At 50.5% G+C, this 49,916-nt stretch carries 43 protein-coding genes and 1 riboswitch; of the genes, 34 read left to right on the plus strand and 9 right to left on the minus strand.

The genetic code is table 11. The features are described from left to right. The 5 genes from LUCIF_RS26135 to LUCIF_RS15130 all read left to right on the plus strand — a co-directional run. The coding region (locus LUCIF_RS26135) for a hypothetical protein (RefSeq protein ID WP_122628723.1) at nt 1-639 on the plus strand (639 nt) is incomplete at its 5' end. Beyond that, nucleotides 636-2,018: a DVU_1553 family AMP-dependent CoA ligase gene (locus LUCIF_RS15115; RefSeq protein ID WP_207857777.1), complete on the plus strand. Its 1,383-nt coding sequence runs from the start codon at nt 636-638 to the stop codon at nt 2,016-2,018. The genes LUCIF_RS26135 and LUCIF_RS15115, both read left to right, overlap by 4 nt. Continuing rightward, nucleotides 1,966-2,589, plus strand: a complete 624-nt coding sequence (gene cobC, locus LUCIF_RS15120) for an alpha-ribazole phosphatase (RefSeq protein WP_207857779.1) — start codon at nt 1,966-1,968, stop codon at nt 2,587-2,589. The genes LUCIF_RS15115 and cobC overlap by 53 nt, the downstream gene beginning before the upstream one ends. Nucleotides 2,590-2,647: 58 nt before the next feature. Then, nucleotides 2,648-3,088 carry a DVU_1555 family C-GCAxxG-C-C protein gene (locus LUCIF_RS15125; protein WP_122628759.1) on the plus strand — a complete coding sequence of 147 codons (441 nt, stop codon included), beginning with the start codon at nt 2,648-2,650 and terminating at the stop codon, nt 3,086-3,088. Nucleotides 3,089-3,552: 464 nt separating this feature from the next. Then, nucleotides 3,553-4,041, plus strand: a complete 489-nt coding sequence (locus LUCIF_RS15130) for a CBO0543 family protein (RefSeq protein ID WP_122628725.1) — start codon at nt 3,553-3,555, stop codon at nt 4,039-4,041. A gap of 34 nt (nt 4,042-4,075) precedes the next feature. Here LUCIF_RS15130 and LUCIF_RS15135 read toward each other — a convergent pair whose 3' ends face one another. Beyond that, nucleotides 4,076-4,567: an acyl-CoA thioesterase gene (locus tag LUCIF_RS15135; protein WP_122628726.1), complete on the minus strand. Its 492-nt coding sequence runs from the start codon at nt 4,565-4,567 to the stop codon at nt 4,076-4,078. 352 nt (nt 4,568-4,919) lie between these two features. Between LUCIF_RS15135 and LUCIF_RS15140 the strand changes: the two genes are divergently transcribed. The 6 genes from LUCIF_RS15140 to LUCIF_RS15165 all read left to right on the plus strand — a co-directional run bounded on the left by LUCIF_RS15140 (nt 4,920) and on the right by LUCIF_RS15165 (nt 14,066). After that, nucleotides 4,920-6,260: a TolC family protein gene (locus LUCIF_RS15140; RefSeq protein ID WP_122628727.1), complete on the plus strand. Its 1,341-nt coding sequence runs from the start codon at nt 4,920-4,922 to the stop codon at nt 6,258-6,260. 13 nt (nt 6,261-6,273) lie between these two features. Then, nucleotides 6,274-7,401 carry an efflux RND transporter periplasmic adaptor subunit gene (locus tag LUCIF_RS15145; protein ID WP_122628728.1) on the plus strand — a complete coding sequence of 376 codons (1,128 nt, stop codon included), beginning with the start codon at nt 6,274-6,276 and terminating at the stop codon, nt 7,399-7,401. Continuing rightward, on the plus strand, nt 7,398-10,628 hold the full coding sequence (locus LUCIF_RS15150) for an efflux RND transporter permease subunit (RefSeq protein ID WP_122628729.1): 3,231 nt from the start codon (nt 7,398-7,400) through the stop codon (nt 10,626-10,628). Before LUCIF_RS15145 ends, LUCIF_RS15150 begins: the two co-directional genes overlap by 4 nt. A 2-nt stretch (nt 10,629-10,630) precedes the next feature. Beyond that, nucleotides 10,631-10,867, plus strand: coding sequence for a YgaP family membrane protein (locus tag LUCIF_RS15155; protein ID WP_122628730.1), 237 nt, complete (start codon nt 10,631-10,633; stop codon nt 10,865-10,867). A gap of 457 nt (nt 10,868-11,324) precedes the next feature. Continuing rightward, nucleotides 11,325-11,594 carry a metal-sensitive transcriptional regulator gene (locus LUCIF_RS15160; protein ID WP_122628731.1) on the plus strand — a complete coding sequence of 90 codons (270 nt, stop codon included), beginning with the start codon at nt 11,325-11,327 and terminating at the stop codon, nt 11,592-11,594. Between the two features lie 57 nt (nt 11,595-11,651). After that, nucleotides 11,652-14,066 (plus strand): heavy metal translocating P-type ATPase, encoded by a 2,415-nt coding sequence (locus tag LUCIF_RS15165; protein WP_122628732.1) that lies wholly within the window; start codon nt 11,652-11,654, stop codon nt 14,064-14,066. Between the two features lie 34 nt (nt 14,067-14,100). Here LUCIF_RS15165 and cooS read toward each other — a convergent pair whose 3' ends face one another. The 5 genes from cooS to pdxR all read right to left on the minus strand — a co-directional run bounded on the left by cooS (nt 14,101) and on the right by pdxR (nt 21,017). Next, entirely contained in the window at nt 14,101-16,221 is a 2,121-nt protein-coding gene (gene cooS, locus LUCIF_RS15170; protein WP_122628733.1) for an anaerobic carbon-monoxide dehydrogenase catalytic subunit, read from the minus strand. Nucleotides 16,222-16,687: 466 nt separating this feature from the next. Further along, a complete protein-coding gene (locus tag LUCIF_RS15175; RefSeq protein WP_243638736.1) occupies nt 16,688-17,107 on the minus strand; it encodes a hotdog fold thioesterase in 420 nt (139 codons plus the stop codon). Nucleotides 17,108-17,114: 7 nt separating this feature from the next. After that, entirely contained in the window at nt 17,115-18,185 is a 1,071-nt protein-coding gene (gene cobT, locus LUCIF_RS15180; protein WP_122628735.1) for a nicotinate-nucleotide--dimethylbenzimidazole phosphoribosyltransferase, read from the minus strand. Beyond that, nucleotides 18,182-19,255 (minus strand): nicotinate-nucleotide--dimethylbenzimidazole phosphoribosyltransferase, encoded by a 1,074-nt coding sequence (cobT, locus tag LUCIF_RS15185; RefSeq protein ID WP_122628736.1) that lies wholly within the window; start codon nt 19,253-19,255, stop codon nt 18,182-18,184. The genes cobT (LUCIF_RS15180) and cobT (LUCIF_RS15185) overlap by 4 nt, the downstream gene beginning before the upstream one ends. Nucleotides 19,256-19,505: 250 nt before the next feature. Continuing rightward, nucleotides 19,506-21,017 carry a MocR-like pyridoxine biosynthesis transcription factor PdxR gene (pdxR, locus tag LUCIF_RS15190; protein ID WP_122628737.1) on the minus strand — a complete coding sequence of 504 codons (1,512 nt, stop codon included), beginning with the start codon at nt 21,015-21,017 and terminating at the stop codon, nt 19,506-19,508. Nucleotides 21,018-21,134: 117 nt separating this feature from the next. Here pdxR and LUCIF_RS15195 point away from each other — a divergent pair, with 117 nt between their 5' ends. From LUCIF_RS15195 to LUCIF_RS15220, 6 genes are all read left to right on the plus strand, one after another. Continuing rightward, complete coding sequence (locus LUCIF_RS15195; RefSeq protein WP_122628738.1) at nt 21,135-21,830, plus strand: AzlC family ABC transporter permease; 696 nt, start codon at nt 21,135-21,137, stop codon at nt 21,828-21,830. Between the two features lies 1 nt (nt 21,831). Further along, nucleotides 21,832-22,143 carry an AzlD domain-containing protein gene (locus tag LUCIF_RS15200; RefSeq protein WP_207857783.1) on the plus strand — a complete coding sequence of 104 codons (312 nt, stop codon included), beginning with the start codon at nt 21,832-21,834 and terminating at the stop codon, nt 22,141-22,143. Between the two features lie 78 nt (nt 22,144-22,221). After that, complete coding sequence (locus tag LUCIF_RS15205; RefSeq protein WP_207857792.1) at nt 22,222-22,953, plus strand: peroxiredoxin; 732 nt, start codon at nt 22,222-22,224, stop codon at nt 22,951-22,953. A gap of 383 nt (nt 22,954-23,336) precedes the next feature. After that, a complete protein-coding gene (gene pfkB, locus LUCIF_RS15210; RefSeq protein ID WP_122628740.1) occupies nt 23,337-24,320 on the plus strand; it encodes a 1-phosphofructokinase in 984 nt (327 codons plus the stop codon). Beyond that, on the plus strand, nt 24,295-24,750 hold the full coding sequence (locus LUCIF_RS15215) for a PTS sugar transporter subunit IIA (RefSeq protein WP_122628741.1): 456 nt from the start codon (nt 24,295-24,297) through the stop codon (nt 24,748-24,750). Before pfkB ends, LUCIF_RS15215 begins: the two co-directional genes overlap by 26 nt. Nucleotides 24,751-24,792: 42 nt before the next feature. Further along, entirely contained in the window at nt 24,793-26,184 is a 1,392-nt protein-coding gene (locus LUCIF_RS15220; RefSeq protein ID WP_122628742.1) for a PTS fructose transporter subunit IIC, read from the plus strand. 53 nt (nt 26,185-26,237) lie between these two features. Here LUCIF_RS15220 and LUCIF_RS15225 read toward each other — a convergent pair whose 3' ends face one another. Beyond that, nucleotides 26,238-27,794, minus strand: a complete 1,557-nt coding sequence (locus LUCIF_RS15225) for a DUF4127 family protein (RefSeq protein WP_122628743.1) — start codon at nt 27,792-27,794, stop codon at nt 26,238-26,240. A gap of 165 nt (nt 27,795-27,959) precedes the next feature. Here LUCIF_RS15225 and LUCIF_RS15230 point away from each other — a divergent pair, with 165 nt between their 5' ends. Then, nucleotides 27,960-28,898: a GDP-L-fucose synthase family protein gene (locus LUCIF_RS15230; RefSeq protein WP_122628744.1), complete on the plus strand. Its 939-nt coding sequence runs from the start codon at nt 27,960-27,962 to the stop codon at nt 28,896-28,898. A gap of 169 nt (nt 28,899-29,067) precedes the next feature. After that, nucleotides 29,068-29,685, plus strand: coding sequence for a YidC/Oxa1 family membrane protein insertase (locus LUCIF_RS15235; protein ID WP_243638737.1), 618 nt, complete (start codon nt 29,068-29,070; stop codon nt 29,683-29,685). 147 nt (nt 29,686-29,832) lie between these two features. Here the strand turns inward: LUCIF_RS15235 and LUCIF_RS15240 are convergent, their stop codons facing one another. Together LUCIF_RS15240 and LUCIF_RS15245 are read right to left on the minus strand one after the other, a co-directional pair. After that, a complete protein-coding gene (locus LUCIF_RS15240; RefSeq protein ID WP_122628745.1) occupies nt 29,833-30,432 on the minus strand; it encodes a GerMN domain-containing protein in 600 nt (199 codons plus the stop codon). Next, complete coding sequence (locus tag LUCIF_RS15245; RefSeq protein WP_207857794.1) at nt 30,416-31,504, minus strand: N-acetylmuramoyl-L-alanine amidase family protein; 1,089 nt, start codon at nt 31,502-31,504, stop codon at nt 30,416-30,418. Before LUCIF_RS15245 ends, LUCIF_RS15240 begins: the two co-directional genes overlap by 17 nt. Nucleotides 31,505-31,817: 313 nt before the next feature. Here LUCIF_RS15245 and LUCIF_RS15250 point away from each other — a divergent pair, with 313 nt between their 5' ends. The 15 genes from LUCIF_RS15250 to LUCIF_RS15320 all read left to right on the plus strand — a co-directional run. Next, the gene (locus LUCIF_RS15250; RefSeq protein ID WP_207857796.1) at nt 31,818-33,719 is read left to right on the plus strand and encodes an ATP-binding protein; all 1,902 of its coding nucleotides are present in this window, start codon (nt 31,818-31,820) and stop codon (nt 33,717-33,719) included. A gap of 17 nt (nt 33,720-33,736) precedes the next feature. Then, a complete protein-coding gene (locus LUCIF_RS15255) occupies nt 33,737-34,483 on the plus strand; it encodes a response regulator transcription factor (RefSeq protein WP_122628747.1) in 747 nt (248 codons plus the stop codon). Between the two features lie 267 nt (nt 34,484-34,750). After that, nucleotides 34,751-36,913, plus strand: coding sequence for a CDC48 family AAA ATPase (locus LUCIF_RS15260; protein ID WP_207857798.1), 2,163 nt, complete (start codon nt 34,751-34,753; stop codon nt 36,911-36,913). An 80-nt stretch (nt 36,914-36,993) separates the two neighbouring features. Further along, nucleotides 36,994-37,629: an oxalate oxidoreductase subunit delta gene (locus LUCIF_RS15265; protein ID WP_122628749.1), complete on the plus strand. Its 636-nt coding sequence runs from the start codon at nt 36,994-36,996 to the stop codon at nt 37,627-37,629. Between the two features lie 88 nt (nt 37,630-37,717). Then, entirely contained in the window at nt 37,718-38,008 is a 291-nt protein-coding gene (locus LUCIF_RS15270; protein ID WP_122628750.1) for a 4Fe-4S binding protein, read from the plus strand. Nucleotides 38,009-38,020: 12 nt separating this feature from the next. Continuing rightward, nucleotides 38,021-39,268 carry an oxalate oxidoreductase subunit alpha gene (locus LUCIF_RS15275; RefSeq protein WP_122628751.1) on the plus strand — a complete coding sequence of 416 codons (1,248 nt, stop codon included), beginning with the start codon at nt 38,021-38,023 and terminating at the stop codon, nt 39,266-39,268. A gap of 17 nt (nt 39,269-39,285) precedes the next feature. After that, on the plus strand, nt 39,286-40,236 hold the full coding sequence (locus tag LUCIF_RS15280; RefSeq protein WP_122628752.1) for an oxalate oxidoreductase subunit beta: 951 nt from the start codon (nt 39,286-39,288) through the stop codon (nt 40,234-40,236). Between the two features lie 470 nt (nt 40,237-40,706). Further along, nucleotides 40,707-41,987: an oxalate/formate MFS antiporter gene (gene oxlT / locus LUCIF_RS15285; RefSeq protein WP_122628753.1), complete on the plus strand. Its 1,281-nt coding sequence runs from the start codon at nt 40,707-40,709 to the stop codon at nt 41,985-41,987. Next, on the plus strand, nt 41,956-43,671 hold the full coding sequence (locus tag LUCIF_RS15290) for a ClC family H(+)/Cl(-) exchange transporter (protein WP_207857799.1): 1,716 nt from the start codon (nt 41,956-41,958) through the stop codon (nt 43,669-43,671). The genes oxlT and LUCIF_RS15290 overlap by 32 nt, the downstream gene beginning before the upstream one ends. A gap of 103 nt (nt 43,672-43,774) precedes the next feature. Continuing rightward, a complete protein-coding gene (locus LUCIF_RS15295; RefSeq protein WP_207857801.1) occupies nt 43,775-45,085 on the plus strand; it encodes an amino acid permease in 1,311 nt (436 codons plus the stop codon). 124 nt (nt 45,086-45,209) lie between these two features. Continuing rightward, entirely contained in the window at nt 45,210-45,557 is a 348-nt protein-coding gene (locus LUCIF_RS15300) for a DsrE family protein (RefSeq protein ID WP_122628755.1), read from the plus strand. 45 nt (nt 45,558-45,602) lie between these two features. Then, on the plus strand, nt 45,603-46,238 hold the full coding sequence (locus LUCIF_RS15305; protein WP_243638738.1) for a glucosaminidase domain-containing protein: 636 nt from the start codon (nt 45,603-45,605) through the stop codon (nt 46,236-46,238). A 101-nt stretch (nt 46,239-46,339) separates the two neighbouring features. Next, a riboswitch (ZMP/ZTP riboswitch) is annotated at nt 46,340-46,421 on the plus strand. 55 nt (nt 46,422-46,476) lie between these two features. Beyond that, nucleotides 46,477-48,705 carry a formate C-acetyltransferase gene (gene pflB / locus LUCIF_RS15310; RefSeq protein ID WP_122628756.1) on the plus strand — a complete coding sequence of 743 codons (2,229 nt, stop codon included), beginning with the start codon at nt 46,477-46,479 and terminating at the stop codon, nt 48,703-48,705. A gap of 25 nt (nt 48,706-48,730) precedes the next feature. Beyond that, nucleotides 48,731-49,462 (plus strand): pyruvate formate-lyase-activating protein, encoded by a 732-nt coding sequence (gene pflA, locus LUCIF_RS15315; RefSeq protein WP_122628757.1) that lies wholly within the window; start codon nt 48,731-48,733, stop codon nt 49,460-49,462. Nucleotides 49,463-49,537: 75 nt separating this feature from the next. Beyond that, nucleotides 49,538-49,916 (plus strand): helix-turn-helix domain-containing protein (locus LUCIF_RS15320; RefSeq protein ID WP_165866019.1); only part of this gene is annotated, 379 nt, incomplete at its 3' end.

The following is a 49,916-nucleotide window of genomic DNA, read 5'->3' on the forward strand; positions in this document are numbered from 1 at the left end:
ATGATTCAATTTGCCGTTGAGAGGATGCCGGCCGTACGGGGCATTCATTTTCAGCCGGTCAGTTATTTTGGCCGTTATCCTGAAGCTCCCGCCGATAAGGACCGGATTACCATCCCGGAAGTGATTACCGCCATCGAACGCCAAACGGAAGGAAAAATGAAGAGTAGCGATTTTCGTCCTCCCTCCGCCGAAAATGCCTATTGTTCTTTTCATGGGAATTTTGTTTTGCTGGCTAACGGAGAATTCCTAACCTGGACAAGAGAAGAAGAACAGCAAGGATGCTGCTGCCAGCCGCGCCTGGCGGGAGAAGGGGCCAGGAAAGCGCAGGCTTTTGTTGCCAAACGCTGGGCAGCACCGCGGGAAAGGGGAGAAATATCCCCGGTCCAGCCGGATGCTTTACCGGCCGTGAACACGGATAGTCTGGATTCCTTTCTGGAACGAACCGAAAAGTATTCCTTTTCCATATCCGGTATGGCGTTTCAGGATGTCTGGAACCTTGATCTGGAGCGCTTGCGGGAGTGTTTTATCCACGTGGTCGGCCCGGAACAGCGCATTATCCCGTTTTGTGCCTACAATTTAACAGATATAACAGGTAAGGCGCTATACCGTCCTGACTATAACTCGCCGGTGACACCATGAAGGCGGCGATGCTAAACAAGACCCCCCTGGAAGCATGGATTGCAAACCGGCTGGGACTAAGCGGAACTGCCTTAACACGGCAGCAGATTGAACGGTATCAACTGCAGAAATTGCAAGAGACCATCTGCTTAGCCGTTGGCCGCAGCCCGTTCTACCGGGAATTACTGAAAGATTTTACGGCAACGGAACTTCTTAGTTTGGCTGACCTGGAGCAGCTTCCTTTTACGACGGCCGAAGATATTCGGCAACATGGACTGCAATTTCTTTGTGTATCACAAAATGAAATCAGCCGGGTTGTAACCCTGGACAGTTCCGGCACAACGGGCCGGACCAAGCGTCTCTTCTTTACCGCCGCCGAGCAGGAGCTGACAATTGATTTTTTCCGGCAGGGAATGGCTACCCTGGTGGAAGCGGGAGACCGGGTACTCATCTTGTTGCCTGTTGAACGCTCCGGCTGTGTCGGTGACCTGCTGGCCATTGCTTTGCGACGCCTGGGTGTGCGTCCGGTGCCGCATGGTATTGTTACCGACATCCGGGCAACGCTCAGGACCATGGAGCGGGAAAGGATTCATTCCCTGGTTGGTATTCCCGCACAGGTACTTGCTTTGGCCCGCCATGCGGCTGTTACGGGACGGCGGCCGTTACGGCTTAAAAGTGTGCTTTTAAGCACCGATCATGTCCCGGACGCAATTGTCCGGGAATTGCGCCGGAGCTGGAACTGCCAAGTGTTCGAGCATTACGGCATGACCGAAATGGGGTTAGGGGGAGGGGTCGACTGCGGCCTTCATACAGGGTATCATTTGCGGGAAGCGGATTTATATTTTGAGATTATTGACCCGGTTACAGGCAAGGTGCTGCCGGATGGACAGGAAGGGGAAGTTGTCTTTACAACGCTGACCCGTCAGGGAATGCCGCTCATTCGCTACCGTACCGGCGATATTTCCCGGTTTCTCCCCGGGCTATGCGGCTGTGGCTCGGTTTTACGGCGGCTGGAGCGGATTCGAACCCGCCGAAACGGACAGGTTGTCCTAAGCAGCGGCCGGTATTTTACTCTGGCCGATTTAGACGAAGCCATCTTTGCGGTAGCGGGAGTGGTTTATTTTACGGCTGCCGTTGATAACATACGCCGGACGACCCAATTGATGGTTAACGCCTCGATAGCAGGACACTCCGGCCCGGCAACGGAAAGGGAAATTCACCGGGCTTTGGACAGCATACCGGCAATTTATCAGGCCCGGCAGGACGGTACGCTAAGGATAAGCATAATTTCCCGCTATGGTGCGATAGTTTCACCAAAGCCAGCAAAACGAACGATTATGGAGCTGAGTGAATTTGGCGGAAAACCGGCTGATATTTCTGGTCAGGCATGGGAAGATTGAATTGGAAGATGAACAGCGGCGATATATAGGACAATTGGATTTGCCGCTGAATGAGGCAGGTGTCAGGCAAGCGCGGGGGTTGCAAAAACGGCTTGCCGGCGCAAATATCGGTACGATATTTTGCAGTGACTTAATCCGTTCGCGGCAAACTGCAGCGATTCTGGCCGGTGATAAAGGCATAGCTGTTATCCCGCGTAAAGAATTGCGGGAAATCGACCTGGGCCGGTGGGAGGGCTGTAAATTCGCCGAGATTGCGCGGCATTTCCCCAATGAGTTTAAGGCCCGCGGTGCGGACATTGGCTATTACCGGGTCCCCGGCGGCGAGAGTTTTGCCGACTGCAGCCGGCGGGTGGTGGCTGCTTTTCATGATATTCTTACGGCGACAGAGGGGCCCATTCTGCTCGTCGGCCACGCGGGAGTTAACCGGGTGCTCTTATGCTATATGCTGGGAATTCCGTTGGCCAATCTTTTTCGAATATCCCAGGACTATGGCTGTTTAAATATGATTCAATGCAGTAGTTACGGCTATCAGGTAAAACTGGTTAATTACTGTGCCTTTACGGGCCGGTAGAAGTTGTTGTTTTGCATCGAATACTTAACAACGGAAAGGAGGGTACCAAGTGTCTGAAATGGCTCGGATTGCCCAACTGAATATGCAAGGGTTTCACTGCAGTCAGATCCTGCTGATTTTGGGTCTTGAAAGACAGGGAAAGAGCAATCCGGATTTGATCCGGGCAATGACGGGACTCGCCGGCGGGCTGGGTTTTGAAGGGAAAATCTGTGGAACACTGACCGGCGCGGTTTGCTTACTGGGGCTGTACGCCGGCCGGGGTGAGGTGGAGGAGCAGGAGAACCACCGGCTAAACATTATGATTCAGGAATTAGTGGTCTGGTTTGAAGAACGGTTCGGGAAAGATTATGGCGGCATTGACTGCCGGATTATTCTGAACGAGGATCCCTGGAACCGTATGCTGCGCTGCCCGAATGTGGTTACGGAGACCTATCTGAAAGTTATGGAAATCCTGGAAGACAACGGGTTTGTTACCGGCAGTGAACCTGATGAAGCCTGATTGGCAAAAGAAGACCGCCGGCTTATTTCCCAATAAGCCGGCGGTCTTCTTTTGTGGGACCGGAAAGTATAACTTTTCGGGTTATTTTTAAAATAACACATGCTTCCTAAAAAAGCCGAAAAGTAAAATACTTTCCTTCCATTTAAAGACCCTTTGGGTCTTTCTTACTAAAATCTAAGAAAGTATAAGTTTAAAGGACTACATAGATAGTTGTTAACGGCAGAAGAATCGCCTTATCAACGCTCCGCCGTTGCCACGTAACCTCCGCTTATGACAAGACGATCCTTCTGCCTGAATTGTTCGCAAAAAATGATTTCCAGATGGTTTCTCTGCGCCCCGATCCTTGCGCCATGGGCCGAAAAAAGGCGTTAGCGGTTTTTTCTTACTCAATTCTCCCTTGCCGGGGAATGCTACTACATAGTAAAGGGCTGAAAAAGAGAAGAAGTATATACGGAGATATGATTATGATTCTGACTACAGAACAAATTATTAATGCTACGGCGGCATTAATTACTTTATTTCTTTTCCTATTCGCCATTGACTGGCGCTTTTTCCGGGATTGGATTGTTGTTTATTTGTTTGCGAACTGTCTGGCTTTTGTCTGGAGCAGTCCGATTGTCAATCTGGGTCTGATTGATTATCCTGTCCGGCTGCTGCCGCATTTTTATAATACAAGCATATTATTTGAGTTATGGGTATTTCCTGTATTGTGTATATTATACAACCAGATTACCAGGGAAAGCGGCCTGTGGCCCGTTATTTATTATGCGCTGTTTTTTAGCGCCGGCATTGTCGCCGTCGAGTACCCCCTGGAACTGTATACCGAACTTATTGTGTACAAAAGTTGGACATGGTTTACTTCGCTGTATACTCTGACCTTTAGCTTTTTAATTATTCGGATTTTTATCGCCTTCTACCGCTGGGGCTGTATTCATTTTGGCAATCGCCAGTAAATAAACCTATTTCCTTTGATTTGATAGCCGTTTCTTACTTTAGGGTTGTGCAAGCAGGCTTATCTTCCTGATGTTTGCGGGACAGATAGCGCTGGCGGCCCCGTTCGAATAAACAGCGCTCTTCATCGGTGGTAATTTCCAAAACTGGGACGGGATGGGGCCTGCCGGCTTCATCCAGGGAGACAAAGGTAAAAAAAGCCGTTAAGGCGGTTTTGGCCGGTTCCTCCTGGGATAAGTCTTCTACAGTCACGGTTATGGATATTTCCATGGAACTTTTACCAACAAAAGTTAGCTGTCCGTGGCAAGTAACGACATTGCCGATCAGAATGGGGTGATGAAACTGCAGTTCGTCGACGCACGCCGTTACGACATTGGTACGGGCATGACGGCGGGCAACCACTCCGGCTGCGTCATCCATCAGCTTCATGATTTCCCCGCCGTGAACATTGCCGGCGGGATTGGCATGCTGCGGCAACATCACGGTAGACATGGTTACCTTGGAATGTTGGACCGTTTTGGTGTGCATGAATAACCTCCTGTTATTTAATTTTTTTATAATTTAATAATTGTTACTAGGTGATATAGGGTTTATAATATCATCAAATCCTGTTTTTGGCAATTTAGTTTTTAATCCGGCTACAATAAACGGTTTGTTTTTCCGGGAATGGGAACGGTGAGGGTATGTTTTTTTTACCGCTGTGTTTGAATCGGTATCATCCGGCTTGGTCTTAAATACATATAGGGTAGGACAATACCATAAAAGCGGTGGAAGAAAAAATTAATTCGTTATTTACAGCGGAAAAAAAATAGGCTACAATGAAATCAACAAATGCCCCTCGGGGAGGGGTGGGGACAAAAGGATTTAAGGGAGGTGCTTTATGAACCGTTTTTTTCTCTTGGTTTTGGGAATATTTCTTTTTGCCGTGCAGCCCGTTCTGGCTGCGGCGCCGGGACTTTCGGTAACCGGAGCGATTCAGGAGGCGTTGAATAATAATGACGAGATCAAGGCGGCAAGCGAATCGCTGGCGGCAGGCAAGGAAGAAATCGGCGTTGCCAACAGCAGGCTGCTGCCGAAGGTTACGTTAGAGGAACGGGCCTTGCGCACCAACAATCCCGGCTATGTATTTTCCACTAAAATGGATCAGGGACGATTTACATTGCAGGATTTGCAAGGGGCGCCCGATACCTTTAATCAACCGGGCCTAATTAATGATTTCCAAACCACTGTTTCCATTATGCAGCCAGTTGTGGCCAAAGAGGCCGATATTGGCATTACCATGGCCCGGCAGGAATATGCGGCGCAACAGGCGGATTTTATCCGGAAAAGAGAAGAGGTTGCTTTTGCGGTGGTTCAGGCCTATTTGTCGCTGCATACGGCGGCTGAGTATAAAACCGCAGCCGAAACAGCGCTGGTCGACGCCCGGGAGCATTTGCGCATTGCTGATTCCCGGTATAAAGCGGGCTTGGGATTGTATTCCGATATGTTAAGAGCGTCGACAGCCGTAACCGGTGCCGAAGAAAAACTGGTGAGTGTGCAAAAAAATCTGACTGTCGCCAAACGTCAACTGGGGCTTCTTTTGGGGAAGGCGGAACCGGTGGAAATTGACGGCTCGTTTCCCTCCCTGCCTTTGCGTGACATTGGTTATTATACCAATACGGCAAAAGCCCGGGCTGATGTGAAAGCATTGGAATTGCGCTGCGAAAATTCCCAAAACAATGTGAATTTAAAGGCGGCGGGGAATTTGCCCACCTTTTCTGTCGGCGCCGGCTACCAGATGAATGATCCGGATAAGCCTTTCGGTTCAGCCGGTGATAACTGGCAGGTTATGGCGGTATTACAATGGAACGTTTTTGACGGGACCCGGACAGAGCATGAAAGCCGGAAGGCGCGGCGGCAGCTCGAAGAATCCCGCATCTACCTTGACGGATTAAAAAAGAAAGTGGCTTTTCAAGTATATGAAGCCTTCGCCGGGGTGGAAGAAGCGGCGAAAAACGTGGAACTGGCCCAGGCGGCTCTGGCTAGTGCGGCAGAAGGAAAACGCCTGGTGGAGGCCAGATATCAGAATTCTTTGTCCCCTATTGTCGATGTATTGGATGCGCAACTGAATCTTGACAATGCGAGAGCCGGGGTGGTGGAAAAGGAAAATAACTACCGGCAGGCCCTCACTAAGCTGAGTTATTCCAGCGGGACATTATTAACTGATTTTGCGATAAAATGAGGGGAGAAAAAGTATGAAGAAACAGGCTGCATTCCTGGGAATCGCCGTCATTGCCGTTTTCCTGCTTACGACAGGTTGCGGCAGTAAAGTCAAACCCGGTACCGCCGCGATAAATCGGCCGGTGGTAACCGGCGTTACCGTGGCAGCGGCAAAACGGACGGCGCTGGATGATTTTTATGAAACGTCAGGTACGGTAAAAGCTAAAACCGTTAGTGCGGTTGCCAGTAAGGTCATGGGCAATATTACGGCTATTTTGGTGAAGGAAGGAGACAGAGTCCGAAAAGGCCAGGTGCTTTTAACCATTGACGACAGGGATGTGGCTCCCAAAGTCAGGTCGGCTCAGGCCGGGTATGAGGAAGCGCTGCAATCGATGGCTGTGGCCGGGCAGAACCAGTCGTTGATGACAACGACCTATGAACGCTATAAACAATTGTATGATGACAAAGTGGTTTCCCAGCAGGAGATGGACCAGGTAGAAAATCAGAAGAAAGTAGCCGACCTGGAACTGGAACGGCAGCGTCAGTCCGTAACCCAGGCCCGGGCCGGGGTGGCGGAAGCTCAGGCGTATTATGACTTTACCCGGGTAGTAGCTCCCATTGCCGGAGTTGTCGCAGCTAAAAAGGCGGATGTGGGCAGTATGGCCGTAACGGGAGTGCCCTTGCTGATTATTGATGATAATACTACTTATACGGTAGAAGCTGATTTGGCAGAAAGCCTGGCCGATAAAATCAATACCGGCATGACGGTGAATGTATTCATTGATTCGCTGGAACGGCAGGTAACCGGGAAGGTTACAGAGGTAGCTCCGGCCATTGATCCGGCTGCCCGGAAATTTCATGTTAAAATTGAAATCCCCGGTGGCGGTCTAAAATCCGGTTTGTATGCCCGCATTCGCATACCTGTAGGCCGGCGGGAAGGGATTTTGGTGCCGGCGGGAGCAATCGTTACTAAGGGACAATTGACCGGGGTTTATACGGTTGACAGTCAGGGGGTTATTTCTTACCGGATCGTGAAGACGGGAAAAGAATACGGCAAACAGATTGAAATCGTAGCAGGGATTCAGCCCGGCGACAAGGTAGTTGTGGAGGGTGCCGACAAGGCGGTTGACGGCGGAATTGTAAAAGAGGTGAATTCCCAATGAAGACCAGGGGAATCGCCGGCCGGATTGCCAACGCATTTATTCATTCTAAATTGACGCCGATTGCCGTTGCGGTAGCTCTGCTGCTGGGTGTTTTTGCCGTATTGGTTACGCCGCGGGAGGAAGAACCGCAAATTGTTGTGCCCATGGTTGATGTCATGGTGTCTTATCCGGGCGCATCCGCCAAAGAGGTGGAGGAACGGGTGACCAATCCTATGGAAAAGTTTTTATGGGAAATCCCGGGAGTGGAATACATTTATTCTACGGTTAAGCCCGGCTCCAACTTAACCATTGTCCGGTTTAAAGTCGGGGAAAATGCGGAAGACAGTTTAGTCAAATTATATAGTAAGCTAATGTCCAATTATGATAAAATTCCTCCCGGCGTATCCCGCCCGTTAGTCAGGCTGAAGTCGATTGACGATGTGCCGGTCCTGACGCTGACCTTGTGGAGTAATGACGACCAGTATTCCAGTTATGAACTGCGAAGGATTGCGACCGAAGTAGGGGACCAAATCAAGCAAGTAGACAATGTTTCTGATGTTTCCGTAATTGGCGGCCCAGAAAGACAAATCAGGATCACCCTGGACCCGGTACGCCTTAAAGCATATCATACGTCGGCTTATCAGATTGCCGGGGCTTTGGAAAAAGCCAATTTTATGATTCCATCGGGTGCTTTTGCCGCCGGCAATCAGGAATATTTGGTGCAAACAGGCGGTTTTCTTAATAATGTACACGATGTAGAGAAGGTGATTGTCGCGGTAGACGGCGGCAAACCGGTTTATCTCAGCGATGTGGCAGCCATTTACGACGGGCCGGCGGAACCGGCGAACTATACCTTTATCGGTTTTGGCCCGGCGGCCTTGCAAAAGGGGATTCCCGTAAGCGGCGCCGGACGGCGGGAAGCGGTAACCATCACTGTTTCCAAGAAAAAAGGTTCCAACGCCAGTACGATTGCCGCAGATGCGCTGCGTAAGGTAGAAGCGTTGAAGGGTACGCTGATTCCCGCAGCGGTCAATGTGACCGTTACCCGCAATTACGGCGAAACGGCCCAGGAAAAATCCAACGAATTGTTAGATCATATGCTGATCGCCACCATCTCGGTTGTCATTCTGATTGCCCTGGCCCTGGGGTGGCGGGAATCCATCGTGGTTGCCGTCGCCGTACCGGTAACGCTGGCACTTACTTTGCTGATCAGTTATTTATACGGCTATACGTTAAACCGGGTCACATTATTTGCGCTGATTTTCTCGATCGGCATTTTGGTTGATGATGCGATTGTGGTGGTTGAGAACATTCACCGTCATTTTACAATGTATAGAATCGATTCGGCCACAGCAGTTGCATCGGTGGATGAAGTGGGGAATCCGACCATTCTGGCGACCTTTACGGTGATTGCAGCCCTTTTGCCGATGGCCTTTGTATCCGGCTTAATGGGGCCTTATATGCGTCCCATACCGGTCGGTGCATCCGCCGCCATGTTGTTTTCCCTGCTGGTGGCGTTTATTGTAAGTCCCTGGCTCAGTTATAAAGTGCTTAAAGGTGTGAAACAGGAGCCGGGCCGAAAGGAAGGCGGCAAGGCGCGGTCGGTCTATGCAAAGATTCTGGGACCGTTATTGGATAACAGCAGAAAACGGCGGTTCGCCCTGGGCGGGGTAGCCGGACTGCTGCTGCTGGTTATGTTGCTGCTTCCTCTGAAGGCAGTTACGGTGAAAATGCTGCCCTTTGATAACAAAAGCGAGCTGCAGGTGATCGTCGATATGCCGACGGGTACAACGCTGGAACAAACCGGCGCAGCCGTTAATGCACTGGGAAACTATTTGCAAACCGTACCGGAAGTAACCGATTATGAAACCTATGTCGGTACAGCTGCGCCTTACAATTTTAACGGTCTGGTCCGGCATTACTATTTGCGCTCAGGCAGCAATTCCGCCGATATGCAAGTCAATTTTGTCGCCAAGGACCGGCGGCAGGCCCAGAGTCACGATATTGCCAAGCGCCTGCGGCCGGAACTGAAACGGATCGGGGACCGGTTCGGCGCCAGAATTAAAATTGCGGAAATTCCTCCCGGTCCTCCCGTGATCAGCACGCTGGTTGCGGAAGTATACGGTCCCGACAGCAAACGGCGAATTGAAATTGCCCGGCAGATCAAAGATATCTTTCAACATACCACCGGAGTTGTTGATGTAGATTGGTATGTGGAAGATGATCAGCCTAAAATTACGTTGGCGGTAGATAAGACCAAGGCGGCTTTGAACGGGATCAGTACCGAAGCAGTTGCCGAAACCCAGCAGATTGCCTTGCAGGGAATGCCGGTCGGGCTGGCTCACTTTAAAAAAGAAAAGGAGCCGGTGGAACTGTTCCTGCGTATGCCCGCCGCCGAACGGTCTGATCTGGCAACACTCCGGCAAGTCGGCGTAATGTCTGCCGCTAACCGCCTGATTCCCCTGTCGGAATTGGTGACAAAAAAAGAAGGGATCGAAGATAAGACCATTTATCATAAAAACCTGAAACAGGTTACCTACGTGACGGGCGATGTCGCCGGTGCTGTGGAAAGTCCCGTGTATGCCATCATGGACATGAAAGACAAAATTGCCAAACTAAAACTGCCGGAAGGGTACAAATTGCAGCAATATTTTACGGCTCAACCCTCGATGGAGGATAAATACTCCATGAAATGGGACGGAGAATGGCAAATCACTTACGAGGTCTTCCGGGATATGGGGCTGGCTTTTGCCGTCGTACTTGTGCTTATTTATATTTTGGTTGTTGCCTGGTACCGCAGCTTTACGACACCTTTTGTCATTATGGCGCCGATTCCGTTGACCCTGATTGGTATTTTGCCGGGGCACTGGCTGTTTGGCGCCTTCTTTACGGCAACTTCCATGATCGGTTTCATTGCTTTGGCCGGGATTATCGTGCGCAACTCCATTTTGCTGGTTGATTTTGTTCAACTGGAACGGGCTAAATCAGACAATTTGCGTGAAGCGCTGCTGGAAGCCGGCGCGGTGCGGCTGCGGCCGATTGTGCTTACGGCGGCGGCTGTTGTTGTCGGGTCCTTTGTGATGTTATTTGATCCCATTTTTCAAGGCCTGGCGATTGCCATGATGTTTGGTGCGGTAGCGGCGACCGGTCTTACCCTTGTTGTAGTTCCCCTTTTATATTATGAATTTTTCCGGAACCGGGAAAGAGAAACACACACCCAAGAAACCGAAATTAGCGGAGGTGTATAATCATGTATAAGGCCGATACAGGAAAGTGGTATCTGGAGAGGATCATTTGGCTGGTTGCGGGGGTTTTCATTTTATTCAGCCTCTTGCTGGCCTGGCTGGTTAGTCCCTATTGGCTGATTCTTACCGCTTTGGTCGGTGTCAACCTGGTCGTTTTTGCGCTTACGGGGTTTTGCCTGATGGCCAATTTTCTCTACTACCTGGGCATCAGGCCCCGCTGTCCGGAAGAATCAAAGCGCTAGACGGCTGCTTTTACAGTTGTCCGGATTTTCCGCGCCCGTGACCTTGTTTCCCCTTGAGTCAATGAATTCTAAGTTAAAAGAGAGGTGATAAAAATGGGTAATGACAAACCGGAACTTCGTCTGGAAGTTTGCAATGTATACGATATTGCCTACGACAAATGCTTAACCGCCAATATTATTGATGACTTAACCGCCGAATAGGCGGTTTTTTTCTGGGAAAAAATACGACGATCCTTCTGCCGGGATTGCTACCGAACTGGTTTACAGACGGGCTTTTCCGCGCCCTGAGTCCTGCGCTACGAGCCGAAAGACCGCTCTAAGCGGTCTTCGCGGATACTGAGCGCCGGCGGTGGAAATTACTAAGAGTAAAGCGAGAAAGGGATTGACGGCAAGACAAGAATTATTTATACTTTAAATATATACGGTACAGGGGTATGGTACATTGGGGGGATAAGGCATGTTAAATGACAAGGAGAAAAGTGAGCTCAGGGTCCGCCTGAAGAAAGTGGCAGGCCAAATCAACGGGATTGACAAAATGATGGATGAAGGACGCTACTGCGTGGACATATTGCAGCAAATTCTGGCGGCGCGGGCGGCTCTTAACCGGGTGGCGCTGATTATTCTGGAAAGTCACGCCAAAAGTTGTGTCGTGTCGGCTATCCGGGAAGACCGGGCCGAGCAAAGTATTGATGAATTAATGGATGTCCTAAAGCAGTTTACTAAATAACAGGCAAGAAACGAATGCATATAAGACAGATAAAAAGAACGGAAAGGTGTGAGCAAAATGACCAATACGGCAGGGAAAGAGGAACATGCCGCAATTTTAAAAATAGGCGGCATGTCTTGCGCCGCTTGCGCCAATCGAATTGAAAAAGGGTTGAACAAGCTGCCCGGTGTGGAAAAGGCCGTTGTTAACTTTGCAGCCGAAAAAGCAACGGTTACTTATGATGCGGGTCAGGTAAAATTGCAAGATATTGCGTCTAAAGTGGAAGAACTGGGTTACAAAGTCATAAAAGATAAAGTAGAACTAAAACTTACCGGGATGAGCTGCGCCGTTTGTGCCAACCGCATAGAAAAGGGATTGAACAAACTGGCGGGCGTGTATCAGGCTGCGGTGAATTTTGCGGCGGAAAAGGCGGTTGTGGAATATAATCCCGGCGAAATAACGGTGGAAGAAATGAAGCAGGCCGTAAGCCGGCTGGGATATGAAGCGCATAATCTTGCCGTGGCCGGAGAAGTAGACCGGGAAAAGGAGGAGCGGGAAGCAGAGATTGGCAAGCAGCGTTTCCGGCTGATTCTTGCCGCTTTTCTTTCTTTTCCGTTGTTGTGGGCAATGGGGATGCACTTTTTCGGCAAAATATCCGCTATCAGTGAATTGCTGCAAAATCCCTACCTGCAGTTAGTTCTGGCTACGCCGGTCCAGTTTGTCGCCGGCGGGCAGTTTTATCGCGGCGCGTACAGCGCTCTTCGCAACGGCAGTGCCAATATGGATGTACTGGTGGCTTTGGGCACGTCGGCAGCTTATTTTTACAGTCTGGTTAATGTTATGCGCGGTGTGCCGCAACTCTATTTTGAAACTTCGGCAATTTTGATTACATTGATTATTCTTGGCAAACTGCTGGAGGCTAAAGCTAAAGGAAGGACTTCGGAAGCCATTAAGGCGTTGATGGGATTACAGGCCAAGACGGCCCGCGTTGTCAGGAACGGCCAGGAAACCGACATTCCGGTGGAGGCAGTAGCAGCCGGCGACATTATTATCGTCCGGCCGGGGGAAAAAGTACCGGTGGATGGATTCATTACCGAAGGAAACTCTACCGTGGATGAGTCCATGCTGACCGGCGAGAGCATCCCGGTGGACAAGAAGACGGGAGATGGAGTTGTTGGCGCTACCATTAATAAGTTAGGCACCTTTAAATTCAAGGCCACCAAAGTGGGCAAGGATACCGCCTTGGCGCAAATTGTACGCATTGTGGAAGAAGCCCAAGGTTCCAAAGCGCCTATTCAGCGCTTTGCCGACGTGGTCTCGGGGTATTTTGTGCCGGCCATTGTCGGTATCGCCGTGCTAACCTTTGCCGGCTGGTACTTTATCTTTGACCCCGGTAATTTTTCCCGGGCCCTGGTGAATTTTACGGCCGTGCTGGTGATTGCCTGTCCGTGCGCCCTGGGCCTGGCGACACCGACTTCCATTATGGTAGGGACCGGCAAGGGAGCGGAAAGCGGCATCCTGATTAAAGGGGCGGAACACCTGGAAAATGCCCACCGGCTGACGACCATCGTTCTGGATAAGACCGGGACAATAACCAAAGGAGAGCCGGCGGTGACGGATGTGATTCCGTTAGCTCAGTTTTCTTCTAACGAAGTGCTTGCAATGGCCGTGCGGGCGGAGAAAAATTCCGAGCATCCGCTGGCGCAGGCGATTGTCAAATACGGCCGGTCTCAAGGCGTAAAGGCAGCGGACCCTGAAACGTTTCAGGCTATTCCCGGGCAGGGAGTGGAGGTTACCCTTGACAATAAGCGTTTGTTGATCGGTACTCGCAAGCTGATGAGCGACAACTCAATTGACATAACGGCGGTATTGCCGCAGATTGAACGCCTGGAAGAGCAGGGAAAAACGGTTATGCTGCTGGCGGTGGATAAGGAAATGGCGGCGCTTCTGGCCGTGGCCGACGTGGTGAAAGAACATTCCGCTATGGCAGTTGCAGAACTTCAGCAGATGGGCATTGAGGTCTGGATGATTACCGGCGACAACGAGCGTACGGCGCGGACCATTGCCGGGCAGGTCGGCATTACCAATGTGATGGCTGAGGTACTGCCGGAATACAAAGCGGCCAAGGTGGAAATGTTGAAACGGGAAGCCAAAGTGGTTGCTATGGTCGGTGACGGCATTAATGATGCGCCGGCGCTGGCTACGGCCGATGTGGGATTTGCCATCGGCACCGGTACGGATGTGGCCATTGAAGCCGCCGATATTACCCTTATGCGGGGGGATTTGCGCGGTCTGGTTGCTGCGATAAAACTTAGCAAGGCTACGATGCGCAATATAAAACAAAATTTGTTTTGGGCGCTGATTTATAATTCATTGGGAGTACCGGTGGCGGCGGCCGGTTATTTATCGCCGGTCATCGCCGGAACAGCTATGGCCTTTAGTTCGGTCTCGGTCGTATCCAACGCGCTCAGGTTAAAACGGTTCCAGGCGTGAAAATAGGAAAAAAACCGCCTCAGGCGGTTTTTCCCTATATACCCAGCCCCCGGCGTTTCTTTTCAATGTGATCCACATAAATCTGGACTGTTTTGTCGGCGCTTAGTTCCACCATCAATTTCCCAAGGCCGAGAGTTTCCGTTGTTTCGGTTAGGGTTTTTACAACCACGTCGCTGCCGGTTACGGACGGCACGGGAGCTACATGTACCAGCCAGCCAAGAGCGATGGCGGTACAGGCGTCGGCCACGGCTTTTTGCTCAAGGTATTCCGGGGCGCCAATGACCAAGGGCAGCATATTGGTATCGACACCAAGCGCATCGGCCAGTTCTTTGGCGGTGTGCGTCATTTTGCCGATGTCGACACAGGCGCCGTAAGAAAGAACCGGGGGAATACCCAACTGCCGGCAGACCGCTTTTAAGCCCGGACCGCATTCTTCCGCCGCTTCCGGCCGGGTTAAGCCGGTATATTCCATGACCGAGGAAGTGCAGCCGCCGGACAGGACTAAAATGTCTTTGCCAATAAGACCTTTGGCAATACGGAAGATATTGCTGCCTCCCTGGCCGTAACGGGCTGTGGTGCAGCCGACAATGGTGGCAATGCCGCGGATGCTGCCTTTTTTTATGGCGTCCAGGAGCGGCTCCCAGGTGCCTCCCAGCGCCGCCTTTATGGGTTCGGTGCTGAAGCCGACCGTGCATTCGCTGGTATAGGGAGGAATATAGATTTCCCGGTTTTCCGCCTTTCGCCGCTGAAAAGCTTCCAGGGCCATATCCAAAATTTTGGCAGCCTGTTCTTTCATTTTTTCCGGTATGAATTCGACGACTTCCGTGTCCGGCAGCCGGATTACTTCATGGGTGCTGACCATCCGGGTGCCGAAGCGTTTGGCGTAAAGGGGCAGTGTCGGTACGGTGCAGTTGTAGTCAAACATAAATAAATCCACAGCCCCCGTAGCCAAAAGATATTCTTCCGACAGCCATTCGCCTTCCTGCCCGCCGTATGCCGGCATAGACTGGGTGCCGGTGTAATTTAGCAATTGCTGACCTTCACAGACATGACCGAGAACCTGAATGCCGGCAGCACCGGCCTTTTTTGCTTTTTCCTGCCATTCGGGGGTGGAGGCCAGCTCGATGACAACATGGGCGGTCAGGGGCATGTGGCCGTTCGTAATGATATTGACACTTTCCGGTTTTAACAACCCCATGTTTTGCCGGGTTTTATGGATCTTTTGCGTACCCATGAGGATTTCCTGAAGGATGTCGAGGGCAAACAGGCCCTGATATTCATTGATAATGCCCAGACGCACCGACGTCAGCAGGAAATCAACGGCATCGGCATTTAGATTGGTCATGCATTTTGTCTGGGCAAAGGCCACTTCGCTGTTGCCGCCGCCGGGAAAGATCTTCAGTTCGCGCCATAAATCTTTACGCTTGGCGGGAGCAAAGGCCTGAACCATGGCCGCTTCTTCGTAGTAGGGTTTCCCCATATCCGCAAGTACCCAATCGGCGAAGTCGGCGGCGACTTTGGACACGTCCTGCTTACTGTTGAGACCGGCCATTTCAGCGTACTTGTATAGTTTGTCCTGGTCACGGATCTTGAGGCCGCTTTCCGGTTTTTCCGCCGCCGCTTTCAGAGTCCGGGCGGCTTGCTGGGCGTGAAAGATGTTGGCAGCCGTACCGATGGTTACATGACGATAAACAAAATTGCGGGCCACCATAACGTGTGCGTCTACTCCGCAGGCTCCCCGGGGAACTTTGGCGTTGATACGGCACGGCCCCTGGGCGCAAAGCTGGCAGGACAGACCCTGGATGCAAAAGCCGCAGCGGATTTTTTCCTGCTGTTCCCAGCGGTCAAATACGTTGGTAAGTCCCTGGGCATGCACATGCTGGTACATTTCCCGCATGGCAGGATCAATGATAATATTCAAAGGATACCCGTCTTTGCCCTGGTCATGAACCTGAATATGATGCCGTTGCCAGTCATAGACTTCGGCCGGTGGGGGAGATTTCTGGATATCGTAAAACTTTTTCATATTGGCATGGACATCAAAATGGTCTTCCGGACGGTTAGTGCCGCTGGCGTCTCCTTTGCCGGCAACGGACTCCACGTCGCCCCGGCTGACGGGGTCCGTGCTTTGAATGAGGCTGTCTTTGTCTGACATGGGATTCCTCCTCTATGCTGATTTATATAAGTATAGTGTTTGGTAAATGCCCCTTTTTATGTATGGATTGAGTGGCAGCAGCCGGAAGAATTTCAATTTATGATGGATAAGCCGCCCAGATTCTAATGCACAGGCAAGAAAGAGCCAAAGGGTCTTTAAGTGGAAGGAAAGTATTTTACTTTTCGGTTCTTAAGAAGAATGTGTTATTTTTGAAACAACCCGAAAAGTTATACTTTCCGATCCCATAAAAAACAACAGCCGTTTTTATAACGGCTGTTATTTAAAAAATAATGTATAGGCTTAGGCACTGGAGATTAGCCGTCAACGGCAGAAGAATCGCCTTATCAACGCTCCGCCGTTACCACTTAACCTCCGCTTATGACAAGACGATCCTTCTGCCTGGATTGGCGTCCAAAATGATTTCCAGATGGTTTCCCCGCGCCCTGTGCCATGAGCCAAGAGCCCGTTAACGGTCTTTCTTAGAAAATATGCCGACTGTGCAGCGGGATACACAAATTAGTTTTTCCTGTTCGTCAATGATTTTTATATCCCAGACCATAGTGGTCCGGCCGGCATGAAGGGGGGTTGCCACGGCCGTGACAATTCCGTCCCGTTTACTGCGAATGTGGTTGGCGTTAATCTCAATTCCCACAGCGTATTCTTTGGTGATATCGATACGGTGACAAGTGCCCATACTGGCGACCGTTTCCGCCAGCGCGACGGAGGCACCGCCGTGCAACAGGCCGAAGGGCTGGCGGGTTGCGTTGTTAACGGGCATTGTGGCTACAACGCGTCCGGCCGTTAATTCCTGTATCTGAATACCCAAGGCGGTTACCAGTGTATTTTCTAAGCTTGCATCTTCCATAGGCTGAATTTCTCTCCCCATATTATAGTTAATCTCTGACATGTTTGCTTTGCTTCGATGCGCCGGGGCCGTCCTGAGCAATTGCTACTTCGGCTTCGCCAAATGTTTTCATATCATTCAGCACATGCAATCCGGCATTGATGAGGGACATGCCCAGCACGGCCCCCGTGCCTTCTCCCAACTGCAGGTCAAGATGAAGGTAGGCGGGAACCCCGATCCGTTCCAACGCAGCCTTATGACCCGGTTCCGGGGCAAAATGGGAACCTATCAGATATTCTTTGGCGGCGGGGGCCAGCTTGACAGCCAGCAGGGCGGCGGCGGCAGTGGGCAGTCCGTCGAGAACAACGGCGGCCCGGTAGGCAGCCGCGCCCAGAATCACGCCGGCCAAGGCGCCGATTTCAAATCCGCCGACTCTGGCTAATACCTCAATGGAATCACCGGGGTCCGGCTGATTTACGGATAAGGCGGTTTCGACGAGGTCGATTTTCCGCTGCCGGGCTGCGTCCGGTTTCTCGCAGGCAGGCCGGCCGCAGTAACAGGCGATAACAGCTGTACTGGCTATCGCATTGGCGACGCCGATTTCTCCCAGGCCGATAACCTGAGTACCGGCGGTAATTTCCTCCCGGGCAATCCGGATGCCTGTTTCGATGGCGGCAACCGCCTGCTCCCGGGTCATGGCGGGTCCGCCTGTAATATCTTTTGTACCGTAAGCCAGTTTGGCCTGGCGCAGCTGGGGCATCCCGGCCATATCCGCTGCGATGCCCATATCGACAGGGACCAGATTGGCGGCGACATGCCCGGCAAAGGTATTGATTGCGGCACAGCCGCGGCAGATATTTTCCATTCTCCGGGCGGTTGAAAACGGAGGCGGCTGACTGGGGTCCCGGACGGCAACACCGTGGTCGGCGGCCATTAGGACAATGCTCTTCTTTAAGGACCGGGGCCGGGCATTCCCTGTAATTCCAGCCATTTTCCGGGCCAGGTATTCTAACCCGTGCAAACTGTTGAGCGGTTTGGTTAAATTATCAAGCCGAAGCTGGCAGCGGTCCATGGTTTCAGTGTTCAGCGCCCCGATAGCGGCAATAGCATCCTGGATCATAATACAGTTCCCTCCTCGTTGCGGCAAGTTGTGGCGGAATCGAAGACGGCGGTCTGATGAAAAGTTTTTATGGCTATATTCAACATATCCACCACCAGAGAAGCGCCAATCGCTTCTCCTAAACGGATCCCCATGTCCACACAGGGGGTAAGGCCGAGATGGCTGAGGGCGTTACTATGAGCCGGTTCGCCGGATAAGTGGGATGCCAGGATAAAGTCTTTGCTTAACGGCGCCACGGCATGAGCGATGAGGGCGGACGCCGTTGTATTCAGGCCGTCGATGACGACGGGGCAGCGGTTGGCTGCAGCGCCAAGTACGACGCCGGCCAACGCACCGAGTTCAAAGCCGCCGATTTTGCTTAAAACGTCAAGACCATCGCCGGGATCAGGCTGATTCTTCTCCAGGCCCCGGCGGACAACCTCAATCTTTACTTTGAGACGGCTATCGGAGATGCCGGTGCCGCGGCCGGTGGCCTGTTCGGGCGAAATGCCGGTAAAGGCGGCTACCATGGCGGCGCTGGCAGTGGTGTTGCCAATGCCCATTTCCCCCAGACTAAAACAGTTGTATCCATGTTTGAGCCGGTCATTTACGACTTCAATGCCGGTCTCCAAGGCTTGAATTGCCTGTTCCCGGGTCATAGCCGGTCCCTGAGTGAAATCCCGGGTGCCGTAAGCAATTTTTCGCTGCCATAGGCCCGGCAGATGCGACAAATCGGCGGCAACCCCCACATCGATCACAACGATATCGGCGCCGCAAAAATTGGCCAGGGCGTTGGCGCTGGCTCCCTGGGTAAGCAAATAGTTGGCGGTCATTTGCGCCGTAGTTTCGATGGGATAAGCACTGATTCCCAATTTGGCCACTCCGTGGTCGGCAGCGGTCATGACGATGCAATTATGCGGTGCCGCTAATTTGACTTGTTCCGTTATTCCCGCGTATTGTTTGACCATATCCTCCAGGCGGCCGAGACTGCCCACCGGTTTAGCCAGGTTATCCAGGCGTTGTTGAACTTTTTTCATGCAATCGTTGTTTAAAGGAGCAATTTTTGCTAACGTTTCTTGCAGTAAATGCATTCAGTACCTCCCTGTTTATAAAGACCAGTTTTTTAGTTTTCACCGCGTTTTATGATGTTCGGACTGAAACGGCTAATATCCTTTGATAATTTTTACGTCCGCCGGATAAATTATTACCGTTTTATAGCCGTGATGCTCCATCGTTGCCACTTACACTCCGTTTATGACAAGGCGATTAAGTGGACAGAAGGTCATTATTCGCGCCCTGCGCCCTGAGCTATGAGCCGAAAAACCGCGTTAGCGGTTTTTCCTAGATAATCGGCCGCCGGGATAAATTGTCCCGGCTGTTGGCCGGTTTATTTTTTTCCAAGCCCGCAAGACATTTTGCCAGTCGCTTGATGCCATCGGTTGATAGATCCCGGGAATGGGTGGCGAAGCAGAAACGAAATTCGTGAGTTCCCCCTGCATCGGCATAGAAGGCTTCCCCGGGGACGAAAGTGACGCCGGTTTTAGCGGTTTCATGCAGTAAAGAGCGGGAAGTAACTCCTTCCGGGAGACTGCACCACAAATAAAAACCTCCTTCCGGTTCCCGGAATGAAATCTGGCCGTTGCTAAAGCGGCGGAGAGCATGGACGGCGCTGTCGCGCCGTTTTTTGTATTCCTGACGGATATGGCGGAGATGGTTGGCGAGGAGGCCTTCTTGTAAAAAGTGATGCAGCAGCCATTGTGACAGGTTGGAACTATGCAGGTCGACATATTGTTTTTCCAGGGCAACCCGGTCAATTACTTTTTCCGGTGCAATCATCCAGCCCGTACGCAGACCGGGAAAAAGGACCTTGGAAAAGGTGCCGAGGTATATTACACAGCCGTAGTCATCCAGGGCTTTTAAGGATGGCGGCGGCTGTGAGCCATAATACAGTTCACTGTAAGGGTCGTCTTCCACGATTGCCAGGCGGTGTTTGGCCGCCAGTTGCAATAACGATTTACGCTCCTCCAGGGGTACCACCTGCCCGGTTGGATTTTGAAAGGTTGGCAGCATATAGAGGAGTTTGGGACGATAGCGTATCAGGTAATCTTCCAACAGGTTCAGGGGAAATGCGCCGGCAATTGGCAAGGTTAAAATACGGGCGCCGGCGGCCTGAAAGATTTGAATTGCGCCCAGATAGGTAGGAGATTGTACGACGACATAATCGCCGGGGGACAGGAACACTTTGGCGATAAGATAAAGCCCCTGCTGGGATCCGGATACAATCATGGTATTATTTTGACCGGTTTGTACTCCCTGCTGGTTCATTAGAGAAACCACATCCCGGCGCAGTGAGGTGCTGCCCTCGGTCGGGATATGCCCCAGCTCGAAATTGTTTAACTTTCTCTGATAGCGCAGAAACAGTTCCTGAAACAGATCGGTGGGATAGAGCCGGGGATCCGGCATGCCGGCGGCAAAGGAGACGGTATTGCCGGTAATTTCAACGGATATCAGTTCCCGTATCAGAGAAACCATGGTGGTCTGCGGCGGTGGAACAAAGAGCTGGGACCAGGGGACACCGGTGGGTGACGGGTTAATGGCTGCCGCCACGTAGGTGCCGCTGCCCATTTTGGTTTTGACCATACCTGATTGTTCTAATTGACGGTAAGCGTTAATGGCCGTGGTACGGCTGACACCGTAAAGAGCCGCCAGTTCCCTTTCCGGCGGCAGACGGGTGCCTTCCGGCAGCAGCTGCGCCATTATCTTGTTTTGAATGGTGTTGGCAATCTGCAGATACATAGGAATGGAAGATTTAGGGGTGATTTGTTGATCGGAAAGTATTTTGGCTATATCCATTTGCGCTATTTCCTCCAATATATCCAAATTGGGGTTAATTTTTATAATTGGATATTTACGCTGTTTTTCCTTTCCGTTATGATAAAGAAATAATAAAAAATGGGGAGGATGAAAGCCATGGATAGAACCAGGGAATTGCAACAGGGAATACTGGAAACGGTTCCGCTTATATTTGGCATCATGCCCTTTGGCATTACCTTCGGGGTGATGGGATTGACGGCCGGGTTAACGCCGGCGGAGGTTATGTTGATGTCGGTATTGGTATTTGCCGGCGCGGCGCAGTTTGTTGCTGTGAGTATGATTGCCGCCGGGATTCACGCCTGGGTAATGATCGTGCTTACAACCCTTTTGATTAATTTGCGGCACCTGCTGATGGGTGCATCCCTGGCTCCGTATTTGACCCGGCTGCCGGCGGGAGCGCAGGCTTTTTTAGCTTTTCACATGGCCGATGAAACGTATATGGTCACCGTGAACCGCGCCGAGCGGGCGGGCTATTCACCCTGGTTTCAACTGGGCACAAATTTGACAGGTTACGCGACCTGGCTGATATCGACAATGCTGGGACTTGAACTGGGAAAATATATTGGCGACCCGCTAAGATGGGGTCTGGATTTTGCCATGCCGGCGACTTTTTTGGCCATGCTGGTGCCGCGGCTGCAGGACCGGACCGGCATAATCGTCTCTGCTGTGGCGGCGTTTACGGCTATCGGAGGTGCAGTGTATCTGCCGGGGAAATGGTATATCTTACTGGCCACTTTGGCGGCCTGCCTGACCGGTATCTGGCTGGAAAGGGGTGAGGTATATGAGGACTGAAATGATGAACATTATTTTGGGAATGGCGGCAGTAACCTATCTAACGCGGGCTCTCGCCTTCGCCGTATTTAACAAAACCGGCATTTCTCCCGCAGTGGCCCGGTGGTTGAAGCACGTTCCTACAGGCATGCTGACGGCTCTGATTGCGCCGGCCTTATTGCTGCCGCACGGAACTATGGAAGTCAGCCTGGAAAATCACTACTTACTGGCCGGCGCGATTGCCGTATTGGCGGCTTACCGTTTTAATAATGTGCTTTGGACAATGGGACTGGGATTATTGGCAATGATTTTATTGCGGGTCTGTTTCTCTTAACTTGGCACAATTTTACCGTGGGGGGGCATAGAATATATTACATAAAGTCTTACTATGGGTGAAAAAGGGGGATGCATAATGGAGGAATCCGCTGATTTTCACATGCCTTTATTGGGGGACCGGTTTCCGGAAATGCGGGTAAAAACCACCCATGGCTATCTTAATTTACCCGGCGATTATACCGGAAAATGGTTTGTCCTGTTCAGCCATCCCGGGGATTTTACCCCTGTTTGCACCACGGAATTCGTTTCTTTTCAAAAAAGATACCAGGAGTTTTGCCGGCTTAATACGGAGCTGATTGGTCTGTCCGTTGATCAGGTGTACGCCCATCTGAAATGGATCGAGTGGATTCATGACCGTCTGGGGGTGTCAATAGCCTTTCCGGTTATTGCCGATGAATTAGGCATAACCGCTAACCGTTTGGGCATGATTCATCCGAAAAAGGGAACGAATACGGTACGGGCGGTATTTGTAATAGACCATAAAGGAATTATCCGGGCCATTTTATACTATCCCCAGGAAGTAGGTCGCAATATGGGGGAAATCCTGCGGCTGATTGATGCATTGCAGACAACCGACCGGTATAGCGTGGCTACACCGGCGAATTGGCCGGCGAATGAGCTGATCGGCAGCGATGTTATTATTCCGCCGCCCACTACGGAAGAGGCAGCCCGGGAGCGTCTGGAAAAGGCTGAACAGGGTGAAATGGAATGTTTTGACTGGTGGCTTTGCCATAAAAGTATTAAAAAGTGCGAAACGGTTACCGCTTGTGAAAAGCGTCATCCGGCGGCCGGTCCTCCATGCCGCTAGCGGCACGATATCATCAAGTAAACCCCGGCTGGGAGTAGCCGGGGTTTACTTGATGATAAAATATTTTTGATTTCTTAAATAAATATGCAAGATCATGCACGTTAATGAATGATTCTGTTAGTTTGAAGAAGTTTGTAAAATAATATAAATCAGGAGAAATATTGTCGCCATAAGTTCAGGGTGTGAAATCCGGGTTATGCAGGGAAATTAGGGCCGAAATTATTTATGGGATATACGGCGTATGGATTTTTATAAATCTTCTGAAAGTGATTGACAACCAGTGCCATCTCCTTTATAATGAGCATAAATAAATGCAAATAAACATAAACGAGCATTGTTTAAAAAGGTATTGCTCAAATAGGGATACCACCATGAGGTGTAAAATGAAAAAAAAATTGCAGACTACCATTGCAGCCGTTACCTTGAATCCGGCCCTGGATCAGACGGTTTATTGCGATACGTTCCAATTAGGTCAGGTCAATCGCGTGAGCCGGGACCGGTTTGATGCCGGGGGAAAAGGCATTAATGTTGCCAAAGTTATAACCGCACTGGGGTGTACCGCTACGGTTACCGGCTTTTTAGGAAGAGATAATTCTCAATTCTTCAAAAGGTTTTTTCAAAATAAACAGATTCATGACCGTTTCGTCGAGGTCGAGGGAGCGACCCGGGTTAATATCAAAATTGTGGATGAATCCAATGGCCTGGTAAGTGAAATCAATTTTCCCGGACTGAATTGCTCTCAGGCGGATTGCGAGCGGCTGCAGGAGGTTGTCCGTCAACTGGCTGCAGACCATGAACTGTTTATCCTGGCGGGGAGCTTGCCGCAGGGTGCATCCGGCGCTATTTACCAGGAATTTATCAAAGTCTTGAATCAGTATGGCTGCAAGGTGTTTCTCGACGCCAGCGGGAATGCGCTGGCCGAAGGAATCAAAGCCGGACCGTATGCCATAAAACCTAATCTGCCGGAATTGAGTCAATTGGTGGGGCGTCAATTACGGAATGATGCGGAACTGTTGAAGGCTGTAAATGAATTATTGGCCGGCGGTATTCAGCAAGTCGTTGTGTCTCTGGGAGAACGCGGCGCTTTGGCTGCCAGCCGGGATGAGCAGTGGATTGTCCGCCCGCCCAAGGTGAAAGTGGGAAGTACGGTGGGGGCGGGAGATGCCATGGTTGCCGGACTGGCGGTCGGGGAAGTCCGGGGGCTGCCTCTGGCCGAACGGGTAAGGCTGGGTACGGCCGCCGCGGCGGCTTCCGTCGCTCAGCCGGGAACGCAGGCGGCTTCCCAGGCGGATGTAACAACTTTATTAGACTATGTGCAAATCGTAAAACAGGAGGACAATCATGAAAATCGTGGACTTATTGAATGAAGACCGTATTGTATTAGGAATTGATGCCGCTACCAAGGAAGATGTCTGGCGGATACTGGCGGACACTTTTGTGAAAAGCGAAGCGGTATCCGACGTGGATGCGTATCTGCAGGATGTGAAAAAAAGGGAGGAACATGGGACGACCGGCGTAGGGTTCGGCATCGCCATCCCTCATGCCAAATCCGCCGCGGTAATCAAACCGGCATTGGCCATGGGGAGATTGAAAAATGCCGTAGATGTTCAGTCTTTGGACGGCACCAGAGCGGATTTGTTTTTCTTGATTGCTGCTCCGGAGAAGGGGGAAGATATACATTTGCGGGCATTGTCCAAGCTGGCGCGTATGCTGATGCACGAATCTTTTTTGAAGGGGCTGCGGCAGGCCGCGACAGGACGTGAAGTGCGGGAGGTGATTGAGGCAAACGAAGTGTAGCTTTAGGGAAAAGGCCAATACCAATTATGAGGAGGGGTTTAGGTGAGTAAAATTGTTGCAGTAACATCTTGTCCGACCGGAATTGCTCATACTTACATGGCGGCAGAAGCATTAACAAAGGCTGCGGCTGAAATGGGGCATTCTATCAAGGTGGAAACGCTGGGATCGGTTGGCGCCGAAAATGTTCTTACTCCCGAGGAGATTGCGGCGGCGGATGCAGTCATCATTGCTGCCGACGCCAAAGTGGGCACCGACCGTTTCAGCGGGAAAAAAGTTTATACCACATCGGTGGGGGCGGCGATTAAAGATGCTAAGGAAGTAATTAATACGGCGTTGAAAGCCGGTGTGGCCGGGAATGATTACCTCAAACAGGTTGCAGAGAGCAAACTGGAAATGTCGGCCCAAAGAACAGGTCCGTATAAACATTTAATGACGGGTGTTTCCTATATGATTCCCTTGGTTGTAGCCGGTGGTCTGTTAATTGCCATTTCTTTTATCTTTGGGATTACCGCCTTTAAGGAACAAGGAACGTTTGCGGCAGCTATGATGGATATTGGCGGTGGTGCGGCGTTTGCTTTAATGGTTCCGGTATTGGCCGGATTTATTGCCTTTTCTATTGCCGACCGGCCTGGTATTGCCCCCGGTTTGATCGGCGGGATGATGGCCAGCAAGATTGGTGCCGGTTTTCTCGGCGGTATTATTGCCGGTTTCCTGGCAGGTTATGTTGCCCAATTTCTGAAGGAAAAAGTTCAACTGCCGAAAACAATGGAAGGGTTGAAACCTGTTCTTATTATTCCTTTAATTTCTTCCTTTGTTGTGGGAGTGCTGATGATCTACGTAATCGGTACGCCGGTTAAAGTGATTATGGATGCAATGACCAATACGCTGAAAGGCATGTCTTCATCCAATGCCGCCGTACTGGGTTTGGTTCTGGGAGCGATGATGGCCTTTGACATGGGCGGTCCCGTTAATAAAGCCGCTTATACGTTCGGCGTGGGTTTGCTGGGAAGCAATGTATTCGGCCCAATGGCGGCCATTATGGCTGCCGGCATGACTCCCCCCCTTGGTCTGGCTTTAGCAACGTATCTGGCCAGGAATAAATACAGCGTGGAAGAAAGGGAAGCAGGCAAGGCCGCTGCTGTATTAGGAATTTCCTTTATTACGGAGGGAGCCATTCCATTTGCCGCCGCCGATCCGTTCCGGGTGATTCCCTCGATCATGGTGGGTTCGGCAGTTACCGGCGCTTTGTCAATGATATTTGGCTGTACCTTGCGGGCGCCTCACGGTGGAATCTTTGTCCTGCCCATACCGCATGCTGTCGGCAATTTGGGAATGTATATAGTGTCTATCGTTGTTGGTACGGTTATAACTGCGGTTATGGTCAATCTGCTAAAACCCAGTCTGGACCAGAAAGGTGCCACAGTAAAAAAATAGAAGCTAGATGAAGAGAAAACAGGAATCCGGCCTGCCGGATTCCTGTTTTTTTATTATTTTAGTTCGATATTTACTTCAAACATCCGGTTCCAGGGATAGGTGACCTTTAGGTCATGAATGTCAAAATCCTGCAATTTGTCTGTTGCGAAATTTTGCATTTTTCGCTGGGTTTCGGCAGTGATTTGCGGCGCCAGACCGTTTAGGTAAAAGGGACTGCCGCCGAGGGGCGAAAGGACGGAATCGCTGATTTGATTGCGAATATTGGCCTGATAGGCCCAGTCATCCAGCAGCCGGACGGCCAGCAAGCGGTCTTTGGCGGCCGGTTCCGTTCCGGCGGCGAGGATTCCCTGACCAATCGCATAACCGATGGTATTGCCGGCGGTATTCCAGCCGGAGTAAGCAGCCAGTTTAGGCAGCAGCTTCTGATGGTCCAATTCGTCCATAAGGGCGTTATCGGCGCCATTGGCGAAAGCGACATCCGCGACGGCGATATTGGCGCCACTGGTCAGCTCCTGGCCGATCCGCTCAGTAAACACGGTAGTTTTAGCATGCTTCGGATTCTGGTTGACCGGATTGCCCGCTTCCAGGGTTTTTCCGTTTGCCGGAGTGTTTACTTCGAGTATCAGATCCGGGTGTACCGCATTTTGCAGCATGATGCCGCCTGCGGCCGTAATTTGCTCGGGAATGGTCTCGCCCAGTTCTTTGTCTTCATAGGTTGGCACCGTTTCCGGGCCGGCGCCGGGAGCGTATTTTACCTGGATAAAAGGCAACTGCCAATTCAGATTGTTAATGGCCCGGGTGACCAGCAGCATTCCCAACTGGTCGGCGCCGGGAAACGAAGTGTACCGGGTAGTGGGAAGGCCCTGCGCAACTTTGGACAGAAGCCTGGATTCCTTGTGGGATTGGGAGAAAGGGGAGCAATCGTCCCGTCCCAGAATGAGGTAATCAAAGGTGTCATTTTTCGTGTAATTGATCATGCGGACATCCATTTTGTAATTTTTGGCGCGGCGGGCCATCCAGTCGGACATTACCTCCTGCGGTACCGTTTGGAGCAGAGTTTGCAGCTGGGATTGTTCGCTGCGGGAAAGAGGTTCCAAGTCGCTTTTATCCTCCAAGGCGGTAATTTGGAAAATGCTCGGGCCATATTTTTCGTAATAAGCAGGTTCGACGCCGCCGAAACTGGCTCTGGACGTTCGCATGATGGTAGCATAGACATAAAGCGGAGCGAAGGGATTGAGCTGCTTTAGCTTGGCAAAGCGATCCATCCGCTGCTGCAGGACTTCTTCGGAATAGTTATGTTTCCGGGAGCCGACAAGGCTGCCGTAGAGCATAGAGTCTCCCGAGACAACGATTGCATCAGCTTCCTGACTATGGTTGAATACCCAGTCCCATAAAGCGTCGGGATTGCCGGGGCTTGTCCGGCTGCCTAACAGGTCATTTGGCGGTGTCAGCAGATTCACTCCGGCATTCCGGGCAGTATCAACGACATATTCTAAGCTGACAGGCCGGTTGTCGGCGGGAACGAAAAGAATGGTTTCCGCTTTCGCCTGGACCGGCTGCATGGCAAGTGAAAACATCATTAAGACTATGAGCAGAACAAATTTTTTCATGGTATGCCTCCTTGTACTTTACATTATAATCAGAATCAAGCCATTAGACAAGCTTGGCGGAACGGTGGATACAATTGCTAGCGAAGACAGCGGCAGCCAATTGCCGACAGAAATAGCACACATTCTTTGCCATTTTTTTGCATAGTATGAATTGTAGGTGATATTATGGAAAAGAAGGCAAGGATCTATGTGGCCGGCCATACGGGATTGGTGGGTTCCGCCCTTGTCAGGGCGTTAAACCGGGAAGGTTATTTGAATCTGGTCATGGCGACCCATCAGGAAATCGACCTGACCGTCCAGACGGATGTAAGTGAATTTTTTGCCTGCGAGAGGCCGGAATACGTTTTTTTGGCGGCTGCCAAAGTCGGCGGTATTATGGCGAATATCGTATATCCTGCGCAGTTCATTTACGATAATTTAATGATGGAAGCCAATATCATTCATGAATCCTGGAAAAATGGCGTGAAAAAATTGTTATTTCTGGGAAGTACCTGTATTTATCCGCAAATGGCCAGGCAGCCGATTACGGAAGATGCTTTGCTGACCGGGCCGCTTGAACCCAGTAACGCCGCCTATGCCATTGCCAAAATTGCCGGGTTGAAAATGTGTCAGGCTTATAATCAGCAGTATGGAACAAAGTATATTGCCGCCATGCCGACCAATCTTTATGGTCCTCACGACCATTTCAACCTGGAGACAGGGCATGTTTTGCCGGCGTTGCTGCGTAAATTTCATGAGGCGAAGCGGCAGGGCCGGCCGCAGGTAGTTGTTTGGGGAAGCGGCGGACCAATCCGGGAGTTTCTTTATATTGACGATTTGGCGGAGGCTTGTTTGTTTCTTATGAACCATTACGAAGGCGATAAAATTGTTAACGTCGGAACCGGTTCCGGCATCTCCATCGCCGCGCTTGCCGACCTGATCCGTACGATAACCGGCTATGAAGGCGAGGTAGTTTTTGATAAAACGAAGCCGGATGGAATGCCGGTCAAGGTCAGCGATGTATCCTATTTAAAAAAGCTAGGCTGGCAGGCGGCCACGGATTTACGGACGGGAATCGGACGGACCTATAACTGGTTTTGCCGGCAAGGTTTCGCCGGAGATTGAATGCCCGGTTTAATCCTATGATGTTGGTGGTATAATATTGGTACGAAGGTGTAAAAAAAGGAATTAATAATTTCGCAGCGAATATAATTTTTTAGGGAATAAGTCTCGAAATTTTGATTAGTATAAAGGAGTGGACTGATTGTTCGGGTATTTCAGCGGGTTCATGCAAATGGGATTGACTTTTTTTTATGACCTGACAAGCAAGCTGGGTTTCCCAAATTATGGTATAGCCATTATTTTGCTGACAGTGACAATCCGGATGCTCTTGTATCCTTTGACCGCCAAACAGGTAAAATCGATGCAAGGGATGCGGGAACTGGGTCCCAAAATAAAAGAGATGCAGGAAAAGTACAAGGACGACAAGCTGAAACAGCAGGAAGAAATGGCTAAGCTGTATAAAAATGCGGGAGTCAATCCGATGGCCGGCTGTTTGCCAATGCTGGTTCAGATGCCTTTTTTAACCGGAATTTTTTATGCGATACGGAATTTCAGCTATGTTAGTCAGCCTAGCTTTCTCTGGATAAAAACATTAGCCGGCAAGGACCCTTTATTTATTCTGCCGGTGCTGGCGGCAATTACAACTTATGTTTCATCCCAGCAGACCATGACCGATCCTAGTCAGCAAAATAAAATGATGCTGCTTGTTATGCCGTTTTTTATCGGTTTCATGACCTTGCGGTTTCCCGCCGGCCTGGGATTATACTGGGTAGTAAGCAATTTGGTTCAAATTCTTCAACAGCGGTTTTTATACCGTACGCAGGAGGCTGTACAGGTTTCAACTGATTAATCCCGCAGATGAGCGCGTCAGCCGTTCTAAAGGAATGAAAGCTCAGGGCTTTGGCTCAGGGCTTTGTTTTTTTTGTGAAATTTGTAATCTTAGCTTGTACATATGTAGAAAGGCCCTAACCTACGATTGGTAGGTTAGGGCCTTCGTTCACTTGTTTTTAATGATTTCTTCCGACCGGCTAAGGGGTTCACTGAGATCCATATGACCACTCAAAGTATCAATTTTTTTTCCGTCAACCAGGATCTGCACTTCCTGGATTCCGGGAAATTCAGTCAGCGTATCTACGATTGCCGCCACCAACAGCATTTCATTGTCCGAACCGCCTGGATTATTCTTAACAATTGCCGCGTTGAAATTGGCATAGGCTACATGGTCTTTGATTTTTAGACCGAGTACTTTGGTGTCGGGGGGAATGACCGAAATCAGTTCAGGATTGCTGGTACCGGCGGTTAATAATTCGAGCGCAGTTTGCGCAGGATGGTCATTTTTTGGCACCGTATGAATTTCCGCCCCTAGATGCAGGCCGTCCCGGGTTGCCTGATAGGTCGTAAGACGCATCGTTGCCGCCGCGGGCTGGCTGTTATTTAAGTTCGAAGGTGCCTGTTGCTGGTTGTTAACCGTTGAGGATGAAGTTCCATCGTTCGGCAAAGTGCCGTTAGATGATAGGGACGGAGTCCCGCTACAACCTGCTATTAATAGTATGGACGCCAAACAGAGAGCCAATCCAATGTTAGTTTTGCGAAGCATCCGTATTTCCTCCTAATTGAGCGGCTTGGGTAAAGAAAGCATCGAGACCGTTGACGATTCCTTGCGCCATTTTTTGCTGAAATTGGGGTGATGTGAGTAGTTTTTCCTCATTGGGGTTTGAAATAAACGCCATTTCAATTAAAAAAGCCGGCATCAGCGTATGCTTAAGGACATAAAAATTGGCTTCCCGGACACCCCGGTCGGTTAAGCCGTTAATGGCAACGACCTGGTCCTGTATATTTTGCGCCAATAATTTGTCATAGTCCGTTTTGGGATAATAATAAGTGGCTGTTCCGCCAACACTGGGATTTACAAAGGAATTGGCGTGAATATCAACAAACACATCCGCTTTATTTTTGTTGCCGACCGCAGCCCGGGCGGCAAGCTCGGGTATGGCATCATCGTTCGGAGCATAAACATCCCGGTCGGTTACCCGGGACATATATACGGTTGCCCCGGCTTGTTCCAACAGCTGTTTCACTTTCAAAGCCACATCCAAGGTCACTGTTTTTTCCATGATTCCGTCAGGACCGATTGCGCCGGAGTCGGTTCCGCCATGCCCCGGATCGATAGCAATTACTTTGCCTCTTAAGCCCGGCGTAAAATGAAACGTTGCCTGAGAAATCGTCTGGTTAATGTCAATGACTATCCGGAAGGGTCTATTGGCCGCCTTGTTTGCCGGTAAGGTAAATAACCGGTAAGCGGAATCATCGATACTTTGCGGTAAATGCAGGATTAACCGGCTGCTTGCTTCACCTGTTGACAATATGCTTATATCCGTGGCGATATTGCCGTCGAGCGAAATTTGGCCGGCAAGCGGGCCGGGGGAAGCTCCACTGACATCCACCGTCAGGTTCGGAGCCGGCCCTGAATTCAGTGATGCCGATGCCTGCACCGGTCCGGTCACATCAATTACTACCCGTAATTTTTTTTCGCCGCTGATTGCATCGGTGTGTACGAAAAAGCGAACATCGGAAAGCTTAACCTGGGACGAGTTTGTTGAAGAAGCCCAGGAAGTTTGGGGTATACACAATAGTAGCAGCAATAGACATAACATTTTAATTTTTGACAAAGACAAGCACCTCATGGCCAAGGATTTGTAATGAATTAGGCGGTAATGAAATACGACAAATACATTACAGCATTTATATAATTCGCGTAGTTATCGCAAAATCCTCCAGGATCGCCCATGGAAGATAATTCCTTAGAAGAATCGCCTTATCTTTTTCCAATTACCAATTTCCAATTACTGAAAGACCGTCTTAAACGGTTTTTTTTACTAGGTAACAGTAATTTAGTGTGGAAAATTTTTACATGAAATTATATAATATACTTGACATCATAGGTTTCTTCATACAAACATTTAAGTGCCTTTTGACTGAGAGGTGATACCTATTGTCAACTTAGTTGGAATTCTCAGTTCCATTGAAAAGGATATTAACAGCGGTACAATCATCGAGCTAAAAAAAGCCGGTGGTCCGGCCTTCTATCTTGCCATGAACCTGGGTACTCTGGTAGAAGAGTTTACCGGACTGACCCAAGCGCTGATTAATACCATTCAATACAATTCTTTTTCGCATCTGACAAGTTATTTAAATACGATTTGTAAACTCCGGCTGGAACAAAGAGTCCGGTTATCCGATATTATGACGGTTTTCGACTTGTATGAAACGGCGCTGAAAGATGCCATGTCCCTCTATTTGCAGCAGGATCTGGTCAGCTTGAATTATTTGCGACGGGAGATTGATACTTTGCTGGACCGGGCAAGGGTCTATGCATCGGAATATTTCTTTTCTTTATATGAGCAAACTGTTTTTAAACAGTTCGAGCAATTGCGTATTATTAATGAGCTTTCCGCCCATACCGCTTCCTCGTTAAATCTGAATGAAACTTTAAATTTTATCGTTACCAATGCCGTACGTTTGTTCAAGGCCAATTGCGGCAGCATATCGCTGGTAGATAAGAACGGTGAGTATTTGACACGGGTGTCTTATGGCTGGCGGGAGGAGAACTCTCCGCAGATCCTCTCTCACAGCGCCCCGCTTTTTGCAGATATTACTGCATTATCAGGGAAGGATCCTGCTGCCGGCTCTTTTAAGGAAGTATTTGTCTGTGAACGGCTGTCCAAATTTATTTTACTAAAACTGCGCAGCAACCAAACCGTTACCGGCGTACTAATACTGGGTTTTAAGGATGACCTGAACTTTACCGGCAATGATAAACGGGTCCTGTTTACTTTCGCCAATCATGCCGCTGTGGCTGTACGGAATGCCCAATTGTACGGTGATACGGACCAAAAATTACAGGAACAAGTCCATGAAGCAACGGTTTTGCTGGAGCAAAACCGGGCAATTTTGCACTCCATGCGGGAGGGCGTGATTGCGATTGACGCCGGAGGCTATATAACTGCGATCAATCATGAGGCCCTCCGCATGCTCGACGACATACCGGAACTGGTCGGTAAACCGATTGAAGATTTAATCCCCGAATCCAGACTGCCTATTGTGGTGGCAACCGGACGGGCGGAATACGATCAGGAATACCGGTTCGGCAGTCATGGGGTTATCGTGAACCGGGTCCCGATCATTGTAGACGGCAAAGTTACCGGTGCTATTGCGACATTCCGGGATAAACAGGATTACAAGCAAATTGCTGAAGAACTGATTGGTGTAAAGAGTTTGTTGGAATCAATGCGGGCCCAGTCCCATGAATTTATCAATAAGCTGCATGCCATATCCGGGCTCATTCAAATGGAACAATATGACAAGGTCGTAGAACTGATTAATCAAATTTACCAAAATAAGCAGGAACTTATCAGTTTTATCGTTAAACGCATCCATGACAAAGCGACGGCCGGCTTATTACTGGGGAAAGTCAGCCAGGCTGAGGAGAAAGGAGTGAAGCTCAGAATTACATCCCGCACCCGGTTAAAAACATTGCCTGCTCATTTTAGCAGTGTGGCAATGGTCACGGTATTGGGAAATCTGGTTACCAATGCCATTGAAGCGGTTTTGGACCAGACCGCCGAGCGAAGGGTAATTCATGTCCATATTTTCGAAGGGAAAAAGTATTTGAATATTACGGTTAGCGATAATGGACAGGGGATTTCCCGGCAAAATCAAAAGCTGATTTTTCAGCGCGGATTTTCCACTAAAAAAGGGAGCCGCGGCATTGGACTGGCGCTTGTACGGCAGGAGGTCGAGGCAAGCGGCGGAAAAATAGCTGTTCAATCTCAACAGGATGTCGGGAGCCGATTTTCTGTTATGGTTCCACTGGCTATAAAGTAAATGCGGGGGAGAAGTAGATGAATAGAACGATTGCAACTGTAATTATTGAAGATGATCCTATGGTACTTGAGCTTCATCGGCAGTACACGAATAAAATCAAGGAATATTATTTGACTGGATTTTCCATATGTGGTGAAGACGGGCTCCGGTTAATTGAGGAGAAACGGCCTCAACTGGCGATTATTGACATTTATTTGCCGGGGATTAACGGACTGCAGGTGCTGAAGTATATCCGGAGTCAAGGCTGGAATACGGATGTGATTCTGGTGACGGCGGCCCACGACACGGAGTCCGTGCAACAGGGCATTCAGTATGGAGCGGTGGATTATATCGTTAAGCCGTTTACTTTTCAGCGTTATAAAAAGGCCCTGTCGAAGTATAGACAGTATTTTGAAAAATTGCATGCCGGAGAAAAGTTTATGTCCCAACAGGAAATTGATGCGTTAAAAGTAAATGAAACGGGTGACCGGCCGGACCCGGCCAGGGAGATCAATCCGCTAAAATCCAATGCAGCCGACAATACACCCGGATTGCCAAAAGGACTGCAGCAGACTACCTTGGATATGATCGTGGAAGTATTGCAGCAAAAGCAAGGTTATTTTACAGCGCGGGAAATTTCAGAAAATACGGGAATTTCCCGCATTACGGTGAAACGCTATTTCAATTATTTATTAGATAACGGCTGGCTGAAAGCAATTTTGTCCTATGGCCCCATCGGGCGGCCGCTGGAAAAATATATTATAACTAAGGAATTTATAAATTAAGCCAATTTCTTAAGAGATTGCCACGTCGCTCTGCTTCTCGCAATGACGGGAAAGACAGGCTGTCATTGCGAGCGAAACGGAGTGTAGCGTGGCGATCTTAGGTTTTGTCGATAACCTGAGACCGCGTTAAGCGGTCTTTCTTTTTTGTAGTTTACTTATTTACTTTATTTAACTTAGTTTCATAAATATGGCTATTTAGCGCGGGGTCATTTATACTGAAGCCAAAAGATGGAAAATTCAAAAAAAGCCAATAAGGGGGGAAGATTTTTGAGCGAAGCCGGAAAAATTCTTTCCTTTAAAGTGGCAGATGCTATGCCGGAGGATGTTGGTCAGGGCTATGTCAGAATTGACAATGACGATATGGCTCAGTTGGAAGTAGTGATGGGTGATATCGTTGAAATTCAGGGGCGCAAAACAACGGTTGCCAAAGTCGTGCCCTGCTTTTCTCAATTTAAAAAGCAGAATATTGTCCAGCTTGAGGCGATTATTCGTGAGAATGCCGGCGTGGGGATTGACGAGCGGGTAACCGTCCGGAAGACGGAACGTCAACCGGCCCGGAGTGTTGTCTTAAGTCCTCTCGATACGACCATTAATTTTAACGACGCTCAGGATGCGCAGCATCTTGAGCGGATACTAAACGGACTGGCCGTAATCACCGGCGACCGGATCAAGGTAGTACTTGCCGGTGCCCGGGGGCAATATTTTACCGTTATTGGCACTGCGCCCCAGGGAGCGGTACTGATTCATGCCGCGACCAAGATAACCGTTACTGAACCGGATTCACTGGAAGATTTCAGCTGCCGGGCTTCCTATGAAGACGTTGGCGGTCTTGATAAAGAACTGGAACGGATTCGCGAGATGGTTGAGTTGCCGCTTAATTATCCGGAGATATTTCGCCGGCTCGGGGTGGAAGCGCCAAAAGGAATCCTTCTGTATGGGCCGCCAGGCACCGGCAAGACATTGCTGGCCCGGGCGGTAGCCAGTGAAACACGGGCCGCTTTTGTCCATGTCAACGGGCCGGAAATCGTTAATAAGTATTACGGCGAAAGCGAAGCCAGGCTGCGGGAAATATTCGAAACGGCGCAACGGCGGGCTCCGTCTATCATTTTCATTGACGAAATTGATGCGATCGCTCCCAAACGCACCGAAGTGATCGGCGACGTGGAAAAAAGAATTGTTGCCCAGCTCTTGGCGCTGATGGACGGGTTAAGAAACCGCGGCCAGGTTATCGTGATTGGCGCAACCAACGTGCCGGATATGGTTGATTCCGCCTTACGGCGTCCCGGACGGTTCGACCGGGAGCTTTCCATTAATCCGCCGGACCGGCCCGGACGACTGAGGATTCTTAAGATTCATAGCCGTAATATGAAACTGGATCCGGCAGTGAACCTGGAGGAACTTGCTCAAATAACCCACGGATTTGTCGGGGCCGATTTGGCAATTTTGTGCAAGGAAGCCGGTATGAACGCCATCCGGCGTATTTTACCGGAACTGGATTTTTCCGACGGGCCGATGAATGAGGCGGTACTGGCGGCAAGCCGGATTACCCGGCAAGACTTTTTTTTGGCATTGCGGGAAGTGGAACCCACCGCCACGCGGGAGTTTTTTGCGGAAAAACCCAACACGCAATGGCGGCATATTGGCGGATTGACCGCAATTAAGGAAAAGATCAGGACGGTTATTGAATTGCCGCTGCTGCATCCGGAACTCTTCCTGGGTATGCGGCAGGGAATGCCGAAAGGCGTTTTACTGACCGGGCCGCCGGGTACGGGCAAAACCCTTATGGTTCGGGCATTAGCCGGTACACTTAACGTCCATTTCCTGGCCGTTGACGCATCAAGACTGAATTCACGCTGGCTTGGTGAGGCGGAAAAAGGGCTTAGGCAGATTTTTAAGCGGGCTAAACAGGTGGCTCCCTGTATCTTATTTTTTGATGAGATTGACGCCATGGCACCGGTTCGCTCCGCCGGCAGCCGGCAGGATTCCGACAGGCTGGTGAGCCAAATGCTGCTTGAATTGGACAGCCTGATGGATTCGTCCAATGTGATCGTAGTAGGAGCGAGTAATCGTCCCGACCGGATTGATCCCGCTTTATTGCGGACCGGCCGTTTTGACTATCAAATCGAGTTTCCCAAGCCGAATTGCGAAGAACGGCTGGAAATCTTCCAGATTCATACGGCCAGCCTGAATCTCGCCGATGATGTAGACTTAGCAGGGTTGGCAGCAAAGACGGAGGGGCTGGTGGGCTCGGATATTCAGGCGCTTTGTAAACAAGCCGCGTTAAAGGCAATCAAGCTTCATTTAGCGGCAATGCATAGCCTCACGGCGGCGCAAAAAGGTTTTGGTTCCGCTAATTTTAGCGTGCGGGCCCGGCATTTCGAGGAAGCCCTCGGTGACCTGCCGGCGGAACCGGCGATAAGTGTTATTTAAGACATGGGGGTGGTTACCAAAGTAAATTCGTCTGGTAAATCGTCGAAAAATGGAAATCGATTAACGAAGGAGGAACGAAAATGACACTGGCAGTTGCTATCGACGCCCAAATGCGGGAAGTTACCGTATGGACCAGGGGTGTCACTCTGGCTAAGGAGGCCCGGGATGTTGCTACCTTGATGGCTAAGGCCGGCGGACGGGAAGGATTGTATGTACAGTCTTTCGATAATTATGTTGACCTTCCCGACCGGATTAATGTTCCCTGTAAGAGCTATGCCCGGCTGAGTTCGGCTCCCATTGAAACGTTTTATGAGTATGAGAACCATCATCCTAATGTAGTGGTTCTCACCGAAGAAACCCTGGTAAAAGGACACGATATTTTACAGGGCTGCAAGCCCGGGACCGTAGTGGTGATTAATACGGCGCGCGATCCCAAAAGTTTGCTTAAATATCTGTCGCCGAAAGAAAATCTGAGTCACGTCAAAGCCATTGCGACCATTGATGCGAATGCCATGGGGATGGGGGTTATGCTTACCTTTGACGGTACCGAGGGCGCCGGTGATGATACGAAGATCGGGGCCGGTGTGGGCGCAGCCATTGCCGGGGCTGTAGCCAAAGCTACGGGTTATGCCAAACTGGAATCCCTCGTTGCCGTTGCGGAAAATAAAGAAGCTGTTAAGTTAGGCTGGGAAAAAGTGAATGTTTTACCGCTGTAATGCAAACCTATACGTGTCCTGACGGAAACCCGCAGTAAATTAAGCGGAGATAAGGAACGCTAGCTGGAATTACGAGGAGGTGTCTACTTTGTCAAAATCGTATAAACAAGTCCCTTTTGCTGCTATCGTCAAATCGCCTACGGAGAATAATCAGGGAATGGTAACGGGCAATTGGCGGTATCTGCGTCCTGTGGTTGACAAAAGTCTGTGTACAGAATGCAAAATGTGCTGGATTTCCTGTCCTGATGCCACAGTGAATTATTCAAAAGAGACTGGAATTAACTTCAACCTTGAATTCTGCAAAGGCTGCGGTGTTTGCAGCAATGTTTGCCCCGTAGGGGCGATCAGTCGGGTACCCGAACTGGATTTTGACGATTAAGGAGTGAAGAAGATGCCGATTAAGAAGATAGGTACAGGTTTAACCGCAGTCGCCGACGCCTGGCAGCTTGCTGACATTGATGTTACCGCATCCTATCCGATCAGACCCTATACGGCGGTCATGGCGGAAGTAGCGAAACGGATCGCCAACGGTCAGATGAAATGCGAAATGGTTCACGGCGAAGGCGAACATGCTCAGTTCAGTATCGCTCACGGTGCTTCTATGGCCGGAGCCAGGGCTACGACCGGTTCGTCCGGCGTGGGCGTTACTTATGCGGGCGAGGTTTATTCCCCAATCGCCGGCGGTCGTTGTCCCATACAGGCCCTGATTGGTGACCGCACGCTGGATCCTCCCGGTGACTTCGGTTCGGAGCATACGGACTGCCTGACACTGAGAGATAACGGCTGGATCTATGGTTGGGCGGAGAATGCCCAGGAATCACTTGATAACAGCCTGATGATGTTCCGCATCGGAGAAGATCCGGAAATCATGCTGCCGCAGATCGTGGCCATGGACGGCTATTTTGTTACCCATATCAGTCAGGAATATGAAATGCCGGATCAGGCGGACGTTGATAAATTTCTGCCTCCGTTTAAACCGGAATTTCGCCTGGATGTGAATCATCCGGTTATCATGGGACCGCAGATTGAGCCGGAAATGGGACCGCCGCTGGAGTGGGACCGCAACGTTGTCATGAACCGGGTTAAAGATAAAATTGTCCAAGTGACCAGGGAATATAACAAAATCATGGGTCGTAACTATGCTCCTTTCGTGGAAGAGTATCGGACGGACGACGCCGATATGGTTTTCCTGCTGCAGGGAGCGCATGCCGTGACTTGTCGCAGCGCAATCCGCTATTTGCGTGATGCCGGTTATAAAGTAGGTATGTGCCGTCTGCGCTGGTTCCGTCCGTTCCCGGACGCGGCGCTGCAGCAAATTCTGCCCAAATTTAAAGTGGTCGGCGTGATCGACACCAATACTTCCTATGGTGCGGCCGGCGGCGGCGGCGTGCTTTTGCCCGAAACCAGGGCCTCCGTTTCCGAATTAACGAAAAAGCCGCTCATTCAAGGCTTTACTTCCGGACTGGGTGGCGAAACCATTACTCACGAGGAATTTTTCAAAATGGCGGACATGATGAGACAGACCATGGAAGCCGGCAAGATGATTCAAAGTGCAACCTGGGTGAATTTCAATGATTACGATAAAGCCGCACTTGCCGTAAAGGCTGCCTGGGAAGAAGCGGCGTCGGCCAGAAAATAACAAAGGGGGTTAAGAAAATGGCAGTTGCCGAATTAATAAAATCCATCGCGCAGGCGCCGGAGAAGGAGTATTATCTTCCCGGACACCGTACCTGTGCTGGTTGTGGTCCGGCTCTTGCGTACCGTCTTATCGCCAAAGCCGCCGGCAAGAACACGATATTCATCGGTCCGACCGGCTGTATGTATGTTGCCAATACCAGTTATGCCTGCGGACCGTGGGCGGTGCCCTGGACACACGCTCAGATTACCAATGGCGGCGCGATTGCATCCGGGATTGAAGCGGCGTTTCAGCAGTTGATCAAGAAAGGCAAAATTCAGGATGAATTCCCCAATATTATCGTAATGGCCGGTGATGGCGGCGCAATCGACATTGGCCTGCAAGCGGCCTCGGCGATGATGTACCGGAATCACGACGTGCTGTTCATTATGTATGATAATGAATCCTATGCCAACACGGGCATTCAGGTTTCCCCCATGACTCCTTACGGAGCGACGACCATGTTTACTCCTGCCGGTCCGGAAATTCCCGAAGCCAAGAAGTTTTTCCCCAAGGACCCCATGGCGATCTTCTGCGGCGGCGGGCATCCGGCAGTCAAGTACGGCGCAACGGCGTCCGTTTCCTATCCGGTCGATCTCATGAACAAGGTGCGCAAGGGACTGGCGCAGGAAGGGCCCGCCTTCCTTCATGTACAGTGTCCGTGTCCGAAGGGCTGGACTTTCCCGGCCGACCGTACTGTCGAACTAGGCAAACTGGCCGTGGAAACCGGCATGTGGTTCTTGTATGAAATCGAAAATGGCGTCAAGAAGTGGAATTATATGCCGAAAAAACTGAAGCCGGTGGAAGAATATCTGCAAACCCAAGGACGCTTCAGCCATTTGCAGCCTGAGCATGTGGCGAAAATGCAGGCTTGGATTAATCAGCGGGCTCAAACGCTGGGAATGGAAGTCCCGCTGCCACCGGCCCGGTAACCCGATTTATGATGGCGATAAGTCCCTGGCGCCTATGAACAAAAGGAACCAGGGGCTTACTTCTGCCCGACTTGAGCCTGCTTAAAAAGCGCATCAATCCCATTTTTCGCAGTCCTCTGTCTTTATTTCAGAGTGCGAAATGTGGGAACTACGTTGTTGCGGCTGCGCGTTCTCACTCAACGTACGCCTATGTACGCCTTCGTTCGAATGCTCACCGCGCCTAGTATCTGCATCTTTTTAAGCAGTCTCGGCTTGCAAAGAGAATAGGAAGGGTGATTTTAACTTCTGAACTTTGCGGTTGGTATTTTGCCGACAGATGTGAAATTTGACGGTCATATTGGCAACTAAATATTTTGGAACAATTGATGATTTTTTATTTGCAGTACTCCTAGGTAGTATGTCTTCCTGAAGATTCAGATGGCGCATTGTCGGTTGGTTGTCTGAATTAATACGCTAGGAGGTTATTTATAATGACACCCATTAGTGGTTCCGATAAGGAAGCTTACGGAAGTTTTGTTGGGAATCGCTGGGTACAGCTCGTTACTGCGGTTATCAGCATGATCATGATTGCGAACCTCCAATATGCCTGGACCCTGTTTTCCACGCCTTTGCGGGACGGGCTCAAAGTATCCCTGGCAGCGGTTCAGTATGCATTTACGCTGTTTATCATGTTTGAAACCTTTGTTCAGCCTCTTGCCGGGTATCTGCTAGACCGTTTTGGTGCCAGACTGATGTTTACTTCCGCCGGATTGCTGGTTGGCATCGGCTGGGCAATGATGGGGCAAGTACAGTCTATCGCCGGTCTTTACTTTTTTTATGCTTTGGCAGGGGTTGGAGCGGCAGTAATCTACGGCGGCAGCATTAGTGTCGCGGTACGCTGGTTTCCCGACCGCCGCGGCATGGCCAGCGGCTTAATCGCCGCCGGTTTCGGCATGGGGGCGCTGCCGTTTCTGCCGGTTATTGCCGGTTTGTTAAAGAGCGGTGGTCCGGCGTTGGCCCTGATGTCCACCGGGATCATCCAAGGGATCATCATTATGGTGGCGGCCCAAATATTACGCTACCCTGTCAGCTTTAAACGGCCGGCGGGAGGAGCAGCGGCGCCGGAGACCGTAAAACCGGCTGCCTCCCGGGGCTTTACTTTTCAGGAAATGTTTGTCACGCCCCATTTTTGGCTGCTATGGGTCATGTTTTTATCGGTCAATATCGGCGGCCTGCTTATAACGGCTCAGACCAAACCCTTCGGGCAAAGCATTCAAATCAGTGCAGCCGCTATTCTGACAGCGGTTGCTGTCCAGAATCTGGTCAATGGCTGTGGACGTATGGCCTGGGGCTGGGTATCCGACAAAATCGGGCGCTATAGAACGATGGGGCTTTCTTTTGGACTTAATGCGATTTTCTTGTTCCTGTTGCCCTACTTTGCTCACAGCGATGGAATGTATATTTTAATGACGGCATTGATTATCGGGACATGGGGACAATGTTTTGCCCTGTTTCCGGCAGCCAATGCGGATATTTTCGGTACGACCTATGCAGCGACCAATTATGGGTTTCTGTATAGTGCCAAAGGGTTTGCCTCGATTTTCGGCGGGGGCCTGGGAGCCTATTTAGCGCATTCTTTCGGTTGGACGATAGTATTTTCCGCCGCTGCCGGCTTTTCGCTCTTCGCCGCTTTAATGTCCCTGGTTCTTCCCCGGATTGCCAAACCGGTCCGGCGTGATATTGCCACCGAAGGAAAAACAATCCAAGGTTAAGATGAGCTTCAACGGGTGGGTTACCGGCAGCGATGCAGGGGTTAAACCCGCAAGTGCCGCTGCCGGGCTGCCAGCCCGGCAGTTTGATTACCGTCAAATTCATGACTGGGAGATACGGATAATGACACTGATGGAAATCAGAAAGGTTCATCATGCGTTATTACATTGGCGGAATTTCCGGCTTAAGCTTTTTGCCGAAGGGATCATTACCGGCCTGATTGGAGGATTGACGGTCGTTTTGTTCCGGTTCGCCCTGGAAGCGGCCGAAGTGTTACGGACTAGTTTGTACCAGCAACTAAATAAGGGGAATATGGCCCTTATTGCCGGCTGGTTTATCCTGTTGGCAGGGATTGCCTGCCTGTTAGGCCGGATTGTAAAATTCGAACCCATGTGCAGCGGCAGTGGCATACCACAAACAAAAGGAGTCTTATTAGGTTTGATAAAAATGGACTGCTTAAAAGTGTTGGCAGCAAAATTTATTGGTGGTGTTCTGGCAATCGGGGCCGGTATGTCCTTAGGGCGGGAAGGTCCTTCCATTCAAATCGGTGCTGTAATTGGGCAGGGATTCAGCCGTTTTCTCGGCCGGGATAGCATGGAAGAACGATATTTATTAACCAGCGGCGCTAGCGCCGGGCTGGCGGCCGCCTTTAACGCGCCACTGGCAGGTGTGATTTTTTCTCTGGAAGAGCTGCATAAGAATTTTTCTCCCGCTGTATTAATGCCGGCCGTAGCCGCTTCGCTTACCGCCGATTTCATGGTCCGGTATTTTTCCGGACGGGAGCCAATCTGGAATTTTTCCGGTGTACCCGTATTACCGGCTCACTATTATGTTTATTTGCTGATCCTGGGAGTTATTACCGGTCTTTTTGGCGCTGTCTTCAATAGCCTGCTGCTAAAGACTCTCGATATTTATAGCCGGCAGCAAGTCTTGCCGGCAGGGGGAAAAGCCTTGCTGCCGCTGATTGCCGGCGGCATAGCGGGGTTCATTTTACCGGAAATCCTTGGCGGCGGCAATACTTTGGTTGGCGTTATTTCCAGGGGCCAATTTGATTTATCAATGCTGCTGATTCTACTTGCCGTCAAGTTTCTATACACCATGCTTAGTTATGGTTCGGGAGTTCCCGGCGGAATCTTTCTTCCTTTGCTGGTAATCGGGGCCCTGACGGGGGAGGCATTCAGCAGGATTTTGGTAATCGCGGGAGTTAAACCGGACTATCACACTACTTTTATAATTCTGGCCATGGCGGCGTATTTTACGGCAATTGTAAAAGCTCCTGTTACCGGCAGCGTTCTGATAACGGAAATGACGGGGTCCTTTCGTCATTTGCCGGAACTAATTACCATTTGCATGATTGCTTACGTCACAGCTGATTTTGTCAAAGCCGAGCCGATTTATGAGAGCCTCTTAGAGCGGATGCTGCAGCGGGGACTGCCAGCGGTAACAAAAACGGCGCCCCCCAGAACGGTTATGGAGATTGTTGTTTGTCTTGGCTCTAAATTGGATGGCAGAATCATTAAGGAGATTGATTGGCCGCCGCATTGTTTACTGGTATGTGTAAGGCGCGGCGAGCGGGAAATTGTCCCGAAGGGTGACACCGAGCTCGTTGCCGGTGATTATTTGTTTGTATCGGCCAATGAAGATTGCGCCGTTGATATAAAAACACTGGCTGAAGATTGCCGCTAATTCATTAGCGGTTTTTCTTCGTATAACTTGCCTCTTAACCGGCCATATTCAATATATAAACTATCCCGAAAGAAGGTGTCGGTTTTTGCGGGCATTCAACAAAATGGATTTTATTGTTATGGCATTAGGGAATATCATCGGTTCCGGCATATTTTTGGCCAGCAGCCTGGTAATCAGCGTTGCCGGCGTGTGGACACCGGCGGCTTATTTGTTGGGCGGTCTGATTATGATGATGGAAGTGGCATTCATTATTGAAATGTCCGTCGCCAATCCTGTAGCCGGGTCTTTCCGGGTTTATGCCCGGGAAATATTTGGCGACTGGTGGGGTTACGTGATCGGCTGGATGTTTTGGACCAGCGGGGTACTGGGGATGGCCAGTGAAGTGACGGCTTGCGCAATTTTTATGCAATTGTGGCTGCACCACGTACCATTGTGGATATTTAGCCTGACTTTCTCCATTCTCATTACGATGATCAACCTCAATGACCTGAAAGGATTAAGTAAGATTGAAACCGGTTTATCATTTATTAAAGTTGCCACCCTGGTTGTATTTATCGTCATCGGTTTTGCCGTGGCTTTCGGGGTAAAGGTCGGAAACGCCACGGAAAGTCTGGCGCAATTTTATAGTGCGGCCAGCGGGGGTGGCAAAGGAATAACCGGCTTACTGGCTTCCATGCTGCTAATTTTATTCGCCTATACCGGGACCGGCATTATCGGCATGGCGGTGAATGAAACGGAAAAACCGGAACGCGTTATTCCCGGGGCAGCCAAAATTATAACAATCAGTGTTGTCCTTTTATACACCTTAGCGGCTTTTTTCATTGTGGCTATTATGCCGCCCGGCGCATTAGACACCAAGACCAGTCCATTTGTGACCCTGTTTACTATTTTCCGTATTCCCTTTGCGCCGGATATTGTCAATTTTATTTTGCTGACCGCCTCGCTGTCGGCGTTAAATTCCCAGGTTTATTCCGCCTCCCGCATGCTTTTTTCCCTGGCGGAAGACCATGAGGCGCCTCGGCTGACGGCCCGGAAAAATAAAAAGGGAGTGCCGGTGGCGGCCGTTTGGTTAAGCGGCATCGTGCTTATGGGAGTGGTATTGCTGTCGTATTTACTGCCGAAAACTATTTTTATTTACACGGTCAGTGCCAGCGGGTTCTTAGCCATGGTAAACTGGATGAGCGTTTCCGTCACCCATGTATTTTATCGCCGGAAAATAGAAAAAACCGCGCCGGAGAAATTGAAATACAAGGCTCCCTGGTATCCGTATTTATCCTGGTTTTGTTTTGCCTTGATCCTGGTTATCTTTTTGTCGTCGCCGCTGTATCCGGACCAATTGCCCGGGTTATATTCCGGGGGTGGCATTTTGCTGGTCATTGCTTTATCCTATTTATTGATTAAAAAGAAAAAATAGCTTAGGGCCTGCGAAAAGGGGATTGATGCGCTTTTTTATACAGCCTCGCTCAACGGAAAAAAGGGGAAACCGGCCGCAATATGGAATACAAAAATAACAAATCTGATTGGGAGGCTGGAGTAGTATGCCAAGATACCGGGTTGTATTTCACATTGATGAGGGGACAAAATCCCGTTGCGTAATGGTGCTTAACAATATGCGCAATCTGCTGGCCGAGTTGGGCGCAGACGCCGAAGTGCAGCTGGTAGCGAACGGGGAAGGAGTTCTCATGCTGCTGCAAAAGCCCAGCCTATGCGGCGAACAGGTGAAAAGCTTAATGGCGCAGGGTGTATCATTTGTGACCTGTGCCCATTCACTACAGGCCTTGGGCATTGACGCTGACACATTGCTGGAAGGCGTAAAAATTGTTCCGTCCGGCGTGGTGGAACTGGTCCGCAGACAGGCGACCGGCTGGGCTTATATCAGGCCATAGAAGTAGCGAAGCCGTTTCATATAGTAAGGCAAGGAGGATGAATCATTGAAGAAACGCTGTCTGTATTTATTGCTGCTGCTTTGTGCCGTCACCTCTTTCGGCGGTGTATTTATGCGTCCTGCCAGTTCAGCCGCGCTGGGTGGACAAGAAATTACACAACTTCCTGTTTTGTTTGATGTAACCATTATGGGTCCTCCGCTGGCTACACAAGAGCAATGCGTGAGTCATTTGCTTAAGCATAATCCGCTGCCGCTGATTACGGTATCGGCGGCAAAACTGGTAAATTATTATTTCGAAGAAGGACAGCGGGAAGGAATCCGGCCGGATTTTGCATTTGCTCAGGCTCTGCACGAAACCGGTTATTTTGCTTATGGCGGCGATGTAAACCCGCTGCAAAATAATTACTGCGGGTTGGGAACGACCGGCGGCGGTGTAAAAGGAGCCTGGTTTCCTTCCGCCCGGATTGGAGTCCGGGCGCAAATCCAGCATTTATTGGCATACGCCTCCAGCCGTCCTCCCGTCACCCCGCTGGTTGATCCGCGCTATGAGCTGTTGAAGCGCACGGTACGGTTCGGCAAAGCAGTTACCTGGACTGATTTGAACGGGAAGTGGGCGGTACCAGGTATCGGTTATGGGCAAAGAATTCTGAGCATTCAGCAGCGGATTTTAATGGGGAAATAACAAAGTTCTTAAATTAACGTATGTAGAGAAATTGCATTTTAAGAACAAAAAATATTGACGAATTATGGCACAGCACCTATAATAAATTTATAATCCAATAGTACGGAATACGGAACTGGCGGAAAAGTGGAGATTACCACGTGGACTGTATTCTAGGAAAAGCCGACCGCCTGGGCAAGACCGCATCTTGTTCCAGGCGGTCTTTTAATTTCCAGAATACGGCAGGAGGTCTTGGGAAATGAAAGCATGGAAGGGATTTAACGGCGGAATATGGGAAGAACGAATTGATGTCAGGGACTTTATCCAGCGGAATTACCGGCCCTATGAGGAGGACGGCTGTTTTCTAAGCGGGCCGACAGCCGACACGGCGGCCCTGTGGGCTGCATGCCGGGACCTGTTGAAACGGGAACGGGACAATGGCGGCGTGCTGACGGTGGATACAGAGTGTGTGTCCACGATTATGTCCCACCGGCCGGGCTACATTGATAAAGCGAAAGAACGGATCGTCGGGCTCCAGACGGATGCGCCGCTGAAACGAAGTGTTATTGTAAACGGGGGCATCCGCATGGCCGAACAGGCCTGCGCCGCATACGGCTATGAATTAAGTCCGTCTATACGGGAAATTTATCATGAGCACACCACCACTCATAATACGGCTGTTTTTAGTGCTTATACCGACGAAATGAAGCTGGCCCGCCGGGTCGGCATCATTACCGGCCTTCCCGATGCTTATGGACGGGGCCGGATTATCGGCGATTATCGCCGGATTGCCCTTTACGGCATTGACCGGCTGATTGAAGCGAAACAGGAAGATTTAAAAGGGTTAGCCGCCTGCCCCATGAGCGAGGAAGTGATCCGGCTGCGGGAAGAAGTGGCCTGGCAGGTTGCCGCCCTGGCAGATATTCTCCATATGGCCCGGGAATACGGCTATGATCTGGCAAGACCGGCGGCAACGGCGCAGGAAGCGGTACAGTGGCTGTATTTCGGTTATTTGGCGGCCATTAAAGAACAGAACGGCGCTGCCATGTCCCTGGGGCGGGTATCTACTTTCCTGGATATTTATCTGGAAAGGGACCGGGCCTGCGGGCTGATTACCGAGAGCGAAGCCCAGGAGATGATTGACCAGATGGTGATTAAGCTGCGGCTGGCCCGCCATTTGCGTACGCCGGAATACAATGAGTTATTTGCCGGCGATCCGCTCTGGGTAACCGAAGCAATCGGGGGCATGGGGACCGACGGACGTACACTGGTAACCCGCACCTCCTATCGCATGCTGCATACGTTATATAATTTGGGACCGGCGCCGGAACCCAATCTGACCGTTCTGTGGTCGCAGGACCTGCCGGCGGCCTTTAAACAGTTTTGCGCTAAGGTATCCATTGATACCAGTGCTTTGCAATACGAAAATGATGATATTATGCGTCCTGTGTATGGGGATGATTATGCGATTGCCTGCTGTGTTTCGGCGATGCAGGTGGGCCGGCAGATGCAATTGTTCGGCGCCCGGGCCAATTTGGCCAAAGCGCTGCTGTTGGCGATCAATGGCGGCCGGGATGAAAAAACGGGGGAGCAGGTTGGACCGGTTTTACCGCTGCCGCCGGGAGAATGGCTGGACTATGAAACGGTGCGCGCGAATTATTCCCGGGTTCTGGCATGGCTGGCGGGCCTGTATGTTAACACGCTCAATGTAATTCATTTCATGCATGATAGATATGCCTACGAACGGTCCCAAATGGCGCTGCACGATACGGAAGTGACCCGCCTTATGGCTTTTGGCGTAGCCGGTCTTTCCGTAGCGGCCGATTCCTTGAGCGCCATCCGGCATGCCCGGGTCAAACCGGTCCGGGACAGCCGGGGAATTGCCGTTGATTTTGAGATTGTTGGCGAATATCCTTGTTTCGGCAATGGCGATGAGCAGGTGGACGGGCTGGCCCAGGAGGTTGCCGCGGAATTTTCCTGCCTGTTAAAGCGGTATCCGGCCTATCGTGGCGCCGAGCATACTTTATCTATCTTAACCATCACGTCGAATGTAATGTACGGCAAGAAAACCGGCGCCACGCCGGACGGACGTAAAGCCGGCGAAGCATTTGCCCCCGGGGCCAATCCCATGCACGGCAGGGACCGCCGGGGCGCTCTGGCGGCGATGCGGTCGATAACCGCCCTATCTTACGATGACTGCCGGGATGGGATTTCCTACACATTTTCCATTGTTCCGGGCGCTCTGGGCAAAACGAAAGAAGCCCGGCTGCTGAATCTCGTGACCCTTCTTGACGGATATGCCCGCCAGCAGGGACATCATATCAATGTAAATGTTCTCGACCGGGCGCTGCTGGAAGACGCCATGGCCAAGCCGGAAAATTATCCGCAGCTGACCATCCGCGTTTCCGGTTATGCCGTACACTTTATCAAATTGACGGCCGAACAGCAGCAGGAAGTGATCCGGCGTACGTTTTACCAGGCTGTATAAGGGCGGTGTTATAAAGGAGGATACTGTGAAGGGATCTATTCATTCCGTGGAAACGTTCGGTACTGTCGACGGACCGGGAATCCGCTATGTTCTGTTTCTCAGCGGCTGTGATTTACGCTGCCGGTTTTGCCATAACCGGGATACCTGGGAACGGCAGGAGAAGACCATTACCGTAGCGGAAGTCCTAACGGAGATGGAAAACTACCGGCCTTTTTACGAGCCGTCTGCTGGCGGAATCACAGTCAGCGGCGGCGAACCGTTGCTACAGGCGCCGTTTGTTGCTGCGCTGCTCAGGGCTTGCCGGGAGAGGGGTTTTCATACGGCGGTGGATACGGGAGGCTTTTATCCCGCCGGCGCTTTGTCTCAGGTGATGCCCTTTGCTGATTTGATACAATTCAGTGTGAAAGCAGTGGATGCGGAAAAACACCGGCTATTGACCGGCCGGGATAACACCGTTATTTTGGAAAACCTGCGGCAAGCCGCTGCCGGTGCGGCCGAACTGGTGGTCCGCTATGTTGTGATTCCCGGCATGAACGATAGTGCCGCCGACCTCGCTTTGCTGGCCGGTCTGATTACTTCTTTGCCGCGGACGGCTGCCGTCGAATTATTGCCATACCATACTATGGGCAAAGTTAAGTGGGAACGGCTGGGCCTGCCTTACAGTCTTGAGGCAATTCCAAGCGCCACGGCGGAAGATGTCGTCCAAGCGGCGGCCGTACTCCGGCAGTCCGGTTTAATCGTAAAAAAGACAGGGTGACGGTTCTGATATGCTCCCCTTGTGGTAGACAGTTGAAATAAAAAAACTGTTTACCATAAGGAGGAGCGTATTTTTATGGGTCGAAAGTTTTCAGTTTCTTATGAAGAACGTATCGATGCAATTGAAAAGTATTTGCGGCATGAGAATTCATTAACACATCTGGCAAAGCAATTAAAAGTTAGCTATTGGGCTGTTAAGCGGTGGTTAATAACGTATCAGTCTTTGGGGCCAGAAGGATTAATAGAAACATCAAAAAACATGCACTACTCGCCGACGTTGAAAGAAGCAGCTGTAATGGATTATTTGGCTGGTACCGGTTCTTACAGAAATCTTTGCAAAAAATACGGGATTAAATCAACCTGTCAACTGCAAGACTGGGTTTCAAAGTATAATGGTCATGAGGAGTTAAAATCTTCTGGAACGGGAGGAGCCCCCATCATGACCAAAGGTCGCA

Origin of the sequence: Allolucifera butyrica, assembly GCF_900476375.1 — a bacterium.
Classification (GTDB): Bacteria; Bacillota; Negativicutes; order Sporomusales; family UPPP01; genus Lucifera; species Lucifera butyrica.

What these genes read in the sequence shown, in the direction of transcription:
- cooS (WP_122628733.1), bottom strand. Translation starts at nt 16,221, where the DNA reads ATGTCAGACAAAGACAGCCTCATTCAAAGCACGGACCCCGTCAGCCGG.
- LUCIF_RS15235 (WP_243638737.1), top strand. Translation starts at nt 29,068, where the DNA reads ATGGGATTGACTTTTTTTTATGACCTGACAAGCAAGCTGGGTTTCCCA.
- LUCIF_RS15295 (WP_207857801.1), top strand. Translation starts at nt 43,775, where the DNA reads ATGGATTTTATTGTTATGGCATTAGGGAATATCATCGGTTCCGGCATA.
- pfkB (WP_122628740.1), top strand. Translation starts at nt 23,337, where the DNA reads ATGAAAAAAAAATTGCAGACTACCATTGCAGCCGTTACCTTGAATCCG.
- LUCIF_RS15135 (WP_122628726.1), bottom strand. Translation starts at nt 4,567, where the DNA reads ATGCACACCAAAACGGTCCAACATTCCAAGGTAACCATGTCTACCGTG.
- LUCIF_RS15265 (WP_122628749.1), top strand. Translation starts at nt 36,994, where the DNA reads ATGACACTGGCAGTTGCTATCGACGCCCAAATGCGGGAAGTTACCGTA.
- oxlT (WP_122628753.1), top strand. Translation starts at nt 40,707, where the DNA reads ATGACACCCATTAGTGGTTCCGATAAGGAAGCTTACGGAAGTTTTGTT.
- pdxR (WP_122628737.1), bottom strand. Translation starts at nt 21,017, where the DNA reads ATGGATATAGCCAAAATACTTTCCGATCAACAAATCACCCCTAAATCT.
- LUCIF_RS15280 (WP_122628752.1), top strand. Translation starts at nt 39,286, where the DNA reads ATGGCAGTTGCCGAATTAATAAAATCCATCGCGCAGGCGCCGGAGAAG.
- cobT (WP_122628735.1), bottom strand. Translation starts at nt 18,185, where the DNA reads ATGATCCAGGATGCTATTGCCGCTATCGGGGCGCTGAACACTGAAACC.
- LUCIF_RS15125 (WP_122628759.1), top strand. Translation starts at nt 2,648, where the DNA reads ATGGCTCGGATTGCCCAACTGAATATGCAAGGGTTTCACTGCAGTCAG.
- LUCIF_RS15230 (WP_122628744.1), top strand. Translation starts at nt 27,960, where the DNA reads ATGGAAAAGAAGGCAAGGATCTATGTGGCCGGCCATACGGGATTGGTG.
- LUCIF_RS15145 (WP_122628728.1), top strand. Translation starts at nt 6,274, where the DNA reads ATGAAGAAACAGGCTGCATTCCTGGGAATCGCCGTCATTGCCGTTTTC.
- LUCIF_RS15175 (WP_243638736.1), bottom strand. Translation starts at nt 17,107, where the DNA reads ATGGGGAGAGAAATTCAGCCTATGGAAGATGCAAGCTTAGAAAATACA.
- LUCIF_RS15195 (WP_122628738.1), top strand. Translation starts at nt 21,135, where the DNA reads ATGGATAGAACCAGGGAATTGCAACAGGGAATACTGGAAACGGTTCCG.
- LUCIF_RS15205 (WP_207857792.1), top strand. Translation starts at nt 22,222, where the DNA reads ATGGAGGAATCCGCTGATTTTCACATGCCTTTATTGGGGGACCGGTTT.
- LUCIF_RS15165 (WP_122628732.1), top strand. Translation starts at nt 11,652, where the DNA reads ATGACCAATACGGCAGGGAAAGAGGAACATGCCGCAATTTTAAAAATA.
- LUCIF_RS15240 (WP_122628745.1), bottom strand. Translation starts at nt 30,432, where the DNA reads ATGCTTCGCAAAACTAACATTGGATTGGCTCTCTGTTTGGCGTCCATA.
- LUCIF_RS15140 (WP_122628727.1), top strand. Translation starts at nt 4,920, where the DNA reads ATGAACCGTTTTTTTCTCTTGGTTTTGGGAATATTTCTTTTTGCCGTG.
- LUCIF_RS15255 (WP_122628747.1), top strand. Translation starts at nt 33,737, where the DNA reads ATGAATAGAACGATTGCAACTGTAATTATTGAAGATGATCCTATGGTA.
- LUCIF_RS15225 (WP_122628743.1), bottom strand. Translation starts at nt 27,794, where the DNA reads ATGAAAAAATTTGTTCTGCTCATAGTCTTAATGATGTTTTCACTTGCC.
- LUCIF_RS15300 (WP_122628755.1), top strand. Translation starts at nt 45,210, where the DNA reads ATGCCAAGATACCGGGTTGTATTTCACATTGATGAGGGGACAAAATCC.
- cobT (WP_122628736.1), bottom strand. Translation starts at nt 19,255, where the DNA reads ATGCATTTACTGCAAGAAACGTTAGCAAAAATTGCTCCTTTAAACAAC.
- LUCIF_RS15115 (WP_207857777.1), top strand. Translation starts at nt 636, where the DNA reads ATGAAGGCGGCGATGCTAAACAAGACCCCCCTGGAAGCATGGATTGCA.
- LUCIF_RS15215 (WP_122628741.1), top strand. Translation starts at nt 24,295, where the DNA reads ATGAAAATCGTGGACTTATTGAATGAAGACCGTATTGTATTAGGAATT.
- LUCIF_RS15160 (WP_122628731.1), top strand. Translation starts at nt 11,325, where the DNA reads ATGTTAAATGACAAGGAGAAAAGTGAGCTCAGGGTCCGCCTGAAGAAA.
- LUCIF_RS15150 (WP_122628729.1), top strand. Translation starts at nt 7,398, where the DNA reads ATGAAGACCAGGGGAATCGCCGGCCGGATTGCCAACGCATTTATTCAT.
- pflB (WP_122628756.1), top strand. Translation starts at nt 46,477, where the DNA reads ATGAAAGCATGGAAGGGATTTAACGGCGGAATATGGGAAGAACGAATT.
- LUCIF_RS15200 (WP_207857783.1), top strand. Translation starts at nt 21,832, where the DNA reads ATGATGAACATTATTTTGGGAATGGCGGCAGTAACCTATCTAACGCGG.
- LUCIF_RS15130 (WP_122628725.1), top strand. Translation starts at nt 3,553, where the DNA reads ATGATTCTGACTACAGAACAAATTATTAATGCTACGGCGGCATTAATT.
- LUCIF_RS15155 (WP_122628730.1), top strand. Translation starts at nt 10,631, where the DNA reads ATGTATAAGGCCGATACAGGAAAGTGGTATCTGGAGAGGATCATTTGG.
- LUCIF_RS15275 (WP_122628751.1), top strand. Translation starts at nt 38,021, where the DNA reads ATGCCGATTAAGAAGATAGGTACAGGTTTAACCGCAGTCGCCGACGCC.